This is a genomic window from uncultured Thiodictyon sp. (genome assembly GCF_903946935.1).
Lineage (GTDB): Bacteria > Pseudomonadota > Gammaproteobacteria > Chromatiales > Chromatiaceae > Thiodictyon.
Map to the genome: position 1 here is coordinate 1 of NZ_CAJAXH010000141.1, position 57,671 is coordinate 57,671.

41 protein-coding genes (1 of these 41 running past the window's edge) are annotated in these 57,671 nt (G+C 66.8%); 32 read left to right on the forward strand and 9 right to left on the reverse strand.

Features of this window, described 5'->3' with window-relative positions; translation table 11 throughout:
- The 9 genes from QZX93_RS12390 to rpoH form a co-directional block, all read left to right on the forward strand.
- Positions 1-2,403: SUMF1/EgtB/PvdO family nonheme iron enzyme (locus QZX93_RS12390; protein ID WP_295388048.1), on the forward strand; the 2,403-nt coding region annotated here is incomplete at its 5' end.
- Positions 2,404-2,557: 154 nt separating this feature from the next.
- On the forward strand, positions 2,558-3,355 hold the full coding sequence (locus tag QZX93_RS12395) for a formylglycine-generating enzyme family protein (RefSeq protein ID WP_295388050.1): 798 nt from the start codon (positions 2,558-2,560) through the stop codon (positions 3,353-3,355).
- 196 nt (positions 3,356-3,551) lie between these two features.
- Positions 3,552-4,019, forward strand: coding sequence for a MaoC/PaaZ C-terminal domain-containing protein (locus QZX93_RS12400; RefSeq protein ID WP_295388052.1), 468 nt, complete (start codon positions 3,552-3,554; stop codon positions 4,017-4,019).
- 110 nt (positions 4,020-4,129) lie between these two features.
- Entirely contained in the window at positions 4,130-4,528 is a 399-nt protein-coding gene (locus QZX93_RS12405) for a hypothetical protein (RefSeq protein WP_295388054.1), read from the forward strand.
- A 20-nt stretch (positions 4,529-4,548) separates the two neighbouring features.
- A complete protein-coding gene (locus tag QZX93_RS12410) occupies positions 4,549-5,121 on the forward strand; it encodes a TlpA disulfide reductase family protein (protein WP_295388056.1) in 573 nt (190 codons plus the stop codon).
- Between the two features lie 551 nt (positions 5,122-5,672).
- A complete protein-coding gene (ftsY, locus tag QZX93_RS12415) occupies positions 5,673-6,884 on the forward strand; it encodes a signal recognition particle-docking protein FtsY (protein ID WP_295388199.1) in 1,212 nt (403 codons plus the stop codon).
- A gap of 254 nt (positions 6,885-7,138) precedes the next feature.
- On the forward strand, positions 7,139-7,807 hold the full coding sequence (gene ftsE, locus QZX93_RS12420; RefSeq protein ID WP_295388058.1) for a cell division ATP-binding protein FtsE: 669 nt from the start codon (positions 7,139-7,141) through the stop codon (positions 7,805-7,807).
- Between the two features lie 5 nt (positions 7,808-7,812).
- A complete protein-coding gene (gene ftsX, locus QZX93_RS12425) occupies positions 7,813-8,778 on the forward strand; it encodes a permease-like cell division protein FtsX (RefSeq protein WP_295388060.1) in 966 nt (321 codons plus the stop codon).
- Positions 8,779-9,113: 335 nt separating this feature from the next.
- Positions 9,114-9,953, forward strand: a complete 840-nt coding sequence (rpoH, locus tag QZX93_RS12430) for an RNA polymerase sigma factor RpoH (RefSeq protein WP_295388062.1) — start codon at positions 9,114-9,116, stop codon at positions 9,951-9,953.
- Between the two features lie 273 nt (positions 9,954-10,226).
- On the opposite strand, the gene QZX93_RS12435 is transcribed toward rpoH, so the two are convergent.
- The gene (locus QZX93_RS12435; protein ID WP_295388064.1) at positions 10,227-11,423 is read right to left on the reverse strand and encodes an alkaline phosphatase family protein; all 1,197 of its coding nucleotides are present in this window, start codon (positions 11,421-11,423) and stop codon (positions 10,227-10,229) included.
- Between the two features lie 387 nt (positions 11,424-11,810).
- Here QZX93_RS12435 and QZX93_RS12440 point away from each other — a divergent pair, with 387 nt between their 5' ends.
- The 7 genes from QZX93_RS12440 (at position 11,811) to QZX93_RS12470 (ending at position 24,436) form a co-directional block, all read left to right on the forward strand.
- Positions 11,811-12,224, forward strand: a complete 414-nt coding sequence (locus tag QZX93_RS12440; protein WP_295388066.1) for a response regulator — start codon at positions 11,811-11,813, stop codon at positions 12,222-12,224.
- A gap of 212 nt (positions 12,225-12,436) precedes the next feature.
- Positions 12,437-12,853: a response regulator gene (locus QZX93_RS12445; RefSeq protein ID WP_295388201.1), complete on the forward strand. Its 417-nt coding sequence runs from the start codon at positions 12,437-12,439 to the stop codon at positions 12,851-12,853.
- A gap of 8 nt (positions 12,854-12,861) precedes the next feature.
- A complete protein-coding gene (locus tag QZX93_RS12450) occupies positions 12,862-13,416 on the forward strand; it encodes a chemotaxis protein CheW (RefSeq protein ID WP_295388069.1) in 555 nt (184 codons plus the stop codon).
- Positions 13,417-13,519: 103 nt separating this feature from the next.
- A complete protein-coding gene (locus tag QZX93_RS12455) occupies positions 13,520-15,535 on the forward strand; it encodes a methyl-accepting chemotaxis protein (RefSeq protein ID WP_295388070.1) in 2,016 nt (671 codons plus the stop codon).
- A gap of 23 nt (positions 15,536-15,558) precedes the next feature.
- Positions 15,559-22,233, forward strand: coding sequence for an Hpt domain-containing protein (locus QZX93_RS12460; RefSeq protein ID WP_295388072.1), 6,675 nt, complete (start codon positions 15,559-15,561; stop codon positions 22,231-22,233).
- Positions 22,230-22,715 carry a chemotaxis protein CheW gene (locus QZX93_RS12465; RefSeq protein WP_295388074.1) on the forward strand — a complete coding sequence of 162 codons (486 nt, stop codon included), beginning with the start codon at positions 22,230-22,232 and terminating at the stop codon, positions 22,713-22,715. The genes QZX93_RS12460 and QZX93_RS12465 overlap by 4 nt, the downstream gene beginning before the upstream one ends.
- Positions 22,712-24,436: an EAL domain-containing protein gene (locus QZX93_RS12470; protein ID WP_295388076.1), complete on the forward strand. Its 1,725-nt coding sequence runs from the start codon at positions 22,712-22,714 to the stop codon at positions 24,434-24,436. Before QZX93_RS12465 ends, QZX93_RS12470 begins: the two co-directional genes overlap by 4 nt.
- Before the next feature lie 179 nt (positions 24,437-24,615).
- Here the strand turns inward: QZX93_RS12470 and QZX93_RS12475 are convergent, their stop codons facing one another.
- From QZX93_RS12475 to QZX93_RS12510, 8 genes are all read right to left on the reverse strand, one after another.
- The gene (locus QZX93_RS12475; RefSeq protein ID WP_295388078.1) at positions 24,616-25,383 is read right to left on the reverse strand and encodes a bacteriorhodopsin; all 768 of its coding nucleotides are present in this window, start codon (positions 25,381-25,383) and stop codon (positions 24,616-24,618) included.
- An 85-nt stretch (positions 25,384-25,468) separates the two neighbouring features.
- Positions 25,469-28,969, reverse strand: coding sequence for a response regulator (locus QZX93_RS12480; protein ID WP_295388079.1), 3,501 nt, complete (start codon positions 28,967-28,969; stop codon positions 25,469-25,471).
- A gap of 15 nt (positions 28,970-28,984) precedes the next feature.
- Positions 28,985-30,559 carry a methyl-accepting chemotaxis protein gene (locus QZX93_RS12485; RefSeq protein WP_295388081.1) on the reverse strand — a complete coding sequence of 525 codons (1,575 nt, stop codon included), beginning with the start codon at positions 30,557-30,559 and terminating at the stop codon, positions 28,985-28,987.
- 3 nt (positions 30,560-30,562) lie between these two features.
- Positions 30,563-31,120 carry a chemotaxis protein CheW gene (locus QZX93_RS12490; RefSeq protein ID WP_295388083.1) on the reverse strand — a complete coding sequence of 186 codons (558 nt, stop codon included), beginning with the start codon at positions 31,118-31,120 and terminating at the stop codon, positions 30,563-30,565.
- Positions 31,117-31,497: a response regulator gene (locus tag QZX93_RS12495; RefSeq protein ID WP_295388085.1), complete on the reverse strand. Its 381-nt coding sequence runs from the start codon at positions 31,495-31,497 to the stop codon at positions 31,117-31,119. The genes QZX93_RS12490 and QZX93_RS12495 overlap by 4 nt, the downstream gene beginning before the upstream one ends.
- A 38-nt stretch (positions 31,498-31,535) precedes the next feature.
- Positions 31,536-32,345, reverse strand: coding sequence for a response regulator (locus QZX93_RS12500; RefSeq protein WP_295388087.1), 810 nt, complete (start codon positions 32,343-32,345; stop codon positions 31,536-31,538).
- A gap of 445 nt (positions 32,346-32,790) precedes the next feature.
- Positions 32,791-37,014: a hypothetical protein gene (locus tag QZX93_RS12505; protein WP_295388089.1), complete on the reverse strand. Its 4,224-nt coding sequence runs from the start codon at positions 37,012-37,014 to the stop codon at positions 32,791-32,793.
- Positions 37,015-37,046: 32 nt separating this feature from the next.
- A complete protein-coding gene (locus QZX93_RS12510) occupies positions 37,047-37,925 on the reverse strand; it encodes a CBS domain-containing protein (protein WP_295388091.1) in 879 nt (292 codons plus the stop codon).
- Positions 37,926-38,135: 210 nt separating this feature from the next.
- Here QZX93_RS12510 and QZX93_RS12515 point away from each other — a divergent pair, with 210 nt between their 5' ends.
- The 16 genes from QZX93_RS12515 to QZX93_RS12590 all read left to right on the forward strand — a co-directional run.
- Positions 38,136-39,191 carry a type IV pilus twitching motility protein PilT gene (locus QZX93_RS12515; RefSeq protein WP_295388093.1) on the forward strand — a complete coding sequence of 352 codons (1,056 nt, stop codon included), beginning with the start codon at positions 38,136-38,138 and terminating at the stop codon, positions 39,189-39,191.
- Between the two features lie 908 nt (positions 39,192-40,099).
- Positions 40,100-41,503 (forward strand): 3-isopropylmalate dehydratase large subunit, encoded by a 1,404-nt coding sequence (leuC, locus tag QZX93_RS12520; protein WP_295388096.1) that lies wholly within the window; start codon positions 40,100-40,102, stop codon positions 41,501-41,503.
- Positions 41,504-42,136, forward strand: a complete 633-nt coding sequence (gene leuD, locus QZX93_RS12525) for a 3-isopropylmalate dehydratase small subunit (RefSeq protein WP_295388097.1) — start codon at positions 41,504-41,506, stop codon at positions 42,134-42,136.
- A gap of 15 nt (positions 42,137-42,151) precedes the next feature.
- Entirely contained in the window at positions 42,152-43,225 is a 1,074-nt protein-coding gene (leuB, locus tag QZX93_RS12530) for a 3-isopropylmalate dehydrogenase (protein WP_295388099.1), read from the forward strand.
- Between the two features lie 70 nt (positions 43,226-43,295).
- Positions 43,296-44,411 (forward strand): aspartate-semialdehyde dehydrogenase, encoded by a 1,116-nt coding sequence (asd, locus tag QZX93_RS12535; RefSeq protein WP_295388101.1) that lies wholly within the window; start codon positions 43,296-43,298, stop codon positions 44,409-44,411.
- Positions 44,412-44,497: 86 nt separating this feature from the next.
- Positions 44,498-47,410, forward strand: a complete 2,913-nt coding sequence (locus tag QZX93_RS12540; RefSeq protein ID WP_295388103.1) for a FimV/HubP family polar landmark protein — start codon at positions 44,498-44,500, stop codon at positions 47,408-47,410.
- A 32-nt stretch (positions 47,411-47,442) separates the two neighbouring features.
- A complete protein-coding gene (gene truA / locus QZX93_RS12545; protein ID WP_295388106.1) occupies positions 47,443-48,219 on the forward strand; it encodes a tRNA pseudouridine(38-40) synthase TruA in 777 nt (258 codons plus the stop codon).
- A 177-nt stretch (positions 48,220-48,396) separates the two neighbouring features.
- Positions 48,397-49,038, forward strand: coding sequence for a phosphoribosylanthranilate isomerase (locus QZX93_RS12550; protein ID WP_295388108.1), 642 nt, complete (start codon positions 48,397-48,399; stop codon positions 49,036-49,038).
- A complete protein-coding gene (gene trpB, locus QZX93_RS12555; RefSeq protein WP_295388110.1) occupies positions 49,028-50,260 on the forward strand; it encodes a tryptophan synthase subunit beta in 1,233 nt (410 codons plus the stop codon). The genes QZX93_RS12550 and trpB overlap by 11 nt, the downstream gene beginning before the upstream one ends.
- Positions 50,257-51,072 carry a tryptophan synthase subunit alpha gene (gene trpA, locus QZX93_RS12560; RefSeq protein WP_295388111.1) on the forward strand — a complete coding sequence of 272 codons (816 nt, stop codon included), beginning with the start codon at positions 50,257-50,259 and terminating at the stop codon, positions 51,070-51,072. The genes trpB and trpA overlap by 4 nt, the downstream gene beginning before the upstream one ends.
- Before the next feature lie 141 nt (positions 51,073-51,213).
- Entirely contained in the window at positions 51,214-52,113 is a 900-nt protein-coding gene (accD, locus tag QZX93_RS12565; RefSeq protein WP_295388113.1) for an acetyl-CoA carboxylase, carboxyltransferase subunit beta, read from the forward strand.
- A gap of 153 nt (positions 52,114-52,266) precedes the next feature.
- The gene (gene folC, locus QZX93_RS12570; protein ID WP_295388115.1) at positions 52,267-53,547 is read left to right on the forward strand and encodes a bifunctional tetrahydrofolate synthase/dihydrofolate synthase; all 1,281 of its coding nucleotides are present in this window, start codon (positions 52,267-52,269) and stop codon (positions 53,545-53,547) included.
- A gap of 178 nt (positions 53,548-53,725) precedes the next feature.
- Positions 53,726-54,355, forward strand: a complete 630-nt coding sequence (locus QZX93_RS12575; RefSeq protein ID WP_295388117.1) for an SPOR domain-containing protein — start codon at positions 53,726-53,728, stop codon at positions 54,353-54,355.
- A 36-nt stretch (positions 54,356-54,391) separates the two neighbouring features.
- Complete coding sequence (locus tag QZX93_RS12580; protein WP_295388120.1) at positions 54,392-54,886, forward strand: CvpA family protein; 495 nt, start codon at positions 54,392-54,394, stop codon at positions 54,884-54,886.
- A gap of 131 nt (positions 54,887-55,017) precedes the next feature.
- Positions 55,018-56,532 carry an amidophosphoribosyltransferase gene (gene purF / locus QZX93_RS12585; RefSeq protein WP_295388122.1) on the forward strand — a complete coding sequence of 505 codons (1,515 nt, stop codon included), beginning with the start codon at positions 55,018-55,020 and terminating at the stop codon, positions 56,530-56,532.
- 22 nt (positions 56,533-56,554) lie between these two features.
- Positions 56,555-57,671 carry the 5' portion of an O-succinylhomoserine sulfhydrylase gene (locus tag QZX93_RS12590; protein ID WP_295388203.1) on the forward strand. It continues 83 nt past the right edge of the window, so the window shows 1,117 of its 1,200 coding nt (coding positions 1-1,117); the start codon lies at positions 56,555-56,557; its stop codon lies beyond the right edge, outside the window.

Here is a 57,671-nt window from a genome sequence, read left to right on the forward strand (position 1 = left end):
GCAAAGGCCGCGGCCGTCTGCGCCAGATCGGCAGCGGCGGGGAGTGACAGTGACATCGTGGAGCCTCCGGATCACCAAAAACGGGGCTCCTACGCTACCGGGCCAGGGACGGGATTTCATGCAGCCTTACCGGAAGGACACGACTATTGGCGCCTGCTTCCGGCGCTGGGGTGGCTGCGCGGCCACCTGGGTCTGGACCTCTATGTCCTGACCGATGGCCTGGAGGGCGGGTTCCGCCGCCCAGGTGCGCCGACCCCGGTTGCCTATCGACCGCCGGAACCGGGCCGGCCGTTGCTCATCCTGGACGACCTGGGTTGTCTCGGTGAACCCGCCGAGCGTGCGGCCTGGCGCGGCTTCGGGCGCTTGCTGCAACGCTCAGGGGTCAGTCCGATCGCACTCATGCCGTGCCCGCCGCGCCTCTGGGACCCGCGCCTGGCGGGGCTCTATTTCCCGGTCACCTGGGACCGCGCCCATCGCTTGCCGCGCCGTCCCGCTGGTCCTCGCCCTTGGCCCGCCGCGCTTCCCGAGCCGACGGACGACCTCGGCGCCGCGCGTCTGCTCGACTTGCTCGCCCCGGCTGTGCGCCTGGAGCCGACTTTGCTACGCGCCCTGCGTCAGGCGTTGCCGAGCGCCATCTTTGACGTGGGTGCCGAGGCTGCCGCCTGGGTGCATCCGGACCTGGAGCCGACCGCCTTCGCCCTGACCTGGGCGGACCAGGACGCAGTGGAGCGGCGCAGGGCCGCCTACCGAGTCCAACCAGCGTCGGAGCGCCACCTGGCCGGTGCCCTGATCCGCCGTCATCACGCGCACCTGACGGGCTCAGTCCGGGCGGAGGAGGAGGGTAACCTCACCCAACTCGGCGGCGGCGCGCCCGAGGACACCGAACTGGCCGATTATTATGCCCGCACGCTGCGTACCTTCGATGACGCAGACCCCGACCAACGCGCCGCGCTGACCGCCTGGGCCGCGCGCCTCGGTACCCGCCAACACGCGGACGCTTGGGGCGCCGATCCGCGTCGCGCGGCGCTCTGGTTGCTGGCCCACCGTGAGCAGTTGCGCAACGAATCCTGCACGCTGCCACCGGGGCTTGCACTCTCCATGGCTGATTGGGTGCTCGCGACCGGCGGCGAACCCCGGCGCTACACGCTGGTTCAGCAGGGTCAGAGCCTCGTCGCCATTAGCCAGCCCAGTCATTCCGGTCGGGACGCCAGCATCCAGGCCAGGAATGGTGACGCCGCAGACACGCCAGCGCCGGGAAGCCCCCTGGCTGACCTCTGGTTGACCGATGCCCCGGTCCAATATGCCAGCCTGGACGACCCGGACCGTCTTTGCACTGTCCCCTTGACCCGCGGCGAGCCGATGCGGCTTGCCGGTTCCGGCGTCATCCTCAGCGGACACGCCGAGGCGCTCCGGATCGAGTCCATGACCAGGCCCGACTGGGCCTCTGGCATCGGCCGGGATCGCACCGGACTCTATGTCGAGGTATCCGAAGGGCAGGGGATGCGGCGGCTGCGCTGGGTCTCCCCCGCCGAGGGTCTTTCCTGCGATGAGGTTGGCGATCTCGGCGTCCTGCGGGTGCCGATTTGTGCCTTCTGGGACGAACGCGAATTTTTGGACTGGCCGGGGCAGGCGTTCACACGCCCGGCCTGGGCGCAGCGCGTCGGCATTGACGATTTTGGGAAGTGGGCCGAATTCGACTTCAAGAGCGTTACCCAGCGGATGCGCTGGGTCTGGCCGGGCGAGTTCACCATGGGCTCGCCGCCGGACGAGCCGGAGCGATTCGGTCACGAACGTCAACACCAGGTCTTGCTGACCCGCGGCCTCTGGCTGGCGGACACCGCATGCACACAAGCCCTGTGGCAGGCGGTCATGGGCGAGAACCCGAGTGAGTTCAAGAGCGCGGAGCGTCCGGTAGGGCAGGTGAGTTGGGATCAGGTGCAGCAATTTATCGGGCGCGTCAACGCCGCCCTCCCGGAGCTGGAACTGTGCCTGCCGACCGAGGCGCAGTGGGAATATGCCTGCCGGGCGGGGACCCAAACCCCCTTCTCGTTTGGCAACCAAGTCAACCAGGAGCAGGTGAATTACGACGGCAACTACCCCTATGCCAGCGGTGCCAAGGGTCTCGATAGGCAAGAAACGATTGAGGTCAAGTCTCTGCCTTTCAATGACTGGGGTATGTATCAGATGCACGGTAACGTCTGGGAGTGGTGTCAGGACTGGTTTGGGGACTATCCTGAAGGCACGGCGATTGACCCTGCGGGTGCGGCGACGGGTTTGGTGCGCGTGGTGCGCGGCGGCTGCTGGATTCTCGGTGCCAGGTCCTGCCGCTCCGGGCAGCGCAACCACGGGGCGCCTGCGAGCCGTAACGATAGGCTGGGCTTCCGCCTGGCCCGCGGTCTATGAAGAAGGTTGGCGGAGCCGGGGTCTGGTAACAGTGTAGCCAGGAGCAGGGCCGGACCGGCGCCTTGGAGCGGCGCCGGTCCGGCCCTGCGGGGCGCTCGGCATAAGGTGTTCAAAGGCTGACACTGACCCTCTCGTTCCCACGCTCCGCGTGGGAATGAGAGGGTCCCGCCTGCTGCCGCCGGTCTTCCCATTCGACTGGGCGGGTGAGTGGGGGGAGGACCGCTATGGACCCTGGGTCGCCTTCCGGCTCAAGGGGGTGCGCCAGTGTCTGAGGTGGATTGCGCCGGGGCGGTTCTGGATGGGCTCGCCGCCGGACGAGCGGGAGCGTTCCAGTACTGAGCGTCGGCACGAGGTCACCCTGACCCAGGGTTTCTGGCTGGCGGATACCACCTGCACCCAGGCACTCTGGGAGGCCGTGATGGGCGATAACCCGAGCCGGTTCAAGGGCGCGGAGCGACCGGTGGAGCAGGTGAGTTGGGATCAGGTCAAGGAGTTCATCGACCGACTCAATGCGGCGCTGCCGGGCCTGGACGCCCGCCTGCCGACCGAGGCGCAGTGGGAACACGCCTGTCGGACGGGAACCGAGACACCCTTCTGGTTCGGCGACCAGATCACCCCGGAGCAGGTCAACTACGACGGGAATTACCCCTATGCCGACGGCGCCAAGTGTCTGTATTGGGAACAAACGGTCGAGGTCAAGGCCCTGCCTTGTAACGCCTGGGGCCTGTATCAGTTGCATGGGAATGTCTGGGAGTGGTGTCAGGACTGCTACGGCGACTACCCCACAGATTTTACAGAAGACCCGACGGGGCCGCAGACGGGTGTGGGGCGCGTGGTGCGCGGCGGCTGCTGGATCTCCCATGCCGGGCTCTGCCGCTCCGCGCAGCGCGACCACAGGGGGCCTGCCGGCCATAACGTCCTTCTGGGCTTCCGCCTGGCTCGAGGTCCATAAGTCAGGTCGGCGGAGCCAGGGCCTGGGAACAGCGCAGCCGGGAGCAGGGCCGGACTGACGCCGTGGAGCGGCGTCGGTCAGGCCCTGCGGGGTGCCTGGCGTAAGGTACTCCTGCCTGCGACACCACAACCCGCCAACCCTGCGGTATCCTGTGCGCAATCAGCAACCCGACCGACTCGCCCCTGGGGGCCGCCAGATGACCAAGACCGACTGCCTCACCGCCGCCATGCTCGCGGTGGGTCAATGCTACACCGCCCACCTGCGGTTCAGCCGCGCGCAGGTCGATGCCTACTGCGCCCTGACCGGCGACGCCAACGCGATCCACCGGGATGTGGAGGCGGCCAGCCAGCGCTTTCCCGGGGTGACCGACATCGTGGTCCCCGGAGGGCTGATTCAGACCACCATCTCGGGCATCTTCGGCACCACCTTTCCGGGCGATGGGTCGCTCGGGCTGTCGTTCGTGCCCGAGCGCTTCCGCAAGCCGGTCCTGCCGGGCGAGGAGGTGATCGTCAACTTTGAGATTACCCGCATCAAGAACGGACTGGTCGACTTCGACATCGCCGTGACGGATGCAGAGGGCGGGCGTCTCACCACCGCGAAGGCCCGGGTCGTGGCGCCCGATGCGGCCTATCGGGCGTGGTGGGAGGATCAGCAGGGCGGGTGAACCTAAGTTCGGCAGTTGCACACGGATCGCGGCGGTCCACTCACGCGCGGTCCAGGCGCGCTACAATCGTCGGGTCCTCACTCAGCGATTCACCGAAAAGGCAGTCGATCATGACCCACACACTCTCACTGGCGGCGCTCCTCTCCGCGCTTCTGGTCACCCCGGCGCTTGCCGCCGAGGCGACGGCAACCTCCGTTGGCGATCTCTACAAGGACCGGGCCGCCTTGAGCGGCAAGCAGGTGACGGTCCACGGCAAGGTTGCGAAGTTCAACAAGCAGATCATGGAGCGCAACTGGGTTCACCTGCGCGACGGCACGGGCGATGCGGCCGATGGGTCGAATGACATCACGGTCACGACCCAGGACACCGCGGCCGTGAACGACGAGGTGACGGCGACCGGCACCCTGGTCGTGGACATGGATTTCGGTGCCGGCTATAAGTACCCGCTGCTGATCGAGAAGGCGACGATCACCCCCGCGGCCCCGGCGGCGCCCGCCGCTGCGCAGTGAGACGCGCCAGCGCGCCCCGCATGGCTACCAATCCGCGCCCGGCCCGCCGCTGCCTCCTGCCGATGCTGCTGGCAGGTCTACTCGCCGCGCCGCTGACCGGCGCGCTCGCTGCGGACGATCGATCACTCACCCCGATCCCGGAGCGGCCCGCCGCCCCGGGCTTCGACCTCAAGGACCCGGAGGGCCGCCCCCAGCGCCTGGCGGATTACCGCGGCAAGCCGGTGATCCTGAACTTCTGGGCCACTTGGTGCCCGCCCTGTCGGGAGGAGATGCCCTCGATCCAGCGCGCCTATGAGACCTTGGCGCCTGAGGGTATCGCCGTGGTGGCGATCAATGTCGGCGACGACGCGGCAGCCATCGGCCAGTTCCTCGAGGACGAGCCGCTGGACTTCGCCCTGCCGATGGACACCGACTCCAAGGTCGCCCAGCGCTATCCGATGAACGGCCTGCCGACTACCTTCGTCATCGACCCCGAGGGCCGGCTGGTTTACAGCGCCATGGGGAGCCGCGCGTGGGACGACCCCAAACTGCTGGACCAGGTGCGGGCCTTGAAGTCCACCACCGTACCTGGCTCAAGTCCGGGCAGGCCCTGATTGTCGTTCCGGGTTTCCGGTGGGAGCGGCTTCAGCCGCGACGCGACCGCGCAAACGGTCGTGTGGCCTCGTCGCGGCTGAAGCCGCTCCCACGGGGTGACTCGCCGTGCGGATCGGCCCGGCGGCGGTCGATCTGGTAGCATTGCACGCCTGCACGGTTTTCCACTCACCACGCATCCTGGCGATCCCCCATGTTCGGTTTCGGAAGAAAAAAGCTTAAGCAGACGGCGCAGACGCAGGACGGCCAACCGTCCGACGCCGCCGAGTCCTCAGAGGCCAAAGGGGGGATCTTCAAACGGCTGTTCGCTGCGCGGGATGACGAGGACCTGGGTTGGGTCAAGGGCATCGGGCCGCTGCCGGTCGAGGGTGAGGCGCCCGTGGCCGAGGCGCCGCCTGAGGCGGCACCCGGGGAGCCGATCGCCGCTGCGCCGGCGGAACTGGTCACGACGACCGTCGAGCCGACGCTCGCGGCCGCCACCGCGCCGACCGAGACCAGTCCGCTGCCGGTCGCTGAGGCCGCGCCCATCGCGGTCGCGGTCAGTCCGACACCGGTGGTCGACTCCGGCCCCGCGGCGATCGAAGCGCCCGAGTCCCAGCCCGAGCCCGCGCCCGAGCCGACCCCGGCGCCCGCCGTTGAGTCCCCCGCGCCGCCACCCGTTGCACCCGAGCCTGCTGCGCCCAAGGCCGGTCTGCTCAAGCGCCTCTTCCATGTGTCGGACGAGCCGGCGAAGCCGGAGCCCACACCGGAGGCGGCCCCGGCCGCGCGCCCCCCGCCGCCGCCCCCGGCGGCGCAGGACTGGCAGATTCACGACCAGCCGGTGGACTGGGAGTCCCCGGAGGTCCGCCGCGGGCTCTTCAAGCGTCTGAGCGAGCGCCTGTCGCGTAGCCGCACCCAGCTCGGCAGCGGGCTCGGCACCCTGTTCCTGGGTCGCAAGAAGATCGACGACGAGTTGATGGAGGAGTTGGAGACCCTGCTCCTGACCGCGGATGTGGGGGTGGAGGCGACCTCGCGGGTCATCGACGACCTGACCCGGCGGGTGAAGCGCAAGGCGCTGGCGGACCCGCAGGCCCTGCTGGTCGCGCTCAAGGGGGCGTTACGCCCGATCCTCACCGCCGCCCAGACCCCGGTTCGTCAGGCGGCCCCCGATCGACCCCAGGTGATCCTGATGGTGGGGGTCAACGGGGCGGGCAAGACCACCACCATCGGTAAGCTCGCCCGCGTCCTGCAGGCGGAGGGCAACAGTGTGATGCTGGCCGCGGGCGACACCTTCCGCGCCGCCGCGGTGGAGCAATTGCAGACTTGGGGCGAGCGCAACCGGGTGCCGGTGATCGCCCAGAAGGGTGGGGCGGACTCCGCCTCGGTGATCTTCGATGCGCTCCAGGCGGCCACCGCCCGCGGGGTGGACGTGCTGATCGCGGACACCGCCGGGCGGTTGCACACCAAGACCAATCTGATGGACGAGTTGAGCAAGATCGCGCGGGTGATGAAGAAGCTTGACCCCGAGGCGCCGCACGAGGTGCTGCTGGTGGTGGACGCCACCACGGGTCAGAACGGGCTGAATCAGGCGGTCCAGTTCCACCAGGCGATCCCCTTGACCGGGATCGCGCTCACCAAGCTTGACGGCACCGCCAAGGGCGGTATCGTCTTTGCCATCGCGGAAAAGCTCAAGGTGCCGATCCGTTTCATCGGGGTGGGCGAGTCGATCGAGGACCTGCGTCCCTTCGATGCCGATGAGTTCCTGGATGCGTTACTCGGGCAATAGCGGCCCGAACAAGGCGATGTGTCCGCAAATGAGCGCAAATAAACGCAAATAATACAGATGATTAACAGCATGCAGTGCCATTTGCCGATGCCTATTCGGGGCGGAACACGCCGGCGCCCCATGCGGGAGGTGGCAGCACTGTCCGCCCGCCGCCGCGCGCTGGCGTTTGGGGATGGGCCAAAAACCGCTGCGAGCGTTTTTCCTCTTTGCGTTCATTTGCGTTCATTTGCGGGCAAGAATCCTCGGGCGAACAGGTGATCCGCTTCGACCATGTCTGTAAGCGTTACCCCGAGCGGGGTGACGCACTGAGCGACCTGAGCTTCGAGATGGAGGCCGGGGAGATGGTCTTTCTCACCGGTCACTCGGGGGCCGGCAAGAGCACCCTGTTGCGCCTGATTGGACTCTTGGAACGGCCGAGCCGGGGGCAGGTCATCGTCAACGGGCGTAACCTCGCCACCTTGCCGCGCGGCAAGATCCCTTACCACCGCCGCCAGGTGGGCATGATCTTTCAGGACCATCGGCTGCTGCCTGATCGCAGCGTGTTCGAGAATGTCGCCTTGCCCCTGGTGGTGGCCGGCCTGGGGCACAAGGAGATCGGCCGGCGGGTGCGGGCCGCCCTGGATCAGGTGGGGCTCTTAAAGCGCGAGCGCGCGCTGCCGGTGGCCCTCTCCGGGGGTGAGCAACAACGCGTCGGCATCGCGCGCGCGGTCGTCGCCCGCCCGCCCCTGGTGCTGGCGGACGAGCCGACCGGTAATCTGGATCCGGACCTGTCGCGCGAGATCTTCGCCCTGTTTGAACGGTTCCACGCGGTCGGGGTGACGCTGATGATCGCGACCCATGACCTGGCGCGGGTGGGTGATTTTCACCACCGCACCTTCGTCCTGAGCGAGGGGCGCCTGATCAAAGACACGGGGGTCTGCTAGTCGCCATGGCCCGTCCCCAGTCCCGGCGGCGCAGCGGTCCCAGCCTACTGGAACTCCCCGGGGCCTGGCTCGGCCATCATCTGCAGAGCGCGGCCGCGACCCTCGGCCGGCTGCTGCACGCACCGCTCGCCACCGGTATGACGGTGGCGGTGATCGGGATTGCCCTGGCGCTGCCGGCGGCACTCTATGTGCTGACCGACAACCTGCGCCAACTGGTCGGCGGCTGGGACCAGGGCGCGGCCATCTCGCTCTTTCTCCATCAGGACCTCAGTGATGCGGACGCGCAGGGCGTCGCCGGGCGGCTGCGCGAGTGGCCGGAGTTCCGGCGCGTGCAGGTGATCGGTGCCGCGGCGGCGTTGGCCGAGTTCCGCGCGCAGCCCGGCTTTGCCGAGGCCCTGGACCAACTCAGCACCAACCCGCTGCCGGCCGTACTGGCGATCGCCCCCCAGCCGGTCTATGCGACGCCCGCGGAGATCGCGGGCCTTGAGGAGCGCCTGGGGCAGTTGCCGGAGGTGGATTTCGTGCGGGTGGACACCCAGTGGCTGATGCGCTTTCAGGCCATCCTGGACCTGGCCCAGACCCTGGTCTTGCTGCTCGCTGGCCTGCTGGGCTTAGGGGTGCTCCTGATCGTGGGCAACACCATCCGGCTGGAGATCCAAAACCGGCGCGGTGAGATCGAGATCATGGAACTGGTGGGTGCCACTGCCTCCTTTATCCGCCGGCCCTTCCTTTATGCCGGTGCCTGGTACGGCCTGCTCGGGGGTTTAAGCGCCTGGTTCCTGGTTACCCTGGCGGTGGTGGCGCTCCAGGGGCCGGTGTCGCGGCTGGCCAACCTCTATCGCAGCGAATTCCCCCTCGCCGGTCTCGGTGCCGTCGCGCTGCTGATCATCCTGGGCGGCAGCATGGCACTCGGTCTGATCGGTAGTTGGATCGCGGTCAATCGCCACCTGCGCGGGGTCGAGCCCGATTGAGGCTTTGGGGTGCCGACGAGCCGGCCCATCGGCTGATCGAGGGGAGCGGTCGACTGGATGAATAGACTGTAATTCACCCGTAATGTGCGGAAGGGGCGCTTATAACATCCAGAAAAAAAAGAAAAAGATTTGTTCATCGGTAGTGCGGATCGGAAAGATCGGAACATTCGATGCCCTGCAAGCCCTGTGGGCTCTTGTGCAAACCTGAAACCTTGCATAAAGTCGCCACAACAGTTCCAGCGGACGATCCCTGCAACCCGGGGGGAAACTGCTGGAAAATTCCAGAGCATCCTGCTAGGCTTTTGTTCCAGGCTTCCAACTCAGGTATTAAGCACATGGCCAAAGATTTCGCTCTCATGCCCACCGGCAATATCGATGCGTACATCAGCGCCTCCTATCAGATTCCGGTGCTGACCCCAGAGGAGGAACGCAGCCTCGCCGAGAGTCTGCGCGATCATGGCGACATGGAGGCGGCGCGGCGGATGGTGATGTCCCATCTGCGGTTCGTCATTCGCATCGCCCGCGGCTATCTCGGCTACGGTCTGCCCCTGCCGGACCTGATCCAAGAGGGCACGGTCGGTCTGATGAAGGCGGTGCGGCGCTTCGAGCCCGATATGGGGGTGCGGCTGGTGTCCTTCGCGGTGCATTGGATCCGCGCCGAGATCCATGAGTACATCCTGCGTAACTGGCGCATCGTGAAGGTCGCGACCACCAAGGCCCAGCGCAAACTGTTTTTCAACCTGCGTAGCGCCAAGAAGCGGCTCGGCTGGTTCACCCACGCCGAAGTGCTCGCGGTGGCGGAGGACCTGGGGGTGAAGCCCGCGACCGTACTGGAGATGGAGTCGCGTCTGTCCAACCAGGACCTAGCCTTCGACGGCTACGAGGACGACGACGACGAGTCCCCGTCCGCCCCCTCCACCTATCTGCCGGATATGCGCATGGAGCCCTTCCGGATGCTGGAGCGGGAGGACACCGAGCGTAACGACAAGGAGCGACTCTATGCCGCCATCCAGGGTCTGGACGAGCGCAGCAAGGTGATTCTCACCGAGCGCTGGCTCACCGAGAAGAAACAGACCCTGCATGAGCTGGCGCAGCAATTCAACGTCTCGGCAGAGCGGATTCGCCAGATCGAAAAGAACGCCATGAAGAAGCTGCGTCTGCAACTGGCCATCTAAGCCACTCCCCAAGCGGCGCCAGACCGTCGTGTCCGCACCCAGTCAAGGCCCGCCCTGTGCGGGCCTTTTGTTTTGCCCTTGCGCCCAGCGGGTCGTTCAGCCTAACACCAAGAATTGTTCACGCCAAGGCGCCAAGATCGCCAAGAAAACAGTCCATTGGTCGAGAAGGGACACCCGCATTGAGGCGCTGACGAAATTGCCGCCAATATTGCTGATACTGCGTTGACACTCAAAACCTTGGCCTGCTTGGCGCCTTGGCGTGAGATATTCGGGCTATGCCCGCAGGACGCACAGCGGCACCAGCAGTTCCGTCCGACTCAGACCGCCGTGCTGGCCGATCAGTATCTTGGGCTGCTCGAATGGGAGTAACTGGCGCAGGATGCGCCGCCCCCGGGGCAGCAGGCAGTAGTCGCCGATCCGCTCATTGAAGCGTGGGTGAGGTGCTCCCAGGCCGAAATAACCGCCGTCCACCAGGTCCCGGCTCGAATACAGGTTGACCAGTCCGCCCAGGGGGCCGCGGCAATAGTCGAGGAAGGCGGCCTCGCGCCCTGCTCGCAGATAGCAGAACGCGGCCCGCGGTTCGCCGCACAGGGGTAGGGACAGGCAGTCGGCCAGGCCCGGATGGTCCGCCAGGTCGATCAGGTCGTCTGGGCCAGTGTCGACCTGGCCGTGATCCGCCGTGACCAGCACCAGGGTATCGGTCCCAGCGGCGGTGACCAGGAAATCGGTGAGGGCCTGCTCGATCCGCTGCAAATGGGCGGTTGCCGCCGCGCTGCCCATCCCCTGGTGGTGCCCGATCGAGTCCAGGTCCGGCCAATAGCAATAGACATATTTTGGCACCCGGTCCCGCCGCAGCGCCCGGGCGCTCTGGCGGAACAGGTCGGCCAGGTCGGCGTAGGGCAGCACCTGCGCTTGGCCGGTGTGGGCCAGGTTGAAATCCGAACGGGCGATCCGATTGGGGCTGACCACGAGGCTGCGGGTGCGGATGCGCTCAAACACGCAGCGGTGTCCGAAGAGTCGCCGCGCGTCGATCCCGGCCTTACGGTAGGGTACGCCGCCGTAGCGCGGGACGCCCGGCAAGACCGTCATCACGCAAGCCAGTTCCGCAAACCAGGTATACCAACCGGTAAGCCCGTGCTGGAGCGGACCATCGCCGGTCAGAAAGCTCGTGATGGCCGTGGCCGTGGTGGAGGGGAAGACCGTGGTCATGGTCCCCACCTGGTGACGGCGCAAAATCCCTTGTGGGGAGTGCTCGGCCAGCCAGTCTGCCCCCAATCCGTCAATGACCAGGAGCAGGATATTGGTGGCCCGCGCCAGTTCCCCCGCGGGCATCAGGGACAGTTGCGAGTAGTCGCTGCGCCCGCCGCGCGCCTGGATGATCGATGCCATCAGGTTGACGATGCCGCCGCCCGCGTAGTCGGGCTTGAGACCGTCGAGGGGGGTGGGCGTTGTCGGGGTGTCTAGGGTCATCCGGAGATTCTGTCGGTCGGGGACGCGACCGCCGCGCCCGTGGGTGTAGCCTATCACTTCGCTCATCTATTCCCAGGTTTTCTGCGTCCAGGTGCGGGCGCCATGGCCGTTACAACAATCGCACGAAAGTTATTTTTCTCTTTTTAATCCGTCGTTTTTGTGATTTTTTGCCGGGATTCAGGGCGGCCGTGACACTGGCCTAGGCGACAAAGTTCCGCAGCTATGGTATAAAATCCGGCAGTATCCCAGGTACCCTATCGGGTATCGGGTCGATCGACTTTTCCTCCTGAGGTAGGATGCAGATGTGGCAACTTTGGGGTTCGACCACCGCGGCACCGATCCAATGATCCGGCGTCTAGCGATACGGTGTAGTGGGGATTGCCGACGGTGAGCGCTGACGATAGCATTGACGTTCGCGGTGCGCGCGTGCTGGTCATCGATGACAGTAAGACGATCCGCCGTACCACCGAGGGCCTGCTGACCAAGGCGGGGTGCGAGGTGCGTACCGCACAGGACGGTTTCGAGGCGTTGGGTAAGATTGTGGAGTTTCAGCCGGACTTGGTCTTTGTCGATATCATGATGCCGCGCTTGGATGGCTACCATACCTGCGCCCTGATCAAGGCCAACGCGGCCTTGCGGCACACGCCGGTGGTGATGCTGTCGAGCAAGGATGGGCTCTTCGATCGTGCCAAGGGGCGTTTGGTCGGGGCCGAACTCTATCTCTCAAAGCCCTTTACCGGTGACGAGTTGCTCGACGCCGTACGGCGCTATCTGCGGCGGGATGTGCGTCGTGCCGATTAGGGTTTGCAGTGCCACCGTAGCCGGTTCCCCCGGTCAAATTTCAATCGACTGGCACGGTCTGCGATGCTCGGTTGCGTCGCCGTTAGGGTGGCGCGAGAGGCCCCGTCGCTAAGTTGACGCTTTCACGATAAGAATGTATTCATAAGAGCCCAGCTATGAACCCCTTTTCTCGCAAGTCCGACCCCGCGGCGGCGGCCGACTCTACGGATGGCATGAACGGCGCCGCGTCCAATGGTGCTATGGACGGTGTCCCGGAAGGGCTGGGGGCCACCGTCTTGATCGTCGACGACTCACCGACCGAGACGCGAATCTTCATCAACACCCTGTCTCAGGCTGGATATCGGGTCGAGACGGCCACCGATGGCGAGCAGGGCGTTGAAATGGCGCGCCGGATCCAGCCCGATGCCATTCTCATGGACGTGATCATGCCCACCCTCAACGGCTTTCAGGCCACCCGCATGCTGCATCGGGACGCCGCGACGGCGAACATTCCGATCATCATGGTGACGACGAAGGACCAGCCCACCGACCGCACCTGGGGCCTGCGCCAGGGTGCCGTCGACTATCTGGTCAAGCCGGTCAGCCCCGCGGCTTTGCTCGAGTGCCTGCGCGCGGCGCTCCAACGCTAACCCAGACGATGGAACCGCAGGCCGCCGCGGGCGTTGTGCTGTTCGACCTGATTGCCGGGGTCGACGCGCGTTTGCGTGCGCTCCCAACCCGCCTGCCGCGGCAGGCGCCCCCGGTAGAACGCTGGGTAGGAATATTGTTTCGGGTCGGAGCGCGTCGCTTGCTTGCATCCTTGGAACAGATCACCGAGGTCTTGACGGTGCCGGACGAGCTGACGCCGCTACCGGGTACGGCGAGTTGGGTGCTTGGTGTTGCCAACAACCGCGGCACCCTGTTACCGATCTTCGATCTGGCCGCCCTGACCGCGGGCGGTGCGCCGACCCGGCGCGATGCCGATCGTGTGCTGGTGGTGCGGCAGGAGGGCTTGCCGTGCGGCTTGGTGGCGAGCGAGGTGATCGGCATCCGGCGCTTCGCAGTGACGGAGCGTGTGGCCGAATCGCCGGCCGAACTCGGGGTGCTGTGGCCCTTTGCCGAAGCGGCCTTTCCGCTCGCCGACACGCTGGTGCCGGTGATTGCGCTCGAGCGTTTACTTGGTGCTCCGCTGATGAGCCTGGGGTCGGCCTGAGGTCGGCGCGGCGCTCGATGGCTGCCGTATCGACCGTGCTGCAAGCACTCAACGCCTTAATTAATCTATTTTAATCAATCAAGTTGTACCAAATCAAATGGCGATGCGAAGCAAGAGTCGGGTGGGCAAGTCCGTGGGGGGTGTTCGGGGGGCGACGATCGGCTGGTTGCTGTTCGCCGTGGTCTGCGCCGCCCTGGCCTTGGGAAGTTATATCCTATTGGAGAAGGCCGACAGAGAGAAAGTGCGCCTCCTGTCCGTCGTCGCCGTGGCGCAACAGCAAAAGGCGCTGGGCCAACAGTTGGTCCAGTCGGCCGGCGAGGCGGTCGTGGGCGAGCCGGCGGCCTTTGCCCGGTTGCGCGATGAGCGGAATCGCTTGCAGCAGGGCTTGGATGCCTTGGGTGTGCGCTCGCCCCAAGCGCTGAAGCCACAGATGGAGGCCGCAGAGACGGCCTGGCGGACCGTTCGCGACAATGCGGACACGATCCTCAACGCACAGTCGGATATCCTGGCTGGACGTACACAGTACAAGGCCGCCGACGCCCGACTGTCCGAGCTGCGCACCTCAATGACCCGCGCCGCCGAGCGGATCGCCGCGGATGGTGCGCCGGCGGATCAGGCCTTAGAGGCGGGTCGCCAATTGGCCCGCATTGAACAGTTGAAATTTATCCTGGGGCAGCTCACTGACGGTGGGGCCTCCGAGATCGCGGCCAGCGAGTCTGCCAATGCCCTGGCCGTGGAGTTTGCCTCGCACCTGCAGACGCTGATCGAGCAGGCCGGAGCCCGCCCCAAGTTGCCGGGGCGGGCGGCCTTGGAGGAGACGGCGCAGCTCTTTTCGGCCCTGCGTTCGAGCAACGGCGAACTGCTGAATCTGGCGCCTGGGGTGATCGCCGCAAACGATGCTGCGACACCGCTCCAGGCGGCTGGAAAGCGACTGGATGCCGCCTTCGATACCCTGGTGATTGGCCTTGGCCAGACGGCGTCGCCGGCCACTCACTTCGGCCCGCTGACGCTCGACCGCTGGGCTGTTCCGGTCTTCAGCGTCCTGGCCCTACTCGGGCTGATGGGCTTGGGTACACGTGCAGTACGAGCCGCGGAGCGACGTGAGGCGGACTCCCGGGCGCAGACCCAGCGCGATGAGCAGGCCATCCTGCGCCTGCTCGACGAGATGGGTAATCTGGCCGACGGCGACTTGACCGTCGAGGCCACGGTGACTGAGGACAAGACCGGCGCCATCGCCGACTCGATCAATTATGCGGTGGATGCCTTGCGGGTCTTGGTGACCACCATCAACACGACCGCCGAGCAGGTAGCACAGTCCTCTCAGGAGAGCAGCTCGATCGCCATGCGCTTGACCGAGGCGGCCGCCGCGCAGGCCGAGCAGGTCGTGCTCGCCTCCGGTGCCATCCAGTCGCTGACGGAGCAGATCGACGAGGTGGCCAGCAATGCCGGCGAGTCGGCCGAGGTCGCCTCGCGCTCGGTGGAGGTCGCGGGTCGTGGCGGTCAGACGGTGCGCGCCACGATCAAGGGGATGGATGCCATCCGCGAACAGATCCAGGAGACCGCTAAGCGTATCAAGCGACTGGGTGAGAGCTCGCAGGAGATCGGTGAGATCGTCGAGTTGATCGACGACATCGCCAACCAGACCAACATCCTGGCCCTGAACGCGGCCATGCAGGCGGCCATGGCCGGCGACGCGGGACGGGGTTTCGCGGTGGTCGCCGATGAGGTGCAGCGCCTGGCGGAGCGGTCCCGTAACGCCACCAAGCAGATCGAGGTCCTGGTGCGGACCATTCAGACTGACACCAATGAGGCGGTGAGTTCCATGGAGGCGAGCACCGCGGGCGTGGTGTCGGGCGCCAACCTGGCCGAGAATGCAGGTGAGGCCTTGCGGGAGATTGAGCAAGTCTCGACCTACATTGCCGACCTCACCAAACGCATCGCGGACTCGGCCCAACGTCAATCGCGCCAATCGGCTGAGATCAACTCGACGGTGCAGGGCATCCGCGGTATCACCGAGGCGAATGCGGACGATACCCGGCGGGCCGCGCAGGCGGTGGAGGCGCTGGTCAGCCTGGCGACCGAACTGCAACTCTCGGTTGCGGGTTTCCGGTTGCCCTGACGGCAAGTCAAAGGCCTTATCCCATGGTAGACAAGGTTGGTGGTGGTCTGAGATGGGTCAAGGGCGAGATCGCCGCGACCCTGCGCCGGGTCACCGATCTGATGGACGCCTATGGGCAGGCCGGGGAACCGGCGGCCCTGGGCGATGCGGCCGAGGCCCTGTTCGAGGTACGCGGCGTGCTGCTCGCATTGGAGCTCACCGCCCCGGCAAGCCTGCTCGAGGAGATGCAGCAGCTGTGCGATGCGATGGCCGAGCGGGCGGTGCATAGCCCCCAGACGGCGACCGAGGCCATGATGGTGGCCTTGATTCAACTCCCCAACCATTTGGACCGCTTGGATGCGGGTGCCGTGCTCCCGCCCTTGAGCCTGTTGCCGACCATCAATGACCTGCGGGATGCCCGGGCCGCGGCGCCTCTGTCCGCGGCGCAGTGGTTGGGTGCCGACGCGGTCCTCGCCGAGGAGGCAGAGGCGGCGGCGGCGGCGGCGGACCTGGAGCCGCTCAACGCCGCATTTCGCAAGGTGCGGCCACACTTTCACCGCGCCCTGGTCGAATGGTATCGCCCCGCGACCAGCCCCGCCGGGTTGGCGAAGCTCGCGCGTCTGTTCTCTCAGCTGCACCGGCACCTGAAGGATGGCCCCTTGGCCGATTTGTTCGCGTTGGCCGAGGCCTATGCGGCGGCCCTACAGGGCGGTGAAATCGCCGCCGAGACCCCTGCTCAGGCCTTGGTAGGCCGGCTGGATCGGGTGTTCAAGCCGCTCGCGGCCGCTCCCCCTCAGTGGCCTGGCGTGGACGTCCACCAGTTGATCGATGCGTTTTTGGACGCAATGGCGAAGACGGCGGCTAAGTCACCTGTGGTGGCTGAACTTGCGTCACGCTACGGTCGGGTCGAGGCGCCGCCGGCGCCTCCCGAGGGGGCGTCCGCGGCACTGGTGGGACTCGCGCTGGCCATGTTGGGCGAACTCGTCGCGCTGAAGGGACGGTTGGAACTGTTCGTGCGCGGTGGACGCGCCGATCGCACCCCACTGGCCGAGATTGGCGCTGGTCTGCATAACCTGGCGCGCACCCTGGATGTCGCCGATGCGGGCCGCTTGCCCGAACGCCTGCGCCTGTTGGCGGATGGTTTCGGTGCATTGGCCATGGCCGATGCGGCCGAGGACGTGCTGGGTCTGGAGCCGCTGGCGTCCGAGTTGCTCGGGATCGAGTCCGTCATGCAGAGTTACGCGGAGCGCCGCGAGTCTTCGCTGGGTGACGTCGGCGACGCCGGTCCCTATCGCGCCGAGTTGCAGACGGCCACCCTACGGGAGGCGCGCGCCGAGTTGGGGCATGTCAAAGAGGCGATCCTCGATTGCCAATCCCCGGGTACACGTCCTGAAACCTTCCGGCAGGTCCCAGACCGCCTCTCGAGCGTGGCTGGGGCGCTGCATATGCTCGGCAACGCCCCGGCCGGGCAGGTCGCCGAGGCCATCGCGGGCCTGGTGCGGCGTTGTTACCTGGCAGCGGATCGCTGGCCGCAGGGGGGGGAGTTCGAGTTGCTGGCGGATGCCATCGTCGCGCTGGAACTCTACATTGAGCAAGTCAAGGAAGGCCAGAGTGCGGATGAGGACCTGCTCCGGCAGGTCGGGGACGCGGTGAACGCACTCGAAGGACGGCTCAACGACGCTGTGCAAGTCATCCCGGCGCCCCGTGCCGTCCCCGCTCCAGCGCCAGGAGCGCCGCGGGATGACGCCGGGTCGGCCCCGTCTGCCAGCGCGCCGACCAGCGCGGAGGCCGATTCGTCCGGCGGTATCTCACCAGAATTTCTTGAGATTTTTCTCGAAGAGGCGCAGGAAGAGACAGCGACGATCGGCGAGCAGTTTGGGCGTTGGCGATCCAACCCAGCCGATGAGGTCGCACTCACCACGCTGCGGCGCAGCTTTCATACCCTCAAGGGCAGCGGTCGGATGGTGGGTGCCGCTCGCGTTGGGGACCTCGCCCAGGTCGCCGAGGGTCTGTTCAGCCAATTGCTCGAACTGTCCCTCGTGCCGGATGCCGGCCTCGTGGCCTATCTGTCCGAGCTGGTCGAGCAGCTGCCGGACCTGATCGCGGCGGAGGCCCAGCGACGGCCCCTGGATATCGCCGCTCTTCTCGCGCGTGCGGCGCAGTTTGGCCGTTCCTCAGGCGGCGCGGCGGCCACCGTCCGGTTGTTAGCCGTCCCGGTTAGCCCCCGCTCGGAGTCACCTGGCCGGCCGTTGGGGGCGGACCCGCAGCGGCGGCCGGACGAACCCCAGTGGTTCGAGTCGCACGCCGGCGCGGCGGCCGCGGCTGAACCTTCGCTCCCCGCGTCCGGTAAGCCGATGCCGCAGGACGCCGGGGCGAGCACGGCACCGCGTCTGACGGATCACGGCAGCATGTTCGCGGCCGATGATGAGTTGCTGGAGATTTTCCGCGAGGAAACCTTAGAGCACCTGGACACTGTGCGTTCCTTTCTGGCCCGGGCGCAGGCGGGCCATGCGGTCCCCGACGAGGACACCATCCGCGCGTTGCATACGCTCAGTGGGAGCGCCCGTATGGCGGGCGTCGACTCCATCGCCGACGTGGCCAAATCATTGGAACGGCAGTTCCGGACGCTGGAAGCCACTTCATCGAGCCTCACCGCCCAACTCCTCGCCCTGCTTGAGCGTGCCGTGGACAGTATGGCGGGGCGTGTCGCCGAGTTCCCGTCGGCCGGCGCCGCCGCCGCTGATCTGGTGGTCCTGGCCGCGGACCTGACCGCGTTCACCGGCGCGGCTAAGGCGCCCGCTGCGGCGCCGGGCCTCACGGTGACGGAGTCGCCGCCCAACGCGCCACTGTCGTCGCAGTCCACGCAGCCGCTCGTTGAGGGCGTCGTGGCGGTCCCCGCCGCCGACCAAGAAGTGGCAGCGACGCGCGAGGTGCAGGCGGAACTGACACCGGTGTCCGCTGATCGGCCGCTCGCGCCGGTGTTCGCTGCGGGTGTCCGCGACGCCCCCGATCTGGCGCTGTCCGTGGATAACCTGCCGGAACTGCCGGAACTGCCTGAGTTGCCCGCTGGGGATCCGTTTGCGACGGCGCTCGCCGCGGGTGCGCTTGACGCCCCTGATCTGGCGCTGTCCGTGGATGATCTGCCGGAACTGCCGGAACTGCCGGAGTTGCCGGCGCTGCCGGTTGAGCAGTCGCTCGCGCCGGTACAGGATGCGGCTGCGCTTGACGCCCTTGAGCTGGCACTGTCCGTGGATGACCTGCCGGAACTGCCCGCGCTGCCCGCGGAGGAGCCGCTCGCGCTGCCGCTCGCCGCGGGTGTACTCGACGCCCCTGAGCTGGCACTGTCCATGGATGACCTGCCGGAGCTGCCCGCGTTGCCCGCTGAGGAACCGTTTGCGACGGCGCTCGCCGCGGGTGTACTCGACGCCCCTGAGTTGGCGCTGTCCGTGGAGGACCTGCCGGAGCTGCCCGCGTTGCCCGCCGAGGAACCGTTTGCGACGGCGCTCGCCGCGGGTGTACTCGACGCCCCTGAGTTGGCGCTGTCCGTGGAGGACCTGCCCGAACTGCCCGCGTCGCCCGCGGAGAAGCCGCTCGCGCCGGCGCGCGCCGCGGATGCCGACCTTGCCCCAGTCGAGGACACCGTGGCCAACGCGGCGTTGGGTTTGCCCGCTGCCCCGGACCCGGCGCCACCGCCGCATGCGCCCGGCCTGGTCGCCGTGGACGCGTTGGATGAGTCGCTGGGGGTGAGCGACGCCGAGTTGGCGTTCGACGACCGGCTGGAGTCCGTTGAAATGCCGCTCGGGACAGGTGCGTCGGCCGGTCTTGACGGTACACACACGCCATTGGACGTCCCGGAGTGGTCGTTCGCGCAGCAGGTGGACGCCGGTGTCGTGGAAGTGGATGAGTCAACGCAGGATGCCTGGGCGGCTGCGTTCGCCGCCGCCGCGGAGCCGGCCGCGGCGGCCGACGCCGCGATGCTGGCCCCGGGGTTAGGCGAGGTGCCGAGCTCGGCCGACGTGGCTGAGTCGGTGCTGTTGGAAGCCGAAGCGCTGCCGGAGCCGGTGGTGACATTTGCGCTCGACGAGCCGATCCTCACCGAGCGGGCGGATGCGCCGGTGCTTGCGCCGGAGGTCGGCGCTGAGATGCCGTTGGGGACCGGGGCGGTGGCCGGTATTGACGGCACACGCGCTTCATTGGATGTCCCCGAGTGGTCGTTCGTGCAGCAGGTGGATGCTGGTGTCGTGGAAGTGGATGAGTTACCGCAGGACGCCTGGGCTGCCGCGTTTGCCCCGGCCACCGGGTCGGCCGCGGCTGTTGACCTGATGCCTGACCTGGCGGCGCCGCAACAGCCGGACCCGGACCTTGATGCCTATCCGGATGATCCGGAGCTGGTCAGCATGTTCATGGAGGAGGCGCGGGAGCTGCTCGATGGGCTCGATACCAAGTTCCGCGCTTGGCAGTTAGCCCCCCAGGAACTCGGCATTCTGGACAGTATCAACCGGCTACTGCATACACTCAAGGGTGGCGCGCGGCTCACCGGCCTGCACGCGATCGGCGACTTGAGCCATGCCTTGGAGACCCGGCTCACCGCCATCGCGGCCGCCCCGGGGCAGGTCGACGACACCGCCCTGGAGCTGGCCCAGCAAGCCGTCGATCGGCTTTCGCTCCAGTTCGATGCGCTGGAGAAACAGGCGCCGATCCCTCCTTCTACGGCCTTGGCGGAGGCCTTGACCGCGGTGCCGACGCCCGCTGCCGTGGCGGTGGACGCCCCTGACCTGGCGGTCCTGCACCATGCCGCCGAGCCGGAGCCCGAGCCGGAGCCCGGGTCGAGCGCCGCCGACAGCCACGGCGCAGCCCGCCGGGCCGTCGGGGCGGTTGCGGCCGTATCGCAGATCCGGGTGCCGTCCGACCTCCTCAACCGGCTGGTCGATAATGCCGGTGAGATCGGCCTCTACCGCGCCCGCCTCACCCAGCGCAACAGTATGCTGGGTTTCAGTCTCGGTGAATTGGACCAGACCGTGACGCGTTTGCGTGAGCAGTTACGTCAGCTGGAGATCGAGACCGAGACCCAAATCCTCTTTCGCTTCGAGCGTGAGGAGGCATCCGAGGCGGAGGGTCCAGTCTTCGATCCGCTGGAGATGGACCGCTTCTCGACCCTCCAGCAGCTCTCCCGCAGCCTGGCGGAGACCGTCAATGACCTGGTGAGCCTGCGGGATGTCTTGGGCGGCTACCAGCGCGAGTCCACTGACTTGCTGACGCAGCAGGCGCGTCTTGCCGACGACCTGCAGGACGGGTTATTGCGCACCCGCATGGTGCCCTTCGTCCAGGTCGTTCCACGCCTGCATCGCCTGGTACGCCAGACCGCCGACAGCTTGGGCAAGTCGGCCCGGCTGGAGGTGATCGGACCCGAGGTGGAACTCGACCGCGCGATCCTCGACCGCCTGGCCGCGCCCCTGGAGCACCTGCTGCGCAATGCCGTCGACCACGGTTTGGAGTCGGCGGCGTTGCGCACTGCGGCCGGCAAGCCCGCCATCGGCCAGGTGACCCTGGAACTGAGCCGGGAGGGCAACGATGTGGTGATCAAGCTCGCCGACGATGGCGCCGGTCTCGATCTGGCGGCGATTCGCAGCCAGGCGGTGGCGCGCGGTTTGCTGGACCCGCAGGTGACCTTGGCGGACGCGGCCCTGATGCAGTTCGTCTTCGAACCCGGCTTTACCACCCACGGACAGGTGACCCAGATCTCGGGTCGGGGGGTGGGATTGGACGTGGTCGCCTCCGAGATCAAGGCGGCCAACGGGACCATCGACCTCGCCTCGTCCCCTGGGCGCGGGACCAGCTTCAGCATCCGGCTGCCCCTAACCCTGGCCATCTTGAAGGCCCTTTTGGTGGGTGTTGGAACTAACGTGTACGCCGTGCCCTATGCCGCGGTCGAGGCGGTGGCGCGGATCAGTCGAGAGGACCTCACGGCGATCTACCAGGATGACGGGCGGGACTTCGACTATCGCGGCGAGACCTACCGGGTCGCCTCGGTGGCCGGTCTGCTGGACCCCGGTGTGCCACCCAACCTGGGCGAGTCGCGTTGGCTGCCGCTGCTGTTGGTGCGGGTCGGCGATCTGCGGGTCGCCCTGCAGGTGGATACCCTGATCGAGAGTGCGCGTGTCCTGGTCAAGCCACTGGGCGCCAAGTTGGCCGCGCTGCGCTGGCTCGCGGGCGGCACCATCCTGGCGGATGGCCGGGTCGCCTTGATCCTGGATATACTCGCCCTGCTGCGCTCCGGCGCTATCCATGCGCAGCGCTCCGCGCGTGCGGCGGTGACGGCGGACGTGGGGTCGGGACCTGAGTCGGAGCTCTGTGTCATGGTGGTGGACGACTCCCTGACCGTGCGCCGGGTCACTACCCGCATGCTGCGCAGTCAGAATATCGAGGTTATCACTGCCAAGGATGGCGTCGAGGCACTCACCATGCTGGATGATCGGGTGCCCGATCTCATGCTGTTGGACATTGAGATGCCGCGCATGGACGGCTATGAACTGACGCGTCTGATCCGCCGCTCGGAGCGGCTGCATGACCTGCCGATCATCATGATTACCTCACGCACCGGTGAGAAGCACCGCGACCATGCACTGGGGCTCGGTGTCAACCGCTTCCTCGGCAAGCCCTACCGCGAGTCCGAACTGCTCGACGAGATCGGCTCCCTGCTCGCGGAGCAGCGCTCATGAGCCAGCATGCGCAAGGGCTGCGGGTCTTACTCCTGCCGGTGTCGGGCGATCCGGACCCCTGGGACCTGCTGCTGCCCGCCTCCGCGGTGGCCGAGATTGTGCGCGCCCAGCCCCTGGAGCCGCCGGGGTCGCAGGCGCCGCCGTGGTTGTGCGGCTATCTGGCCTGGCGTGGCCTGCGGCTCCCCTTGGTACGCCCGACCGCCCTCGCAGCGGCCGCCGGGGGGCGCTATGCGGCCGTCTGTTTTGCCCCGACGGCCGGCCCTGCTACGCCGTTTTTCGCCATCGAGAGCCCAGGGATGCCGCGCCTGGAGCGGGTCACCCCGGAGACCCTCAGCGCCGCGACGGGCGATCCGGCGGCGGTCGACCCCAGCTTCATCCAGGTCGAGCTACGCGTGCTGGGTCGCCCGGCGGGCCTGGTGGACCTTGAAGCGTTGCAATGTGCCCTGCAGAGCGCTTCGGCCGCTTCGGGCGAGGTGCGATGAACGGCGATTCAGACACCAGCCAAGCGGCGCCAGGCGAACCTGGTGCGCCCCGGGTCATCGTCATGCATGACAGCGCAATGCAGGCGCTACTGACTGAACACCTGCTCAAGAGTGCGGGTTGCCTGGTGCAGACACTCACCGAGCCGCGCGAGCTGTCGACAACGATGGAGTCATTTCGGCCCGATCTGATCCTGACTCCAGTCCCGATTGCCGCGACTAGCGGCTTGGAATTGGCGGCGGTGTCCCGCGGGCCGGATGGTGTTCGGCTCGTGCCCATCCTTGCTTGCGCCGTTGACCATCGCCGCCAACCCCGCGAACCCCAGGTTCCGGGCGCCGCGCGCGACGGCGCGACGGCGCTGCGAGCGGAGTTCTTGGTCGAGGCCGTGACCCGGCGGATCGCCTCCATGCCCGCCATCGGCGAGCCCGGGGCAGTGGCAGACCGGCTGGACTCGGAGACCGGTCTGGCCAGCCGTCGCTATTTCATGCGCGCCGTGGCGCGCGCGCTGGCCGACCCCGCCAGCGCGCAGCCCGGTAACGCCCTCCTGGTCGTCGCCCTGGATGGGGTGGGCCAACTCAACGCACGCTGTGGTATCGGGGTGGCCGACCTGGCGGCGGATCATATCGGTGGTCTGATCGGCGGGCGTCTGGGTCAAGCGGGGCTGGCCGTGCGTTTGGATGACTATCGTCATGCACTGTTGCTCAGGTGCGCTGGGGCCCAAGTCCTCACCGAGGCGGCTGAGACCTTGCGGTGCGCGATCGCAGACTCACCATTGCAGGTGGGCGAGAAACCGGTGACGATCAGTGTGAGCGCCGGGATCGCGCTCCTGGGACCCGCCGCGGGCGACGTCGTGACCCTGCTCAAGCGGGCCGAGCTGGCCTGCGCCGAGGCGGCGGCCGGGGGCGGCAATCGCATCGTTGTCGCTGGCGATGGGCCAGCCGCCGCCCAGGATGAGGTCCAAGAGCGCCGACTGACCGGCTTGATCGAGCGGGCACTGAGCGATGCCGACGCGGCCGATGGTTTCCAGTGCCTCTACCAGCCCATCGTCGCCATCGGACCCCAAGGGCTGCGCCCCGTGGAGGTCACGCTGAGACTGGACGCCGGGGATGAGACCTGGATCCCGGCCGCGGAGTTCCTGCCGGTGGCCGAGCGCGCCGGACGGATCGGTGCGATCGATCGCTGGACGATGCTCCACGCGCTGGAGGTCCTCACCCAGCAAGGGGCGGCCCAGCCTAGCTTGCGGATCTTCGTCCGCCAACACCTCCCGAGCCTGCTCGAGGATGGTGCCTTGGCGTGGCTGCGTGCTCAGATGGTGGCTAATGGTCTGGTCGAGCAGCGCCCAATTCTGGACCTCTACCTACCGGACCTGCTCCGACACCGTGAGGGCGCCCGCTCAGTCATCGCCGGGTTGCGCAAGATCGGCCTTCAGGTCTGTCTGGTGGGTGTGGACTACACCCCGGGCGCCTTGGACCTAGTGAGTGAACTGCATCCGCCGTTTGTCAGGCTCGCGCCATGCGTCGTCTATGACTTCAAGCCGGATCGATTCAATCAGTTGGTCCAACGCCTGAGACGCGATCAGGCGGAGGTGATCGCCTGCGGCATCGATTCCGCCGCGCTGGTCGCCCCGGTGTGGGCCAGCGGCGTCGGCTATGCGCAGGGCACGGTGATTTATGCCCCTCGCCCGCAATTGCTCTTTGACTGGGATGAGCTGGTGACAGAGTAGGGGCAGTGCGGCAACAATCCCGATGCCATCAGGGCGCGGGGCCGGTTCGAATAAATGGACAGGATTAACAGGATGTCCGCTCGGCATTCTGCCTCATCTCAGAAATTCTGTGAATCTTGAAAAATCCTGTTAATCCTGTTCCATTACCTTCTGCTTGTTCTAACGGAGGGTAGAGACCATTACGCCGCGGCGTTGCGCTCGGCCTTGGCGATCTCCACCGCGGTATAGACGACCAGCATGCCCCAGATTACCTTGTTGACGATGTCGCCGACATTCACCGTGAACTCGCGCAGCACCACGCTGACACTGGGATCGAAGACCAGCGCATAGAAGAATCCCGCCGGAAAGATCGACCAGCCGATCAGGAAAAAGAAGAACATGTAGGCGAGCGTATCGCGTTGCACGGGGACCATTTCCGAGCCAGGGAGTCGCCGCAGCATCTCGAAGATCGAGATGGTCATATAGGCAAACAGCAAGCCGCTGACGGTAAACCAGAACAGGGCGAACAGTGGCAGACCGTCGCCGACATGGACGTGGGTCGCGTATTCACCGAAATAGCCGGTGACGATCATCCCGACGTCGGTCAGCGCGAGGTTGCGCAGGAAGTTCATACCGACCCGCTCCAGGCCCATCAGCAGGGGGAACATGCTGATCAACACCAGGGTGGTTGCCAGCCAATAGACGTAGCGCAACACCAGCGGCAGTGAACTGATGGCCGATGTCATCTCAGCAACCCCCGCCGTGCCGGCGGTGAGCGGTTGCAGGCGGGTGAAGAAATAGAAATGCAGGACGCTCGATACCGTGCAGATGCCGACATTGAGCAGCGCCAGCAGACGCAGCCGTCCGGTCAATTGCGGGAGCTGGGTCAGGAAATACATGACCGCCGCCAGGGCGGCGATGCCGCAGGTCAGGAACGAGTAATAGGTCAGGTTAAATAGCGTCGTCATCTTATCGGTTTCCGATCTGAGCCAATTGTCGATCCGGCGCGTCGCTCATCGGCGGCAATGCGCGCGGCATACCAGGTGCGCACCATTACGCCACCTGCTCCAGCGCCTGTTGAATGAAATCCAGTACCTCTTCGTCGTGATAGGGCTTGACGAAGTAACGATTCACCCCGGCAGTGATCGCCTCGCGCCGATGCCGCTCGGTGGAACGCGAGGTGATCATGGCGATCGGCAGGGTGCGCGTTGGCGCCTGCGCGCGCAGGTGGGCAGTCAGCTCCAGGCCGTTCATCTGCGGCATCTCCATGTCGACCAACATGACGTCCGCCGGCTCGCGGTTCAGCGTCTGGATGGCGTCCATCCCATCGCGCGCGGTCAGCGCATGATAGCCGGCATCGGTCACGAGTTGTGCCAATACGCGACGCATGGACAGCGAGTCATCGACGATCAGGACGGTCGGCAGCTTGACCTCCTCCAACTCTTCTGCCGCCGCGAGGGCCGAGAGATCGACACTGGCGGCGATGCGCATCATGGCACGCAGTTCGATGATGGGCACGACCCGGCCGTCGCCGAGGATCGAGGCGGCCAAGAGACCAGGGATGGGCGGCACCAAGGCACCCAGTTTCTTCACCACCAGCTCGCGGCCGTCGATCAACTCGTCGACCATCACCGCCTGCTCGCCGCTATCCGACACCGCGATCAGCACCACGGCGCCTTTCTCGTCCGGTGTGCGCGCCGGCAGCCCAAGCAGGCTGTTGATGTGGACCAGCGGATAGCTGTCTTCCCCATGCCTGAACTGCCAACCCTCAGTCCCCTCTGTGATCTCGCCCTCGTCGGCCAGCACGGCGAATCGCACCTCATTGGCCGGCATGGCCAGCGGCTCGCCGTCGCAGTGGATCAATAGGCAATAGATGGTCTGTAGCGAAGACGGGAAGCGGGCCTGTAGGCGATAGCCGGCGCCGCGCTGCGATTCGATCGCGAGCGAGCCATTGAGTGCCCTGACCGTGTTGGCGACCACGTCCATACCGACCCCACGCCCGGAGGTCTGGGTGGCTTGCTCGCGGGTGGAGAAGCCGGGGCGCAGCGTCAGCAAGGCCAGTTCCTGGGGGGTGGGTGCGGCATCGGCCGCGAGCAGGCCCAGCCTGATCGCCTTGGCCTTGACGCGCTCCAGGTCCAGACCGGCGCCATCGTCGCTGAAGGTCACCTCGATCTGGTCGCCGGACTGGCGAAACGCAACCGTGAGTTCGCCAGTGGCCGGTTTCCCGGCGGCGGCACGCTGCTCGGCCGGTTCGATGCCGTGATCGACCGAGTTACGTACCACGTGCATGAGGGCCGGCATGAGCTTATCCAGCACGTCGCCATCGACTTGGACCTCATTGCCCAGGACCTTGAGTTCGCCCTCCTTGCCGGTCGCTCGGCAGGTTTGACGCACCGCCCGCTGCAGGCGCCCGACGACCGAACTCACCGGGACCAGGCGGGTGGCCATGGTCAATTGCCGCAGTTCCTGGCTCAACTTGATCTGCTGCTGGGTCAGCTCGTCCATGCTGGCAATGGTCCCACTCAAGGACTGCACGAGGTCGCGTGCGTCGTTGACCCCTTCATTGAGACGCCGTGCGGCGATATACATCTCGTCGTACTGGTCTAACTCCAGCGGATCGTAGGTGGATGCGGCGGCGGCGCCGGATGACCGGCCGCCGAGCCCGCGCAGGTCGACCAGCTTTTCGAGCTCATTGACCTGGAGCAGGTTGCGCAGGTCGATCTCTCCGGATTCCTGCACGGTGCGCTGGGCGAGCCGAATCTGCTCCGCCGATTGGGACAGGGCCAGCGACATCTCGCCCGCCAGCCGCAGCAGGTTGACGATGGCCTGCGCCGGGACCTGCAGATAGGCGTCTTCGGCGTCTTGCACCGCGCCCCCGGTTGGCCGGGCGGCCGGGGACTCCAGGGCGCCCGACAGGGTGTCGGAGGCCACCATGGCGGCGGACGTGACCAAGGTTTCCGCCGCCCCGACCGCGGGAGCGGGCGCCGAGACCGGCGCGGCGGGGCGATCGACCACCGGCTCGGTCCACTCCAAGGCCGCGGCGCCCTCCCGGTCGATGCGGTTGGCCCAGTCCAGCACCGACTGCACGATCGGCCGGAAGGCCTCAGGGTCGTGTTCTTCCAGGCCGTTGATGACATCGAACATCGCGGCGAGTCCGTCCGCCGCCCCGACTAAGGTCTCGCCGAGCGCCGGACTGGGGGCCAATGCGTGCTCGGTCAGAAACTCCAGCAGGTCCTCCATGTGATGGCCCAGGAACGCGACACCGCGTACCCCGCAGACATTGGCCGAACCCTTCAAGGTGTGCGCATAGCGCTGGGCCTGACGCAGGGCGTCTTCGATGGCGCCGCCGCCGAGGATGACTTGGATGACACTCGCCAGCCGCTGGGCCATATCCGGTCCCTCGCGCCGGAAGCTCCCCAGCACGCTACTATCCATATCCTCTGCCGGTGCCAATGACAGGTCCTCGTCCTGCACCGCGGCCACCCGCGCCGGGCCGACCTCGGCCTCAAGCGCGAGCGGATCGTCATAGAGCGCCTGGGCGAGCTCCGCGGCACGCTCGCTCGCCAGCGGTTCGGGCCAGCGCGGATGGGCGAGGGCGGCGACCAAGGCATCGCGCGCGGGCTGCACCAAGGGATCGGCCAGATAGTCGAGCATCCGTTGGGGCAGTTGACTGAGATCCGCGATCAGCGACTTGGGCCAGGGGTTCTTGGGCGAGCGCAAACCCATCTGCTCCCCAAGGCCGGCACACAGGGTGGCAAAGCCGGCGAAACCGACCTCCGCCGAGGCCTCGGCGAAGCGTTCCAGGATCTCCCGCCCCCCGGCGGCCGCGGCGATGCGATCGGCGGCCCGCCGGGCCTGGGCGAGATCGGCGACGCGGTGCAGAAAGTCTTGTGCGTTGTCCTCCACGGCGGCGGCCAGGATGGCGAGGAGTTCGAGCGCGTCGTCACTGAGTCCCGCGGTGTCGGCGGCGGCGACTGGCCGGGACGGGAGCTGGTGTGGCGCGGCGATCTCCGCCGGGGTGTCGATGAGCGCCTCATGAGCGGCGTCGGCATCGGCTTCCGCTGCCGCCTGCTCAAGCTCCGCTGGCACAGGCGTGGCGGCAGCGTCGCTGAGGGGCGTCTCCACCGCGGCCGCAGCGGCGCCCGCGGCGACGCACTCGTGCCACAGAACGGACGCCTCCGGGCTCAACGGCGGATCGAAGGCCGCAGAGCTTGCCAGCTCGATGAGCGCATCGACCACCTCCTGGTCTTGCGGCTCCGCGAGATGGGCCTCCAGCAAGGCCATCGCCTCGAGTGCGGCCACCCCGGCCGAGTCGCTACCCGCCTCGCGTTGTGGCAGTCCGCTCACCAGCCCATCGAGGGTGGCCAGCAACTCAGTGATATGTGGCCCTAGTTCCTCGGCCGCCGGCCATAGATCGCCCAGCGATTCGGCGAATGCATTCGCCGCCGTCAGCCGCTCCTCCGCAGCGGCCGCTGGGTTTCCCGCTGACTCGATGGCTTCTTGCAACGCGGGTAAGGCGGCGGCAAAGAGCTCGGCAAAAGCACCCGGGTTCATCGTCTGGTCCCTTGCCTAGGCCCGGCCCGGTTCATTGGTCCGGGCCGGCGGCGGCAGGCGGAACAGTCCGATCGAATCGAGTAGTTGCCTGGAGTAGCCCACCAGGCTATTGGTCTCCTGCGCCTGCTGATCGATCTGGTCGGTGGTCTCGACCGTACTCGCGCGCATCGCATCGACGCGGGTCATCAGGGTGCGGTTGGCGGCGACCTGGGTCTGGGCACTGGCATCGATTTGTCGCACCGCCTCGGCCAGGTTGACCGTGGTCTGCTGGGTGGCGAGCATCCGATCGCCGGCGCCTTCGATGACCCGGGACTCATTGCCCACGGCCTCGGTCGCCTGATTCACCGTCTGCATGGTGTCCTGGGTCTCGACCTGAATATTGCGGATCAGGGTCGCGATCTGATTGGTCGCTTGGCGCGAACTGTCAGCCAGTCGCTGCACCTCTTGGGCGACCACGGCAAAACCGCGTCCGGCCTCACCGGCGGTCGCGGCCTGCATGGAGGCGTTGATGGCCAAGACGTGCGTGCGCTCCGAGAAGCTATTGATGATGTCGACGATGCCACTGATTTCCTGAGAGCGCTCGCCCAGGCGCTTGATGCGCTTGCCGGTCTCTTGAATGGACGTGCGAATGCTGCCCATGCCCTGCACCGCGCCCTTGACCGCAGCCAGGGCCTCGTCGTTGGACTGGGTCGCCTTGTTGGCGGCATCGCTGCAAAACTGTGCCAGTTCGCCCATGTGGTCGATGGCCTCGACCGTCTGCGCCAATTCGTTGGCCGTTTGTTCGATCTGTGTGCGTTCGGCATCGGCCACCGCCACCACCTGCCGGCCTTGGGACTGTACTTCGGCGGAGGCCTGGCCGACCCGCTCGGCGATCTCACGCACTTGGACCAGGACGCGCGCACTCTCGGAGGTGACCCGATTCAAGGCATCGCCCAGTGGGCCGGTGATGTCCTCCTTGACCGGCAGCTTCAGGGTCAGGTCGCGCGCCTGGCTGATCTCACTGCTGATCTGCAACATCTCGATGATGGAGTCGTTCAACTGATCGTTCTGCCGCTCCAGAAAGTCGAGTGCCTTATTGAAGGCCATCACGGTCTGGCCCAACTCATCCTCCTCGCCGGGGTCGAGGCGTTCGGAAAAGTCGCGACGCAACTCCATGCCGGTGAGCGCGGCACGAATCCGGTTCAGACCGTCGCGGACACGCTCGGCCGGTCTGAGGATAAAGCGCGTGGCGAGCCGCACCAGGGTGATATAAAACACCAGACCGGTGAGCAGGGCGCCAAGCAGGAGCACCGCCACCAGCAGCGCCATGGCGACCTGCCGCTGGTTCGCCTTGACGGCATGGATGTCATCCAACTGCGCAGTCAAATAGCGATCGGCGGCGGCCTGAAATTCCGGCGGCCCTTGCTTGATGAGCGCGGCGAGTTCGCTATTTGGCGCGGGATGCGCGGCCGCTCCGACCTGGGTACGCTCTTGGTACAGCCCGTTTACGCTTAACAATACCGAGCCGGCGATGAGAACAAACACGAGCAAGACCAAGGCGGTCGTCGCAATGGTGAGTCTTGCCGAAATGGAGATGTCGCTGAGTGTCATGAATTATTCTTCCGACGTAAGAGGACTGGCCGCGAGTAGACTCGCCCGCTCGGCCAGCAGTCCGAGTAAGCCGACGAGATCGACCTCGACATAACTGGTCCGGTCCACCACCAGGACGCCGCGGGCGAGTTCGGATGGTAGGCCAGGCAATGGGGGTGGGGGTGCGGTGAGCGTGTCCGGGGGCACCGTGATCCCGTTGATTTCATCGATACACAGTGCCGCGCAGCTATCGCGTCGCCCCAGCAGCAGAAAATAGCGACCGACGTCGGGTGTGCGCTCGTCGACCAGGGCGCCCAAGTCATAGACCGCTGCCAGATCGCCCCGGAAGCTGGCGAGCCCCAGGCACCAAGGATGGGTAAAGGGCAGGCCCGCGCAAGGCAGCGGCGGATAGACCTCCGCCGGCATCGCAGCGGGGACCAGCAACCAGCGTTGGCCGATGCGAAAGGCGTGACGAAAGTCGCCGATTGGCTGGGTTGAATCCGGCGCATCGAGGATTGCAGGCAGCCAAGGCCAAGCCTGCGGCTCGGCCGGCGCGTCCGCTGGGGCAGCGACCTCACTCATGACGCCGCGCCGCCCCCGCCGAGCAAATGCGCGATCTGTTTCAGAATTTCTTCGGCCGGATAAGGTTTCACCACATAACCCTTGGCGCCCTGCAGCTGCGCCCACATCTTATCGGCCTTCTGGTTCTTGCTGCTGACGACGACCACCGGGATATGGACGGTGGTGGGGTCTTCGCGCAGCGCGCGCGTCGCGTGATAGCCGTCCACCCCTTCCATCACGATGTCCATAAAGATCAGGTCCGGCCGCTCGCTTTGCGCCAACGCCACGACCTCCTGTCCCGACACGGCAGTCACCACGGTGTGGCCGGCCTTTATCAGGACCTCTCGCAAGTGATCCCGCTCGGTCGCGGAATCGTCAACAACAAGCAGCTTCGCCATACTTGACCTCGTGTGACTGCAATAACGCCAGTATGAATCTATTTCAAATAGCGTTGCAGTGTGGCGTTCAGTTGATCGATCGTCAGTGGCTTGGTCAGATAGACATCGGCCGATGCGAGCGTACCCCTGAGCTTGTCAAACCGGGATGTCTTACCGGTCAGCATCACCACTGGGGCCTTGACCCGCAATTTCTTCTTCAGTGTACGGGAGACTTCATAGCCGCTGATACCCGGGAGCATGACGTCGAGAAAGATGAGATCGTACTGATAGTCACGCGCCTTGGTCAGGGCCTCCTCGCCGGTTTCGGCAAAGTCGACGGCGAACCCTGCCATCCCGAGCCGTACCTCCATCATCTTGCGTACCGATTCGCTATCGTCCACCACCAGAATGCGCTTGGCCGAGGCCGCCAACGCGGGGGCCGGCTGCTCGACTTGTGCGGCGACGACCTGTGCCGACATGGTGTCGCTGATATCCGTTTCCGGGGAAAAGTGATAGAAATCGGCGACCAGATCGTCTAGGGCCTTGAGTATCCGGTTCGCCAACACCGGCCGCTTGAAAAAGACATTGACGGTTCCGTCGAAGAGGTGTGACGTCTTATTCGTAATGCCTACCCGCATGACCGGGAAAATGGCGCCGGGCAGGGTGTTGCGCAATGCCGTCCAGTCCTGCACGCCAGCGGCGATATCTTCGTTGAGGACGCAAATATCCGGACGATCTTGACCCTGTGACCAGGGGATATAGTGCCGCGGCCGCACCTCGGACAACTGAAAGGCCCTCCCCAGGCTCTTTTCCTCACTCTCGGAAAAGCCGCAAAGGGCGATGGTGAACTTTTTGTGTTCGATGGCCATGTGGGATTCCCGCTGTGCTGCTTTTCTTACAACATCGGATCGTCGATCCTGTGCGGCAGGATCGCGGGGGCGGCGCATCGAGCGACGTCAGGCAACCGGCCGGATGCACTTGTGCCAATGATCGGCGAGTGACCATCGATCAATGACTTAAGCGCCATTCTGTGATGCCGATTTGGTTCTTATGACTCTTTCATGGATTGAAAGTTAAGTTTTGATAATAATCGACGCAGACACAAGACGCAACTATCCCCGATCCGTTCTGTGCCCCTGTTCGCGTCAGGCCGCAACCGGGGGCGGTCTAGGCGTTGCGGATGTGTTCCGCATGGATCACGCCATAATGAGACATTGCTGTTATTTTCCGAAGGTTTCTGTCGGCGATCAGCCGACCCTGCCTGGTCGTTATCCCGGCTGCAATGACAATATGCGCTGGGCGTACGCCCGGCGGTCATTCTGTGGCGCCCGGCGTCGGCGCTGGCGTGGACCCCGGGTCGCGCGGGTGCCGCGGCGGCCCAGGGCGCCACAAGACCGGCTGGGAAAAGCCCGCCCAGCCCCAGCGCAGCCAGCGCAGAAGGCTCACTGCCAGCCACAGTGCCCAGGCGAGCATGAGTGTACGATACACCCACATCGGCACGGCCATGACCCAGATCGGCGGCAGGGGGCCGGCGGTGCGATCCTGATACCAGTTCAGTACCCCATCCCCGGAGCCATTGCCCACGATCTGCATGGCCGGCGCACCCAGCAGCCCCTGGGACACGGCGCCGACCAGACCGACACCGGCGGCCAGGGTCAAGACTACCAAGGTCACCTGGACCAGGTTATAGCGCCGCCTGGGGGTCGCGGCGTATAAGCGCTGGCGCCCACCGAGGGCGAGCAGCCAGCCGGCCACCAGCACCAGGACCCAAATTTCCGCGAGCGCGAGGCCGGCGCCGAGCAACAGCCAGTCGTGGGTCTTTAGCGCCGTCAGGTGTGAGCGCCCCAGCGCCAGCGAGAGCCCGGCCAGGACGAGCAGCACGCCCCAGAACACGACCACTGGACCGATTCGCGGGCCGCCCGTTAACAGCACCCAGCGATCCTGCGGCAGCCGCAATGTAAGGTTCAGATTGACTGCCGGGCTACCCAGGTCCGGCAGTTGTGGCTTGATCAGCAGCCCCGGCGCCTGCGGTGTCCGCCATTGGATCAGGACCGACTGCTGCCCCGGCACCAATGGTATCTCCAAGACCGCCCCCGCCTTGGGGAGCGGCAGGTCCTGCCCGTTGACCTGCAAGTGCGTCGGCTCGGCGCCCGGTGGCAGGCGGATGGGGTGCAGGCCGCCTTGGCCGCCGCGCAGATCGAGGCGCAGTTCGCTGTCGTTCGTCCGCTGGCCCAGGGTCTCCCGCAGGAGCACCCGGTCGATGGTCAGGGTTTGGCCCGGCACCGCCGCCGGCTGGGTCAGGTTCAGCGCCAGGGTTTCGCCCGGCAGGGGGCGCCAGCTGGGCTGCCAGCGGTCAGCGGCCGTAATTTGGTGGATCGGGGCCGGGCCGGTCCACTCCAGGTGCCAGCGCGGACTCAAGGCCAATGACCAGGATTCGTTGAGCTGTGGATCGGTTGCCGCGGTCAGTTGTAGGGTCGGTGCAGGTTCCAGGGTGGAGGTCCAGCCCGCTTCGATCTCGTCCGGCGCCAAGCTCACCAGGACGCGCCCGTCCTGCACGCGTAATCCCGGGGTCTGCACCGATTCGCCAGGCAGCAGCGGCACCGGCACCGACACCGGAAACTCCGCCGGGGACAGGCGTCGCACCCGGGTCGCGAGGCGCCAGTCGAGCCCGATCCGCAGTTCACGCTCCACCCGCAACAGGGCAGGCAAGGCGCCTTGGCTCAACGCGGCACGGCCCGCCGCCACATCGGTGGAGACCCGCACCAGGCGGATTTGGGCCCCGGGCAGGCCGGCCGCGTCGAGCCCTTCCAGCGTCCAGCCGTCGAGCGTGGCCTGGAGCCGGCGCGGGTGCAGCGGGAAGGGGATCTCCACCTGGTTGCGGTGTGGCAGGGGCCCGGTCAGCGTCAGGCGGTGGCGCCCGGCGGGTAGCGCAATCAGCAAGCGGTCGTTGGGGTCGCGGCGCAGTCCGTCGAATGGGGCACCATCCAGGTCGAGCTCGGTGGGCCGCCAGCCGCCGGAAACGCCGGGCACCGCCGTGGCGACTGGCGCGGCGGCGTCCAGGGTCAGGATCAACCGCAATGTCTCAGGCTCTGCCGCCAGGGCGAGGTCGGCCAGATCGACGCAATCCGGCAGGCAGTCTGGCGGTGCGAGCAGGCGCGTGCGCAGTTCCTCCAGCAGCTCGACGCTGGGCAGGTCGCTGGCCTGGGTCGGGGTGGGCCCGAGCAAGCCGCCAGCCCCGAGGATGAGCGCCAGTAACAGGCCCAGCGAAGCGGAAGCGGGCCGGCTGGATGCTGCCTGGCCCGCCAGTTCCGAATCAGGTTCCGACTCCGGCGCGCCGGCCGGCGATGGCGGCCGGGGCCGGCCGATCAGGTCTGCCACCCGCAGCCCCAGGATGACCGCCAGCAGGGCGCCCAGCAGCGACCACAGCAGGTTCCAGCCGGGGCTCAACAACCACAGTTTTGCGCCCTCGGCGGGGTCGATCGCACCGCTCCAGCTCAGGTCGAAGCGGTTCCACTGCCAGTCCGGAATCCCGGCGCCGCTCTGTATCACGGCGTCCGGGTCGGGCCGCTCCGGCGCGGGCGCGGCGGGGGCCGGTGGCGCGGCCGATCGCGCCAATGACTTGCGCGCCCGCGCGTTGTCGGTTAGCGACCCGGCCGAGTCGTCCGCCGTCGCCGCCTCCTCCATTGGCTCATTACGCAAGATGGCCTCGAACTGGCGCTCGGCCACGGCGGGTTGCGGTGCCGCCGCTGGGGGTGCCAGGCGATTGAGCGCGGTGGCATTGGTACCCAGACCGACCGCGGGGCGCTCCAGGTGGGGGTAGAGCCCGGTGCGGACCTGGCCGGCGACAAAGGGCAGGCCGATCAGGACGAGCGCGAGCAGCGCCAGATACCGATACCACCGCAGCAGCGCGCGCACCCGCACCAGGGCGAGCGCGGTGGGGTGTTCGGGCAGTAGCCGCAATAGGGCGGCGACGGCCAGCAGGTGGACCCACACCAAGCGGGGGGCCGTCGGGACCTGCCAGGTCAGCAGCAGGGCGAGTCCGGCGAGCAGACCCCAGGGCGTGCCCCACAGCCGCCCCACGCCGAAGCTCAGGATCAGCACCAAGAAGAGGTCCAGCAGGGTCCAGCGCCCAAGCCAACTGTCGGGCCGATTGTCGGTCCCGGTGGCCGCCAGCAGGTCCCAGCCGGGGGGGAGATAGAGGTGTGCGCGGCTGCCGTCCAATTGGAGTCCCCAGCCGGCGGCGGGGATGGTTCGCGGGTTGCCCGACGCCCCGGCGATGCGACTGTCGGCGACCAGGTCGAGCCGGCCGCGGCGCACCTCCACCCCGGGTGGATCGGTGTCGCGCAGGCGGGTAATGAGGCACGGCTCCCCATCGACGGCGACCCGTCCCAGGGTCAAGGGCGCGGTGGCGCCGAGTCGCCAACTGCGGGTGAGTTGGCCGCCGATGCGGTCGCGCACGCTGAAGGCATCGCCGGTCAGATCGAGCCACAGGTCGCGCTCCAGGGTGAGACGATCCGGGCCCGGGTCCGGGTTGCCGCGGCGCCGCTCGGCCAGCGTCAGCGTCTCCCCGGGCGCGAGGCGATAGGCGGGCAGGGCGGCCCAGTCCGCTGGGACGCCGGCTTGGCGCGGGTCCACCGCCGCCGGTCCGCGCAACTCGACCTGGCGCAGGTCGGGGTGGGCGGCGAAGGACCAGACCTCCAGCGCCGGCCAGGGGGCGGGCGCCGTGGCGCGGGTGAGGGTGCCGACCGCCCCGCCGACTTGGGCGTCCACGTTCACCACCCAATGGCCGGGGCGCACCTGCACGCGCAACCCACCATCCCCGTCCAGCCGGGCGGGTAGGGGGCTGTCAACGCGCAGCGGGATGGTCCCCGGCAGCAGCACCGGGCCGATCAGGACTTGGCGGGCACCCCCGGCCACGTCCAGTTCCAGCCGGGTGGTCACCTGGAGCGGCAGGTCGTCGTCGATCCGGCGGTAGACCTGGAGGGCGAGGCGGTCGCCTTCCAGTGCGTTGACCGCGGCGGGGTCGCCGAGCCATAGCCGTCCGTCCCGATCCAGGCGCGGAAAGGGCACCGCAGCCCCATCCAGCACCAGTGAGAGCAGCCCGGTCTCCGCCGGCAGGGTCAAGCCATCAGGGGTGTCGGACCACTGAAAGCGCCCGGTCAAACGATGCGCGCCAGGGGTCAATTTAACCGACGGCGCCCCCTCGCGCAGGACCACCGGCAGTGGTCGGTCGCCATCGCGCACCTCCTGTGGCCAGTGCTCCGGGTCGCCTGGCAGCGGCGCCCAGGTCTCGGCGTCGGCCTCCCAATGCTGGCTGAAGGTCCCGCCCCGTGCATTCAGATCCAGTGCCAGTCGGCCCGGCCAGGCGCACAGCCGCTGCGCGGAGTCGGCCTGCACCGGGCAGGGGCGCTGGTCCTGCGGGTGCAGTACCCAGGGGACCCAGGGCGAGAGCTGCGGTGGGACCGCGGGCGCGGACGCGGCGACCGGGCCCACCAGCACGGCATATAGGATGAGGAGCGGATACAGGAATGCGCGCATGGTTAGGCTCATCGTGCGCGGCGTCGCTGCCGCTATGCGTCGCGCAACACCTTGACGATGTCATGGCGGGTGACGATGCCGACCGTCGCACCGTCGTCGTCGACCACCACCAGCCGGCGGGTCTGCGCGTGTTCCATGCGGCTGATCGCGGTGGGTAGCGACTCGGCGGCGGACACCGTATGCACCGGGTGGCTCATCACCTTGGTGAGCTTGGTCGTGGCGAAATCGATCTCCTCGTCACCGAGTCGCACCAGATCGCGTTCGGTGAGGATGCCGATCGGGTGGCCGTGACGCTCGACCACCACGCAGCCCAGGTGCTGACCGGCCATGAGCCGCACCGCATCCCGGACCAGTGAATCCTCGGGCAGGCCCACCGCCCCTTGGGTCATGACCGCACCTACATCCCGCGCCGCCAGCAGGTCCGCGGCCGCGAGGTGGTGGATGAAGTCCGCCTCGCTGACGATTCCGGCCAGCCGGCCCGCCTGGTCGGTGACGATGAGATGCCGCACCCCGTGGGTGTTGATCAGTTGATAGGCTTGGCGAAATCCCATGTCGGCCGGCGCGGTGATGGGGGGGCTGCCCATGGCCTCGCTGACCGGCACGACATCCGCGTCCCGATGGGATGAGGCGAAGCGCACCGCATCGCGTTCGGTGAAGATACCCACCGGGCGGTCGGCGTCCACCACCACCAGTGCGCTGATGCGCTCGCCGCGCATCACCGTCCGCGCCCAGTGGACCGAATAGTCCGCCGGGACGGTGGTGACCTGGACCGTCATGATGTCGGCCAGGGTCATGGACGCGCGGTCGCTGCCGTCAGGGTGGTCGGGTTGGCGATCCGTCGGATCGGCGGGGGGCAGCGGCGGCATCAGCGGGGGGACCGTCGCACCGATCTCATGCGCAGAGGCGATCAAATTGATGTACTCCCAAGTCTATTTTCATTACAGGGCGCCAGCTTAGAGGGCCACGATAGCCGCGCCCGGCAGGTCAGTCAAGGGCAGCGATGCGGACCTGCCAGCGTTGGTCGGCGGTTTCGGGTTATGCTTGGCGCATTGGACCACGGCGGGTGCGTCGGACGGCGCATCACCTGGACCCGTGGGCCGCGGATCGAACCGGAGTTAGCCGTGGACATTGCAGAACTACTCGCCTTCAGCGTCAAGAACAAAGCCTCCGACCTGCACCTCTCCGCCGGTCTGCCGCCGATGATCCGGGTGGACGGGGACATGCGCCGGATCAATGTCCCGGCCTTGGAGCACCGGACCGTGCATTCGCTGGTCTACGACATCATGAACGACAAGCAGCGCAAGGACTACGAAGAGTTCATGGAGACCGACTTCTCGTTCGAGATCCCCGGCGTGGCGCGCTTCCGCGTCAACGCCTTCAACCAGAAACGGGGCGCCGCGGCGGTGTTCCGCACCATCCCGTCTAAGGTGTTGAGCCTGGAGGACCTGAACGCCCCAGCGATCTTTAGGGACATCGTCAACGTCCCGCGCGGCCTGGTGCTGATCACTGGACCCACCGGCTCCGGTAAATCCACCACGCTGGCGGCCATGATCGACTACTTGAATGACAACAAGTACGAACACATCCTGACGATTGAGGACCCGATCGAGTTCGTCCATAACAGCAAGAAATGTCTGATCAACCAGCGCGAGGTCCATCGCGACACCCTGGGTTTCAGCGAAGCGTTGCGCTCGGCGTTGCGTGAGGACCCGGACATCATCCTGGTGGGTGAGATGCGCGATCTGGAGACCATTCGGCTCGCCATGACGGCGGCGGAGACCGGCCATCTGGTCTTCGGTACCCTGCACACCACCTCCGCGGCCAAGACCATTGACCGTATCATCGACGTCTTCCCCGCCGCCGAGAAGGAAATGGTGCGCTCCATGCTCTCTGAGTCGTTGCGCTCGGTCGTGGCCCAAACTTTGCTTAAGAAAATCGGCGGCGGGCGTATCGCCGCCCACGAGATCCTGATCGGCACCCCCGCGATCCGTAACCTGATCCGCGAGGCGAAGATCGCGCAGATGTATTCGGCCATACAGACCGGTCAGGCCCATGGTATGCAGACCCTTGACCAGAACCTCAAGGAGTTGATGAAAAAGGGGCTGATCACCCGCTCAGATGCCCGCAGCAAGGCGCAAAATAAAGATGATTTTCAGGGTAGAGACGATGCGAAATAGCTATTCGGCCTCCTCCGCCTGCTGATTCGGCCTTCCGAACGACACATTATGACACCCAGCATGTCACCACCGATCATCCGCGCATGAGCGCGGCCGAGTGGATCGGTATTTATCGCGAGGCATGGGATAGCTATTACAGCCCGGCGCACCTGGCCACCGTGCTGCCCCGCTGCCGCCCTTAGGAGCCCCCGGCCGCGACGAATATCACCCGTGGGCTTTTGGGGTGGTGGCCCAGGGGCGCTTCACTGGAAGTGGGGCTTCTAGCAGCCTGTCGGACTTGATGGCGTAACCGATTGATTAAACAGGAAAACGACTTTTTGGCGCAAAAGAGGAAACTCTTTGTATTCAATCGGTTGCATCACTAAGTCCGACAGCCTGCTAGGATCGCGCCTCGATCATCGTTTTGGCCACTGAGTCATGGGGCGCTTTGATCTCGTGCCCAAAATTCGCTTGGCATGCGGTTCGGGAAGCTCAACAAGCTCCCCCAGACCACCCATCGTCCCGAGGACGAACTGATGGCGGCCGTCTTTCGCGTCAGCTTCCATCGCTTCCTGGCGCCGGGCGTGTCGGGAAAGCGCGCGGGATGCCGTCGACAGATCATCGGTCTCTTCCAAACGCAGCAGGTCGTGCGCCGCTATCCAAGTCGCCGCGGATTCCGGCGGGAGGGGGCGGGCCGCGGTGGGTCCTTGTCTAAGGTTGACCGTCGTCGCGTAAGTTGATATCCACACAGCGCCGACCGGAGCGGTGCAAGGACAAATCTTGGTGCCTTACCCGTGTCGGGGTCCTGGCGGTGTCGTGCTTCCGCCCCCCCGCCGCGCAACGCCACAATTGAGTTTGCGGCCCGCGCCGTCTATCCTTGCGCGTTGCGCTTTTTTGCGTGCCCGAATTTTTGTGAACGAGGTGGCGTCATGGGTGCCCGAACCCTCTACGACAAACTCTGGGACGATCACGTGGTGCGGGTGGACGAGGACGGTACGGCGCTCCTCTACATCGACCGGCAACTGATCCACGAGGTAACCTCCCCCCAGGCCTTCGAGGGCCTGCGCCTCACGGGGCGTGCCCCGTGGCGATTGGCGGCGAACCTGGCGGTACCGGACCACAATGTCCCGACCACGAACCTGGCCGCGGGAATCACCGATCCCGTCGCGCGCCTGCAAGTGGAGACCCTGGGTGAGAACTGCCGGACCTTCGGCATCACCGAGTTCTCGATGGGCGATCCGCGCCAGGGGATCTGCCATGTGATCGGCCCGGAGCAGGGCTTTACCCTGCCCGGCAGCACGCTGGTGTGCGGCGACTCACACACCGCGACCCACGGGGCCTTCGGGGCGCTGGCCTTCGGCATCGGCACCTCGGAGGTCGAGCATGTGCTTGCCACCCAGTGCCTGCTTCAGCGCAAGTCCAAGGCCATGCTGATCAGCGTCGACGGCGCGGTCGGCCCCGGCGTGACCGCCAAGGACATCGTGCTCGCCATCATCGGTGAGATCGGTACCGCTGGCGGCACCGGCCATGTGATCGAGTTCGGCGGCGAGGCGATCCAGGCACTCTCCATGGAAGGGCGCATGACCGTCTGCAACATGGCCATCGAGGCCGGCGCCCGCGCCGGGCTGGTGGCGGTGGACGAGAAGACGATCGATTACATGCGTGGTCGGTACTTCGCCCCCAAGGGCGATCTGTTCGACCAGGCGGCGGCCAACTGGCGCTCCCTCACGACCGATCCGGGGGCCAGTTTCGACCAGGTGGTGCACCTCAAGGCGGCGGACATCAAGCCGCAGGTGACTTGGGGGACCTCGCCCGAGATGGTGCTGCCGATCGACGGGCGGGTGCCGGACCCGGACGCCGAGTTGGACGCGACCAAGGCCGACGGTATCCGTCGCGCACTCGCTTACATGGGGCTCGCGGCTGGCACGCCGGTCACCGCGATCCGTCCGGACAAGGTGTTCATCGGCTCCTGCACCAATTCGCGCATCGAGGACCTGCGCGCCGCGGCGGCCGTGGTCGAGGGTCGCCATGTGGCCCCGAGCATCACGCTGGCGCTGGTGGTCCCGGGCTCCGGTCTGGTCAAGACGCAGGCGGAGGCCGAAGGGCTGGACCGCATCTTTACCGCTGCGGGTTTCGAGTGGCGCGAGCCCGGTTGTTCGATGTGCCTGGCGATGAACGCGGATCGCCTGGAGCCCCAGGAGCGTTGCGCCTCCACCTCCAACCGCAATTTCGAGGGCCGGCAGGGCCAGGGTGGGCGCACCCACCTGGTGAGCCCGGCGATGGCCGCCGCCGCCGCGGTGACCGGTCATTTTGTCGACGTGAGGACGCTGTAGATGGAGCCGTTCAAGAACTTCACCGGGGTCGTGGTGCCGCTCGATCGGGCCAATGTCGACACCGACGCCATCATCCCCAAGCAGTTTCTCAAGAGCATCAAGCGCAGCGGCTTCGGGCCCTATCTCTTTGACGAATGGCGGTATCTGGACCATGGCGAGCCCGAGATGGACTGCACCGGCCGGCCGCTCAATCCGGCCTTCGTGCTCAACGACCCGCGCTATGTCGGTGCCGAGGTCTTGCTGGCGCGGGAGAACTTCGGCTGCGGGTCCTCGCGCGAGCATGCCCCCTGGGCGCTGGCGGATTTCGGCATCCGGGTGATCGTCGCCCCGAGTTATGCCGATATCTTTTTCAACAACTGCTTCAAGAACGGCATCCTGCCGATCGTGCTGGAGGCGGCGACCGTCGATCGGCTGTTCACCCATGCGCACCGGTCCGAGGCCCTGCACCTGAGCGTGGACCTGCCGGCCCAGACCCTGGCGTTCGACGGACAGACCGTCCACTTCACCGTGGACGCCTTCCGCAAACACTGCCTGCTCGAGGGCCTGGACGATATCGGCCTGACCCTCCAGCATACCGACAGCATCCGCGCCTTTGAGGCGCAACGCCGAGTCGCGGCACCCTGGCAGTTCTGATCGGAGATAACACAAGTGTCGAAGAAGGTTTTGGTACTCCCGGGTGACGGTATCGGCCCGGAGATCGTCGGCGAGGCGGTCAAGCTGCTCGACGCGCTGAATGCGAGCGGCGCGGTGTCGATCGAGCTCGAGCATGGGCTGGTGGGCGGGGTGGCCTACGACGAGACCGGCGACCCGTTGCCGGCGCAGACCCTGGAGGCCGCCCGCGCCGCCGATGCCGTCCTGCTCGGTGCCGTCGGTGGGCCCAAGTGGGAACCACTGCACATCTCCAAGCGCCCGGAACGGGGACTATTGGGTCTGCGCGCTGGCCTGGGGCTGTTTGCCAACCTGCGCCCGGCGATCCTCTATCCGCAGTTGGCCGGGGCCTCGACCCTCAAGCCGGAGGTGGTCTCGGGGCTCGACATCCTGATCGTGCGCGAATTGACCGGCGACATCTATTTCGGCCAGCCGCGCGGGATCGAGACCCTGCCCTCCGGCGAGCGGCGCGGCACCAACACCATGGTCTACACCGAGTCCGAGGTGGAGCGCATCTGTCGCGTGGCCTTCGATCTGGCCATGAAGCGCCATCGCAAGGTGTGTTCGGTGGACAAGGCGAATGTACTGGAGTGTACGGAGCTGTGGCGTGAGGTGGCGACCAAGGTCGGTGCCGATTATCCGGAGGTGGCGTTGAGCCACATGTATGTGGACAACGCGGCCATGCAACTGGTGCGCGCGCCCAAGCAGTTCGACGTGATGGTGACGGGCAACCTGTTTGGTGACATCCTCTCGGACTGCGCCTCCCAGCTCACCGGCTCCATCGGCATGTTGCCCTCGGCCTCGCTGAACGCCGCGGGTCAAGGGATGTACGAGCCGATTCATGGCTCGGCCCCCGATATCGCCGGCAAGGGCGTGGCCAACCCGCTCGCGACCCTGCTGTCGGTGGCGATGATGCTGCGCTACTCGCTGGGTGCCCCAGCGGTGGCCGACCGGATCGAGGCGGCGGTGTCGCGCGTGCTCGACCAGGGTCTGCGCACCCCGGACATCATGTCCGAGGGGATGCAGCGGGTGGGGACGGTCGCGATGGGCGAGGCGGTGGTGGCAGCCCTGTAGCGGTGGTCGGCGGTCGGTTCGCACTGACCGCCGATATCACAACTTGAAGTATCTGTGCGGATTTTATTCAATGAAGCGTGTCGGGTTTGTCGGTTGGCGGGGGATGGTGGGCTCGGTCCTCATGGAGCGTATGCGCGCGGAGGATGACTTTGCGCACATCCCGGAGTCCGTCTTTTTCACCACCTCTCAGGCCGGGCAGCCCGGGCCGGATGTGGGGTGCGGTAGTCGGTCCTTGGGTGATGCCGGAGACCTCTCGGCGCTGGGCGCGTGTGACGTCATCGTCACCTGCCAGGGTGGCGACTACACGAAAGACGTCTACCCGCGGCTGCGCACTGCCGGCTGGAACGGCTACTGGATCGATGCCGCCTCCGCCCGGCGCATGGAGCCCGATGCCACCATCATCCTGGACCCGGTCAACCGGGCGGTGATCGATGGCGCCTTGGCGGCCGGGCGGCGCGACTTCATCGGCGGCAACTGCACCGTCAGTCTGATGCTGATGGCCATCGGCGGTCTCTTTCAGGCCGGGGTGGTCGAGTGGGTCAGTGCCATGACCTATCAGGCCGCCTCCGGGGCCGGGGCCAAGCAGATGCGGGAGTTGCTGGAGCAGATGGGGGCGCTGTACGGCGCCGTTGCCCCGCAGCTTGCCGATCCGGCGTCCGCCATCCTGGAAATCGATCGGGCCGTCACCGCCACCCTGCGTGGGGGCGATTTCCCCATGGCGAATTTCGGGGTACCCTTGGCCGGGAGTCTGATCCCCTGGATCGACACCGAACTGCCCAACGGCCAGAGCCGGGAAGAGTGGAAGGGGCAGGCCGAGACCAACAAGATCATGGGTCGCAGCGCCGATCCCATCCCCGTCGACGGATTGTGCGTGCGGGTGGGGGCGATGCGTTGCCACAGTCAGGGCTTGACGATCAAACTGAACCAGGACCTGTCCGTGGCCGACGCCGAGCGCCTGATCGCCGGTGCCAACGACTGGGTGCAGGTGGTTCCGAATGAGCGTGTACGCAGCAGCGCCGAGCTGTCACCGGCGGCGGTGACCGGGCGCTTGGAGGTGCCGGTGGGGCGCCTGCGCAAGATGAATCTGGGCGACCGCTATCTGGCCGCCTTCACCGTTGGGGATCAGTTGTTGTGGGGTGCGGCCGAACCGCTGCGGCGGATGCTGCGCATTCTGCTCGAACATTAAGTCCCGCCAGATCCGGCCCTGCCCTTGGTGAGGGGCGCGGATTCAGATATAGTTCCAAGTCGGTCATGGGGAAAAGAGGGCGGGGGATGTCTCATAAGCTTTGCCTGGCGCCAGCGCTGGTGCTGGCCCTGGCCAGCGGATCGGCGCACGCCTTGGGAATCGGCGGAATCCGTCTGCAATCGGCGCTCGATCAGCCGTTTGTGGGTGAGATTGATCTGGTCGATGTCAAACCGGACGAACTCGATGGCGTTAAGGTGCAGATCGCCCCGCAGACTGAGTTCAGTCGGGCCGGCACCGAGCGCTATCATTACCTCACCAAGCTGCGCTTCAGCCCCCAGATATCCCCGCGCGGAAACCCGGTGATCCGAGTCTCCAGCAAGGAGCCCATGCGCGAACCCTACATGGACTTTCTGGTGGAGGTCGTGTGGCCGAAGGGACGCCTGGTGAAGCAATACACGGTACTCCTCGACCCCCCGGTGACCACCGCGCGCTCAGCCCCGCGGGTCGCGCCGGCGGTGGTGGATGTGCGGCCGCCGCCTAGCACGCCGGTCCGCGCCGCGGCCCCGCCCGAGCCAACGGCGCCTGCCCGGCCCGCCAAGGCCGCCCCTCCGGCGGCCGCGTCGCCGCGGGCGCGCTCCGCCGCCACACCCGGTGGGGCGTTTCCGATACAGATCGGGCCGACGCGCTCGGGGGTCGGGCTGTGGCGCCTCGCACGCGCCAATACCCCGCCCGGGGCCACGGTGGCACAGACCACCATGGCGCTGTATCGCAACAATCAGGACGCCTTCTCCAACGGCGACATCAACCGGCTGATCATCGGCAAGATCCTAACCCTGCCCTATGCCGGTGAGTTGTTTGCCCTCAGTCCGGAGGCAGCCAAGGCCGAGTTCGAGTCAGCCATCAAGGGCGGGAAGGTAAGGCGCAGCCCGATCGCTGCACCCAATGCCCCCGTTGCGTTTCCCGGAACAGGCGAGTCGCGTCTGCGCATTGCCGGGGCCGCCGGGGATGGCGCCACGCCGCAGCCTGGTGCAGCGGCCGGCGCGCAGGACATGGAGAAGGAGCTTTTGTTGGTGCGCGAGGCGAGCGAGAGCGCCCGTCAGGAGACGGTCGATCTGCGTAGTCGCATTCACGACCTGGAGTCCCAACTCGGCGAGATCCAGCAGTTACTCAAGCTACGCAGCGAAGAATTGGCCCGGGTCCAGGGCGGGGCGGGGTCCGCCCCCGGTACCCTGCCCGGGGTGACGGCTATGGCATCGCCGACGGCCAGCCAGACTGCACCGTCGGCGGTGCTGCCAGTTGGTGCCCCGGGGCAGGCGGCGACCGGGTCCGCGGGTCCTGCGGGTAACACCCCGACTGCGTTGACGGACGCCGGTACGACTACCTCGCCCAGCGCGGCGAACGCGGCACCGGGGGCCGCAGGGACGCTGCCCGCTGGTACCGGCGCGACGCTACAACCGCGGCCCGCGGGCGCGCTGCCCGCGCCGGCGCCCGTCGCGACCAAGACACCTGGCCAGTCCCCGGTTGCCGCCGGCCCCAAGACGCCGACCCCGGCCGTGGCGTCGGCAAGCAGTGACTCGACCTGGCAGGCCTTGCTATGGCCACTGCTCGGTGTGGCGGGCGTGACCGCTCTGGGCATCGGTGGCTTGGTCTGGATGCGGGCGCGGCGGCGGGTCGGGTCCGAGGACGAGTTCGATGCCCTCGAGCATACCGCGCAAGGGGATGCCATACCTCCCGTGGCGCCCGGTGAGGGGGATAGCGCTGCCATATCGGCCGGGCCCCCGACGATCGACTTAGCGGCCGCTGGTCTGGAGGACTCGGCGCCGGAGCAGTCCCGAAGGTCGGAGTCGACGCCGGATTCGGAAATGGCATTGGACGGGGAGATAGACGAGGCGGATATCCTCTCGGAGGCTGACATCTATATCGCCTATGGTCGCTATCGCGAGGCGGAGGACCTGTTGCGGGCGGAGATGCGACGCACGCCGCTGCGGCTCGATCTCATGTTCAAGCTCGGCGAGGCCTTCTATGGCGAACAGAACGCGGCGGCCTTGCGGGGGCTGATGAAGGAGGTGCAGGCGGTCGGTGGGGATCGATCGAGTCCGGCGCAGTGGCGGCGCCTATGCGAGATGGCCGCCGTCAACCCGGCTGACGTCACCTCGTCCGACATCCCCGCGTCTGACTTAGCCGCCGACGGCCTGCCCCAAGCGGTCCGCGCTACGCCGGTCGAGCGTGGCGGCGCTGCCTGGGGCGATGCGCTGGCGAGCGATGACTCCGAGTCGAGCGGCGCTGGGTTGTCCGAGGTCTATACGCTCGATGTCGGTGACATGCAGGCATCCTTGCCCGACCTGGCCATGGACGCCGCATCCTCGATCGGGCTTGATCGCGCGGTGCTGTCCGGACGTGGCGCCGCAGCCACTGACTCGATGGACGGCGCCCCGGGCGCCGCCGCTCGCCCCTTTTTGCCGCCCACCCTGATGGACGAATCGCCGTTCAGTCTTGATCTGAGTCTGGAGAAGGCATTCGGCGGCCAACCGCTCGATGAGGCGCTCAGTGGGGTCGGCGACGCGGGTGCGGCGCGCGCGGACTCGGCGCTGGAACTGAATCTGGACGATGCACTGGATCGCCCCTCCGGCGAGGCGCGGGTCCCCGATGACTTGGACCGGTACTTGGTCCTCGACGCGGCCGCGACGCTCCCGCACAGCGAGGACCTTACGCTGACCGGGGGTACGGCGTTGCCGCCACCTGTCAACCGCTCGCCCCTGCGGGACCCAGGCACCACGCCCGGGTCGATCGGTACACCGGACGACAGCGAGCAGCTCGCCTCCGCGTGGCAGCTGGACGAGAGCGGGTGGGATGAGACCGCCACCGCGCTGGACTTGGCCCGGGCCTATATTGAAATGGGCGACCAGGAGGCCGCCAAGGGCATCTTGGATGAGGTGGTCAGCGAGGGTAGCGAGGAGCAGCGCGCGGCGGCCCGGGAATTGCTTAAGCGTGTCGCTTGAGCGTGGCCGATCACGCCCCCTCAGCGCGCACCATGGCCACTGAGCGTATCGCCCTCGGCCTGGAGTACGACGGCAGCGCATTTTGCGGTTGGCAGACCCAGCCGCGGGTGCGCACCGTCCAAGCGACCCTGGAGGCGGCGTTGTCCCGGGTGGCCGACCATCCGGTGCGCTTGCAGTGCGCGGGACGCACGGATGCGGGGGTCCATGCGCTGGAACAAGTGGTTCATTTCGACACGACGGCCAGCCGCACCCCGCGTGCCTGGGTGTTAGGAAGCAATGTCAACCTGCCGGGTGACTGCGCGGTCAGTTGGGCGCAGCCGGTGCCGGAGGACTTTCATGCCCGCTTCTGCGCCCACGCGCGTCATTACCGTTACCGCATCCTGACGCGGCCTGCTCGCTCGCCCCTGGAGCGTGATCGCGCATTGTGGATCCATCGCCCACTGGATCTGGGGTGCATGCAGGCGGCGGCGGCGACGTTGGTCGGAGAGCATGACTTCAGCAGCTTTCGTGCCCTGGCCTGTCAGGCCAAGAGCCCGGTGCGCCGCATTCACTATCTGAACCTGACGAAAGCGGCCGGGGTGATCGAGCTGCGCGTCGCGGCCAATGGATTCCTGCACCACATGGTGCGCAACATCGTGGGGGTCTTGCTTGCCATCGGGCGCGGTGAGGCGCCGGTGGACTGGACGGCAGAGCTGCTCGCGGTACGCGACCGCACCCGGGGCGGGGTCACAGCGGCGCCCCAGGGGCTCTATTTCATGCGCGCCGACTATCCGCCGGAGTTCGGCCTGCCCCAGGCCGAGAGTCATTGAGCCGCACATGAACGATGACCATAGGTTCGGTATTTGTTCACGCCAAGACGCCAAGACGCCAAGAAGAGCGACGACGGCGTCACTCCACTCTCCCAAGCGTCCCCCGGGCGAACCGCCCGGCACTCATTGCGCATCAAATAACCTTGGCGTCTTGGCGTCTTGGCGTGAGAACTGCTTTTGACCAGGACCCGGGTTAAGATCTGCGGTTTGACGCGTCCCGCGGACGTGGCGGCGGCGGTGGCGGCGGGGGCCGATGCGATCGGGCTGGTGTTCTATCCGCCCAGCCCGCGGGCCGTTACGCCGGAGCTGGCGCGCGAGCTTTGCAACCTGCTGCCGCCCTTTGTGACGGCCGTGGGGCTATTCGTGGACGAGACGGCCGCGACGGTGCGTCGTGTCCTGGACGAGGTGCCGCTCGACTTGGTGCAATTCCATGGCGAGGAGCCGCCCGATCTGTGTGCGAGCGTCGGTCGGCGCTGGATCAAGGCGATCCGCATGCGTCCGGGGGTCGAGCTCCCGGTCTTGGCGGCGGCCTACCGGGGCGCTGCCGGTCTGTTACTCGACGCCTACGACCCCGCCCGCCCCGGTGGAACCGGGTTGGCCTTCGACTGGGGGCGGATACCCCCCGCACTGGCCTCCCGGATCGTCCTCGCCGGGGGACTTGATCCGACCAATATTGCCGCCGCGATTGCTCGCGTGCGCCCCTACGCCGTCGATGTGAGCGGCGGCGTCGAATCTGCCCGGGGTGTAAAAGACCCGGCAAAAATTTATGCTTTCATGCAAGGTGTACGAGATGGCGACAACGCCCGCAATGCTTTCTGATCGGGGTCCCCAGACGGGCGCCGGACCGGGCTATCGATGGCCCGATGCCAACGGCCACTTTGGCCCCTACGGCGGGCTCTTCGTGCCCGAAACCCTCATGTACCCCCTGGAGGAACTGCGGGTGGCCTATGAGCGCTACCTGGCGGACCCCGAGTTTCAGGCCGAACTGGATGCGGACTTGCAGGATTATGTGGGCCGGCCCTCGCCCATCTATCACGCCGTGCGCTGGAGCCGGGACTTAGGCGGTGCCCAGATCTACTTGAAGCGCGAGGATCTGAATCACACCGGGGCGCACAAGATCAACAACACCATCGGCCAGGCCCTGTTGGCCCGGCGCATGGGCAAGACCCGGATCATCGCCGAGACCGGCGCCGGCCAGCATGGGGTGGCCAGTGCCACGGTGGCGGCGCGCTTAGGGCTTGAATGTGTGGTCTATATGGGCGAGGTGGACGTGGCCCGCCAGGAGGCCAATGTCTACCGCATGCGCCTCTTGGGGGCCCAGGTGGTCTCGGTCAAGTCCGGCTCCCGCACGCTGAAGGATGCGCTTAACGAGGCGATGCGCGACTGGGTGACCAATGTGGACGACACCTTCTACATCATCGGCACGGTGGCCGGTCCGCACCCCTATCCGGCGATGGTGCGGGACTTCCAGGCGGTGATCGGGCGCGAGGCCCGCGCGCAGATGCTGGCGCGCACCGGGCGCCTGCCGGATGCACTGGTCGCCTGCGTGGGCGGCGGTTCCAACGCCATCGGGCTGTTCTATCCCTTCATTGAGGACGCCGGGGTGGCCATGATCGGGGTCGAGGCGGCCGGTGACGGTTTGGAGACCGGCCGCCATGCCGCACCGCTCAATGCCGGTCGCCCCGGTGTACTACATGGCAACCGCACCTATCTAATGGAGGACGCCGACGGCCAGATCATCGAGACCCACTCGGTCTCGGCCGGCCTGGACTACCCCGGGGTCGGCCCTGAGCATGCATGGCTCAAGGACACCGGACGCGCCCGCTATGACGCCATCACCGACATTGAGGCCCTGGCCGCCTTCCATACACTGACTCGTACCGAGGGTATCATCCCGGCCCTGGAGTCGAGTCACGCACTGGCCTACGCGGCCAAGCTTGCGCCCACCATGGGCCGCGATCAGACCATCCTGGTCAATCTCTCCGGCCGTGGGGACAAGGACATGCACACGGTCGCCAAGCACGAGGGCCTGGTCCTGTGAGCCGCATCGCCACCCGTTTCGCATCGCTCAAGGGCCATGGTCGCACCGCCCTGATCCCCTTCGTCACCGCCGGCGATCCGCACCCGGCGACCACGGTGCCGCTGATGCATGCCATGGTCGCCGCCGGTGCGGACCTGATCGAGCTGGGGGTGCCCTTTTCCGATCCGATGGCCGACGGCCCGGTGATCCAGCGTGCCACCGAGCGCGCCCTTGCGCAGGGCGTGTCGTTGCACGAGGTGCTCAGTATCGTGCGCGCCTTCCGGGTCGGCGACCCGGACACCCCGGTGGTCCTCATGGGCTACCTGAACCCGATCGAGGTCATGGGCTACGAATCCTTTGCCGCCGAGGCGGCGGCCGCCGGGGTCGACGGCGCACTGGTGGTCGATGTGCCGCCGGAGGAGAGCACAGACCTGGTGGCGGCGCTGCGCGGCCATGGTCTGGATCTGGTCTATCTGCTCGCGCCGACTTCGACCGATGCGCGCATCCGGCGCATCGGCGAGGTGGCCTCCGGCTTTGTCTACTACGTCTCGGTCAAGGGGGTGACCGGCGCCGGGTCACTGGATACGGACGCGGTGGCGGCGCGGGTGGAGACGATCAAGTCATTGATCTCGCTGCCGGTTGGGGTGGGCTTCGGGATCAAGGACGCGGCCACCGCGGCGCGGGTCGCGGCGGTGGCGGACGCGGTGATCGTCGGCAGCGCGCTGGTCAGTCGGATCGAGGAACTCGAGCAGACCCCCGAGTCGATCCCAGGCGTGATCGGGGACTTCCTGGCGACCCTGCGCGTGGCCATCGATGCCGCTGATCGCGGTTGACCCGTTAATCCTTTCCAACTTTAGACAAGGCCGCGGCCAGTCGTTGCAATGCTACCGGGAGTTGCGCTCCGCGCGATCCGATTGTAAGGCTTCCGACTGCGGCTTGGGGGCGCGAACGTGGCGATCAATGTAGAAACGACGATGAGTTGGTTTGAGAAGCTGATGCCGAGCCGCATCCGCACGGAGGCGAGCCACAAGCGCGCCGTGCCCGAGGGCATCTGGGCCAAATGCCCCGGCTGTAACGCCATCCTCTACCGGGCCGAGTTGGAGCGCAACCTGGAGGTCTGCCCCAAGTGCGGCCATCACAACCGCATCCGCGCCCGCCGTCGCCTCGATGGCTTTCTCGACCCGGAACCGCGGGAGGAGTTGGGCGCCGAGATGGAATCCGCGGACCCGCTCAAGTTCAAGGATCTCAAGCGTTACAAGGACCGTCTGGCGGCGGCCCAGAAGGCGACCGGGGAGAAGGAGGCGATGGTGGTCCTGCGCGGCCGGCTCAAGGGCGAGCCGATCGTCGCGGCTGCCTTCGAGTTCGAGTTCATGGGTGGTTCCATGGGGTCGGTGGTCGGCGAGCGCTTTGTGCGGGGTGTGGAGGGCGCCATCGAGCAGGGTGCGCCGCTCGTGTGCTTCTCCGCCAGCGGCGGGGCGCGCATGCAGGAGAGCCTCTTCTCGCTCTTCCAGATGGCCAAGACCAGTGCCGCGCTGGGGCAGTTGCGCGCGCGCGGCCTGCCCTTCATCTCGGTGATGACTGACCCGACCATGGGCGGTGTTTCGGCCAGCCTGGCCATGCTCGGCGATCTGAATATCGCCGAGCCCGGGGCACTGATCGGCTTCGCCGGCCCGCGGGTCATTGAGCAGACGGTGCGTGAGAAGCTCCCAGAGGGTTTCCAGCACAGCGAGTTTCTGATGGACAAGGGGGCGCTCGATATGATCGTCGATCGTCGCGACCTGCGCGACCGCGTGAGCGAACTGCTCGCCATCCTGATGCGGCGGGGGCGGCATTGCGCGGCCGGGAATGCGCTTTCTCCTCCGGTGGTTGGGTGATCGATGATGGCCCCAGTGCATCGCCTCTGGTAGCAGGGCTGGGGTGGGGGAGGGTCAATGGCGAGTCGTGCCCCGGACTTTCGCGCGCCCCCCTAAACCGTGGCACAATCCCGACCCCCAACGGCGCCGCTAGACTCGATGTCACCAGTGACCATGCACCAGACTGACCTGTGGACCCTGGGCGACTGGCTCGCCTGGCAGTCCAGCTTGACCCCGCATCGGATGGAGTTCGGCCTGGAGCGGATCGCCGTCGTCTGGTCGCGGTTGGGTCCGCCGACCCTGGGTGCCCCGGTCATCGCCGTCGGTGGCACCAACGGCAAGGGCTCCACCGTGGCCTATCTCGAGGCGATCGCCCGGGCGGCGGGCTACCACACGGGCTGCTATACCTCACCGCACTTGTTGAGTTACCACGAACGGGTACGAATCGACGGTACGCCGGCGACCGATCGGGCGCTGTGCGCGGCCTTTTCCCGAGTCGAACAGGCGCGCGGGGATACGCCGCTCACGGTGTTCGAGTTCGGGACCCTGGCCGCCTTGGTCCTGTTCGTGGATGCCGGACCGGACCTGGTGATCCTAGAGGTGGGGCTGGGCGGGCGACTCGACGCGGTCAACCTGATCGACGCGGATTGCGCGGTGGTCGCCTCCATCGGCCATGACCATATGGCCTTGCTGGGGGAGTCGCTGGAGGCGGTCGCCCGGGAGAAGGCCGGCATTTTCCGTGCCGACCGGCCGGCGATCATCGGCCAGCGGGACGCACCCGCGGCCCTGCGGGTGGCGGCGCAGGCGCTCGGTGCCCGGGTGTTGCAGGTGGGGCAGGAACTCGGCTGCGCGGCGGCCCCCGACGGCGCCGGTTGGATTTGGTCGGGGGCGGATGGCGAGCGTTTGGCGCTGCCGATTCCGGCGATGCGCGGCTCCTTCCAGCAGCACAATGCGGCGGCCGCCATTGCGGCCCTGCGCGCATTGCGTGGGCGGTTGCCGGTGCCGGTGACCGCGATTCGCGCGGGTCTCGCACGGGCGCGGCTGCCGGGGCGCTTTCAGGTCTTCCCCGGGGCGGTGACCTGGATCCTGGACGTGGCCCACAACCGCGAGGCGGCGCAGGTCCTGGCCGAGAATCTGCGCGAATTTCGTTGTCCCGGACGGGTGCGAGCGGTATTTGGTGTGCTGGCGGACAAGGAGCCGGAGGCGGTCGCCGCACCGTTGCGCTCACTGGTCGACACCTGGTATCTGACGGCGAGCGCCGATGACCGCGCCATGTCGGCGCAGTGCCTGGGCGAGCGACTGCATGGCGTCCTTGCGGGCGTACACCAAGAGCTACACCAAACATTCAAGGCGGCCTTGGATGCGGCCCTGACGGCTAGCGTGGCGGGCGACTGTCTACTGGTGTTCGGTTCATTCACCACGGTGGGTGAGGCATTGAAGTGCAGGGGCGAGTGAGGGCGGCGGTGCTGGTATACTGCGTCCCCAGGCGCGGGGCGCGGGCGGGCGCCTGGTCAACTGTTCTCCGACCGGGTCGGCCAACCGCCGGCACGCTGCGATCAGGATGTGTGCTCATCCTGCGGACTAACACCCTGTTGCGGTTCGGGCTGGTCGGCGCGGCCCGCGGAGTCGAGGCATGATGCGAGACGGTGCCAAGAAGCGGTTGATTGGAGCGGTCGTGGTGGTTGCCCTGGCGGTGACCTTTGTGCCCATGTTGTTCGAGCCGCCGTCCTCGGATAGCCCGCCGGCCATCCAACAGCCTGTTCCGAGCCCCCCGGCCTTTGAACCGGGCCTGAAGAATGAGGTTTTTTTGGGGCCACAGGACTCCGGGGTGGGTGGGGGCGCGGAGTCGGCGTCCAGGGTCTCCCAGCCCCTGGCACTACCCCCGGCCGGGGAACTGGCGCCGGTGCCGATCGGTGCGCCGGGCCGCGCCGAGACCCCGGGAGCGCGGCGCGGTGCCGCGCCGGTGCAGGCCCAGGACAAATCCCCCGCGACACCTGAGCTGGCCCCGCCCCGGGGTGCAAACGATCTGCCGTCCTGGGTGGTCCAGGTGGCGAGTGTCGCGAGTCCCGAGGGTGCGGCAGAACTGGAGGGCAAGTTGCGTGCGGATGGTTTTGCCGCCTTCGTGGAGAAGGCCGAAGTGAATGGGAGGGTCACTTACCGGGTGCAGGTGGGTCCGGAGTTGGACCGCGTCAGGGCGGATCGGACCGCCGCCCGTCTACGGGAAAAACACAAGGTCAGCCCCTTGATCAAGAGCTATCCATAAGGGTCGCGGCAGCGCGCGTCCGCGCGAGGAACCGATATGAACTGGGTCGATACTGTCATCATTGCAATTATTGTTTTGTCCGCCCTGGTTGGACTGGCCCGCGGGTTGCTTCGCGAGGTTATGTCATTGGCCGTGTGGGCGGCCGCCGCCGGGGTTGGCTATCTCTATCACAAGGGTGTAGCGGAGGCCCTCACCCCCTATATCGGCCAGCCGACCGTGCGCCTGGCCGTCGCCTATGCCGTGCTCGCGACGGGGGTGCTGATCCTGGGTGCCGTGGTCGGGGCCCTGCTGGGCACCCTGGTCGACAAGGCCGCGGCGCTGCGTTGGACCGACCGGTTGCTCGGTCTCGTGTTCGGGGCGGCGCGCGGCGGGGTGCTGATCGCGATGGCGGTCTACCTGGCGGCCCTGACCCCGGTGGCGGATGAGCCCTGGTGGCAGGATTCGGGGGCCATCGCGCAGTCTAAGCAGGCCGCCGACTGGCTGATAAAGTTGATCCCGCCGGGGATTACAGACCAGTTGAAGAGGGTTTGAGCAGGTGCTCCAGTCTTCCTGATCCTCAGATAGGTCGGTTAGCGCTTGTGGCCAGTCGCGTTCTCGGTTAGCCTGTCTGGTTTCCTGTCCTCCGCCGCTCGTGTGTGGCGGAGCCTCCAGTTGAGGTCCCCATGTGCGGCATCGTCGGCATCGTCGGTAAGGGTCCGGCCAATCAAGCACTCTATGACGCGCTCTTGGTGCTCCAGCACCGGGGGCAGGATGCGGCTGGGATCGTCACTTGCGAGGGTGATAAACTCCACCTGTGCAAGGACAGCGGTCTGGCCCGCGACGTCTTTCGCACCCGCAATATGATCCAGTTGCGCGGCACCATGGGGGTCGGCCATGTGCGCTATCCGACCGCCGGGGCGGCCGGCTCCGCCGAGGCCCAGCCCTTCTATGTCAACTCGCCCTATGGCATTGTGTTGGCCCACAACGGCAACCTCACCAATGCCGAGGACCTGAAGCGCGACCTCTTCGTCGACGACCTGCGCCATATCAATACCGACTCAGACTCGGAGGTCCTGCTCAATATCTTCGCCCACGAATTGCAGAGCCAGGGCAAGTTACGTATCGACGAGCAGGACATCTTTCGCGCCGTGGCCGGGGTGCATCGGCGCTGCCGGGGCGGTTATGCGGCGGTCGCGATGATCCCGGGCTTCGGCGTATTCGGTTTCCGCGACCCCTTCGGCATTCGCCCCCTGATCTATGGCCGCCGCGAGACCGACGCGGGCACCGAGTACATGATCGCCTCCGAATCGGTAGCCCTGAACACCCTGGGATTCACCCTGGTGGCGGATGTCGCCCCGGGGGAGGTGGTGTTCATCTCGGTGGACGGTACCCTCTATACGCAGCAGTGCGCCGACGCGCCGCTGCTCTCGCCCTGTATCTTCGAGTTCGTCTATCTCGCCCGGCCCGACTCCATCATCGACAACATCTCGGTCCATAAGGCGCGCTCGCGGATGGGCAAGCGCCTGGCCGCCAAGATTCGCCGGCAGTGGGCGGCCCACGACATCGATGTCGTCATCCCGATCCCGGATACCAGCCGCACCGCCGCGCTGCAACTGGCCAATCATTTAGGCGTCCCCTATACCGAAGGCTTCATCAAGAACCGCTATATCGGGCGGACCTTTATCATGCCCGGGCAGGCGGTGCGCAAGCAGTCGGTGCGCCAGAAACTCAATGCCATCGATCTGGAGTTCAAGAAAAAGAATGTGTTGCTGGTGGACGACTCCATCGTGCGCGGGACCACCTCCCAGCAGATCATCCAGATGGCACGCGAGGCCGGGGCCAACCGGGTCTATTTCGCTTCCGCCGCGCCGCCGGTGCGCTTCCCCAATGTCTATGGGATCGATATGCCGTCCGCCACCGAACTGGTGGCACACGGGCGTAGCGAGGAGTCGGTCGCCGACTTCTTGGGTGCTGACGGGCTCATCTACCAGGATCTGAACGACCTGATCCAGGCGGTCCAGAAAAAGGGTAAGAGCCATGTGGACCGCTTCGATTGCTCGGTCTTCGATGGTCATTATGTGACCGGGGACGTGACCCCGAACTACCTCCAACACTTGGAGGCCAACCGCAACGACGCTGCCAAGGCGACGCGCTCCCGGCACAGTGAGACCGTCATTGACCTACACAATTCAGCCTGATCTTGAGCCTTTCCCGGACGCCTTGACGCAGTCCGGTAGCACCCGACCCGGCTTCGCCACCCGCGCGGTGCGTACCGGACATCGGCGCACTCACGAGGGCGAGCACGGCGAGCCCATCTTCACCACCTCCAGCTTTGTCTTCGACAGCGCCGCGGAGGCCGCGGCACGTTTCTCCGGGGAGAGCCCGGGGAACATCTATTCGCGTTTCACCAACCCTACGGTCCGTGCATTCGAGGAACGATTGGCAGCGCTGGAGGGGAGTGAGTCTTGTGTCGCCACGGCCTCCGGCATGGCCGCCATCCTGGCGGTCTGTATGGGACTCTTGCAGACCGGGGACCATCTCGTGGCCTCCCGCAGCTTGTTCGGCAGCACCACGCTGCTGTTCAACAAATATCTCAGTCGCTTCGGCATTGGAACCAGCTATTGCGACCTGAGCGACCTGGCCGCCTGGGATGCAGCGATCGGCCCGCAGACCCGGCTGTTGTTCTGTGAGACCCCGTCCAATCCAATCACTGAGATGGTCGATCTGCGTACACTCGCCGAACTTGCCCATCGCCGCAACTGCCTGCTGGTGGTGGACAATTGCTTCTGCACGCCGGCCCTGCAACGCCCGCTGGAACTGGGCGCCGATCTGGTCATCCACTCGGCCACCAAATATCTGGACGGGCAGGGGCGGTGCGTCGGCGGGGCCGTGCTGGGGGATCGCAAGCGGGTCGGGGAGGAGGTCTATGGCGTACTGCGCACCGCCGGGCCGACCTTAAGCCCCTTTAATGCCTGGGTCTTCCTCAAGGGTTTGGAAACCCTAGAGTTGCGGATGGCGGCCCACTCCCAGGGTGCGGCGGGACTCGCCGACTGGCTGGCTGCACAACCCGGGGTCGCGCACGTCTACTACCCGGGTCGGGCAGACCACCCTCAGCACCACTTGGTCGGCGTGCAGCAACGCGGTGGTGGCGGCATCGTTGCATTCGACGTGCATGGCGGACGCCCCGGCGCGTGGGGCGTGATCGACGCCACCCGCCTGCTGTCGATCACCGCGAACCTGGGCGACACCAAGACCACCATCACCCACCCCGCCAGCACCACCCACGGTCGCCTGACCCCGGAACAGCGCGCGGCGTCGGGCATCGGCGAGGGCCTGA

What these genes read in the sequence shown, in the direction of transcription:
- QZX93_RS12435 (WP_295388064.1), bottom strand. Translation starts at nt 11,423, where the DNA reads ATGACCCTAGACACCCCGACAACGCCCACCCCCCTCGACGGTCTCAAG.
- QZX93_RS12410 (WP_295388056.1), top strand. Translation starts at nt 4,549, where the DNA reads ATGGCTACCAATCCGCGCCCGGCCCGCCGCTGCCTCCTGCCGATGCTG.
- QZX93_RS12505 (WP_295388089.1), bottom strand. Translation starts at nt 37,014, where the DNA reads ATGCGCGCATTCCTGTATCCGCTCCTCATCCTATATGCCGTGCTGGTG.
- ftsX (WP_295388060.1), top strand. Translation starts at nt 7,813, where the DNA reads ATGGCCCGTCCCCAGTCCCGGCGGCGCAGCGGTCCCAGCCTACTGGAA.
- truA (WP_295388106.1), top strand. Translation starts at nt 47,443, where the DNA reads ATGGCCACTGAGCGTATCGCCCTCGGCCTGGAGTACGACGGCAGCGCA.
- QZX93_RS12395 (WP_295388050.1), top strand. Translation starts at nt 2,558, where the DNA reads ATGAGAGGGTCCCGCCTGCTGCCGCCGGTCTTCCCATTCGACTGGGCG.
- QZX93_RS12500 (WP_295388087.1), bottom strand. Translation starts at nt 32,345, where the DNA reads ATGGCCATCGAACACAAAAAGTTCACCATCGCCCTTTGCGGCTTTTCC.
- QZX93_RS12475 (WP_295388078.1), bottom strand. Translation starts at nt 25,383, where the DNA reads ATGACGACGCTATTTAACCTGACCTATTACTCGTTCCTGACCTGCGGC.
- QZX93_RS12400 (WP_295388052.1), top strand. Translation starts at nt 3,552, where the DNA reads ATGACCAAGACCGACTGCCTCACCGCCGCCATGCTCGCGGTGGGTCAA.
- QZX93_RS12490 (WP_295388083.1), bottom strand. Translation starts at nt 31,120, where the DNA reads ATGAGTGAGGTCGCTGCCCCAGCGGACGCGCCGGCCGAGCCGCAGGCT.
- QZX93_RS12495 (WP_295388085.1), bottom strand. Translation starts at nt 31,497, where the DNA reads ATGGCGAAGCTGCTTGTTGTTGACGATTCCGCGACCGAGCGGGATCAC.
- QZX93_RS12485 (WP_295388081.1), bottom strand. Translation starts at nt 30,559, where the DNA reads ATGACACTCAGCGACATCTCCATTTCGGCAAGACTCACCATTGCGACG.
- leuD (WP_295388097.1), top strand. Translation starts at nt 41,504, where the DNA reads ATGGAGCCGTTCAAGAACTTCACCGGGGTCGTGGTGCCGCTCGATCGG.
- QZX93_RS12455 (WP_295388070.1), top strand. Translation starts at nt 13,520, where the DNA reads ATGCGAAGCAAGAGTCGGGTGGGCAAGTCCGTGGGGGGTGTTCGGGGG.
- purF (WP_295388122.1), top strand. Translation starts at nt 55,018, where the DNA reads ATGTGCGGCATCGTCGGCATCGTCGGTAAGGGTCCGGCCAATCAAGCA.
- rpoH (WP_295388062.1), top strand. Translation starts at nt 9,114, where the DNA reads ATGGCCAAAGATTTCGCTCTCATGCCCACCGGCAATATCGATGCGTAC.
- QZX93_RS12445 (WP_295388201.1), top strand. Translation starts at nt 12,437, where the DNA reads ATGAACGGCGCCGCGTCCAATGGTGCTATGGACGGTGTCCCGGAAGGG.
- QZX93_RS12540 (WP_295388103.1), top strand. Translation starts at nt 44,498, where the DNA reads ATGTCTCATAAGCTTTGCCTGGCGCCAGCGCTGGTGCTGGCCCTGGCC.
- leuC (WP_295388096.1), top strand. Translation starts at nt 40,100, where the DNA reads ATGGGTGCCCGAACCCTCTACGACAAACTCTGGGACGATCACGTGGTG.
- QZX93_RS12450 (WP_295388069.1), top strand. Translation starts at nt 12,862, where the DNA reads ATGGAACCGCAGGCCGCCGCGGGCGTTGTGCTGTTCGACCTGATTGCC.
- accD (WP_295388113.1), top strand. Translation starts at nt 51,214, where the DNA reads ATGAGTTGGTTTGAGAAGCTGATGCCGAGCCGCATCCGCACGGAGGCG.
- trpB (WP_295388110.1), top strand. Translation starts at nt 49,028, where the DNA reads ATGCTTTCTGATCGGGGTCCCCAGACGGGCGCCGGACCGGGCTATCGA.
- QZX93_RS12405 (WP_295388054.1), top strand. Translation starts at nt 4,130, where the DNA reads ATGACCCACACACTCTCACTGGCGGCGCTCCTCTCCGCGCTTCTGGTC.
- asd (WP_295388101.1), top strand. Translation starts at nt 43,296, where the DNA reads ATGAAGCGTGTCGGGTTTGTCGGTTGGCGGGGGATGGTGGGCTCGGTC.
- folC (WP_295388115.1), top strand. Translation starts at nt 52,267, where the DNA reads ATGCACCAGACTGACCTGTGGACCCTGGGCGACTGGCTCGCCTGGCAG.
- QZX93_RS12575 (WP_295388117.1), top strand. Translation starts at nt 53,726, where the DNA reads ATGATGCGAGACGGTGCCAAGAAGCGGTTGATTGGAGCGGTCGTGGTG.
- QZX93_RS12465 (WP_295388074.1), top strand. Translation starts at nt 22,230, where the DNA reads ATGAGCCAGCATGCGCAAGGGCTGCGGGTCTTACTCCTGCCGGTGTCG.
- QZX93_RS12580 (WP_295388120.1), top strand. Translation starts at nt 54,392, where the DNA reads ATGAACTGGGTCGATACTGTCATCATTGCAATTATTGTTTTGTCCGCC.
- QZX93_RS12470 (WP_295388076.1), top strand. Translation starts at nt 22,712, where the DNA reads ATGAACGGCGATTCAGACACCAGCCAAGCGGCGCCAGGCGAACCTGGT.
- QZX93_RS12480 (WP_295388079.1), bottom strand. Translation starts at nt 28,969, where the DNA reads ATGAACCCGGGTGCTTTTGCCGAGCTCTTTGCCGCCGCCTTACCCGCG.
- QZX93_RS12460 (WP_295388072.1), top strand. Translation starts at nt 15,559, where the DNA reads ATGGTAGACAAGGTTGGTGGTGGTCTGAGATGGGTCAAGGGCGAGATC.